This window comes from Ottowia thiooxydans DSM 14619, from assembly GCF_000422885.1.
Lineage (GTDB): Bacteria > Pseudomonadota > Gammaproteobacteria > Burkholderiales > Burkholderiaceae_C > Ottowia > Ottowia thiooxydans.
The window spans coordinates 1-44,895 of sequence record NZ_AUGX01000039.1 but is presented as its reverse complement, the minus strand read 5'-3'; the positions used below and the strand labels follow the sequence as shown (position 1 = coordinate 44,895).

Here is a 44,895-nt window from a genome sequence, read left to right as displayed (position 1 = left end):
ACGACTCAGGCAATAAAACGGGCCAACGGCGTCTGTCCAAGAGAGGCTGGCCGGAGATCCGACGCCTTCTGTACGCTGCTGCGATGTCGGCAGCTCGCACCAAGACCTGGAATGGGTTCTATCATGCTCAGCGCGAGAAAGGGTTGAGCACAACCGCTGCCCTGATCGTGCTCGCCCGAAAACTCCTGCGCGTGGCATTCTCACTGTTCAAGCAAAAAAGCAACTTCGACGCCTCCATCGTTGCTGTAAAAACTTGACGAAAACCATAGAACCTCAACCCGAATGGGTTCCGTCATGCGTTACGAAAGCCTCAATACGGGCTGGTTTCTAAGCGGTGAATCGTATGACGAACAGCGCCGCGAGGACCGCGACGGCCGCTGCTGTTGCTGATACCGCTGCAGCGAGCACCGCGATATGGTTGCTCTGAGGCGAAGAGGCTGCTTGTTGTTCTGGCCTGTCCCCGTGAGTGATGGAGGTGGCTTGTACAGCGGTGGTTGGAGTGGTCCTTGATTTTTTTTCGCTGACGCTTCCTGTTTGTGCTGATTCCCCAACCGTTGGAGCAGTAAGTTCGTTAGTGAACCGCGTAAAAAAATCATCAGCCATTCGCTTCGTCACGCCGTCGATCAAGCGGGCACCTACCTGAGCCAAACGTCCGCCGACTTGTGCTTGTGCGTTGTAGCGCAAGCGGGTCCCTTCCTCCGCATCTTCCAGGAACACGTTGGCTGTGCCCTTGCCGAACCCGGCGACACCGCCCGATCCTTCAAAGTTCAATGCGTAAGAGGTGAGCGGCACGACATCGCTGATCAGTAGTTTGCCGGTGAAACGAGCGCGTACGGGGCCGACAGTCGCCTGCATCGCGACACGGTACTTATCTTCGCCATCTGCTTCGAAGGCATCACAGCCGGGCACACACCGCTGGAGTACGGCTGGATCGTTAAGTGCGCGCCATACATCTGCACGTGGCACGGCAAGGAGTCGTTCGCCTTGGATTTCCATGATATTTTTCTTTCTTAGGGGCGGCTGGCCGCGCGGATTCGCTCGCCAGCCAGCTTCACGGCCTTGACGATTTCTGGATAGGCCCCGCAGCGGCACAGATTGCCGGCCAGGTAGTGCCGGATCTCGTGGTCTGTGGGATTGGGGTTTTGCTCCAGCAATTGCCTGGACATGAGGATGAAGCCGGGCGTGCAAAAGCCGCACTGAAACGCGCCTGCATCAATGAATGCTTGCTGCACGGGATCGAGTTGGCCGTCTTGTTCCAGGCTTTCTATGGTGGCGACATCGCAGCCATCCACGTGCATGGCGGGGTGCAGGCAGCCTGTCACGGCCTTGCCGTCAACCACCACCGTGCAGCAACCGCAGAGCCCCTGGCCGCAGCTTTCGCGTGCGCCATTCAGCCCGCACCCGCGAACCACCTCTACGAGAGTGCTGTAAGACTCGATTTGCCTAGAGACGGGCTCGCCGTTGAGGCGAAATTGAATGAGTGTGCTTGTCGTGCTCACGGCTGTGTTCTCTCGGTGGGATTGGCGGCCAAAGGCTGACCGGCTTGTTCGGCTAGTGCTCGGAACACGGCCTCCGGCGTGATGGGTAGGGAGGTTATGCGTACGCCCACGGCATCGTGGATGGCCTCAGCCACTGCAGAGGCCACACCGAAGCAACCGCTTTCCCCTATGCCCTTCGCACCATAGGGGCCGCTGGCCTGCCTGGACTCCACGGCATCGCATCCAAAGTGCTCCGGAATATCGAGGATGCCGGGAATCTTGTACTCTGAGAACGAGGCATTGCGCAGTTGTCCCTCGCTGTCAAACTCCATTTTTTCCAGATGAACCATTCCGAGCTGCATGATGGCCGCGCCGGAGATCTGTGTTTCCACGACCTTGGGGTTCAGCGGGGTACCGCAGTCAACCACGTTTTCCATGCGCAGGATGCGAAAGTGACCGGTCTCGGTGTCGACTTCCAGTTCCACGCCGGTGCCGCCAATCATCCAGTTGGGTGTGATGTCTGGCGAGCGGCCATCGGCATCGGGTGAGGTGTAGGAGGGTATGAAGCTCCCGGTGCCCACCAGAGTGCCAGCCTGCATGCCGAATTTTTTCTTCAGCAAATAGGCCGCCATCCCCATGCTTTCGTAAGGCATGCCTACTTCCTCGCCGAGGCTGCGTAGCCGCACTAGTAGATTCTCTGCTGCCAGTTTGACGGCGTTGCCCATGGAGAAGGTGGAGCGTGAGCCCAGTGTGGCCATGTCGTATGGCGTGACGTCTGTGTCCGCATGCACGACCCGAATGCTTTCGGCTGTAATGCCCAGCACGTCCGCGGCGACGATGGCCATGGCCGTGTCCGAGCCCTGTCCCATATCTACTGTGCTGATGAGCAAGGTGCAGCTGCCATCGCCCGCAAGCGTGATCGTAGCGACGGAAGTGGTGGGTGCCACGAGAGCTTTAAACCCCAGCCCTACGCCGCGCCCGCGCCGCACCGTAGCCAGGCCTCGCTCGAAGGGCTTGTCCCATTCGATGCGCTCGGCCACGCGGTCCAGCACCATGCGCAGGGCCGCATCTTTCATCACGGTACCTGTGGCATGGGGGCGGCCGTTTTCCAGCAGGTTGAGACGGCGGAACTCAAGTGGGTCCATGCCGAGGTGACGTGCGATCAAGTCCGCCTGGCACTCGTAACCCCACACCACCTGCGTGATGCCGAAGCCCCGAAAGGCGCCGGCGGGGGGCAGGTTGGTGTAGACCTGATAAGAATCGATGCTGAGGTTGGCGATGTCGTAGGGGCCACCGGCCGTAAAGCCGGATTTCTGCGTGACTCGTGGCCCGATGTCTGCGTAGGCACCGCCATTCCAGTACACCTCGCAGTGGCGCCCTGTGATGTGACCGCTTTGGTCCACCGCACTGCGAATGCGGAACGTAGTGGCGTGCTTGGTGATGGTGTAGAACTGTTCTTCCATCGTGAGGGCTACACGCACGGGGCGGCGAGCGATGAGCGCCAGAGCTACGGCAAGCGCCTCGATCTTGATATACAACTTGGCGCCGAAACCGCCGCCAAGTAGGCGCGTTTTCACCTGCACGCGGTTCTCAGGCCAGCCTAACAGTCGGGCGATTTCCAGGCGTACGAATGAAGGGCTTTGAGACGCCGTGTGAATGATGATGCCGTGGTCTTGCAGCTCGGCGATCGAAATCATCGGCTCCATGGGCGTGTGCATGACCTGCTGCGTGCGGAAAGTGTGGTCAAACACATGCGCCGCTTCGGCAAATGCTTTGTCGACGTCGCCGTGCCGCAGGCGGTAGTCCAGGGCCACGTTGGTTCCCTTGCGGCCGGCCAGGTGCTTGAGATCGGGAAAGGTGCCTGCGGGGCGGAGTACGTCGTGCACCAGAACGTCGGTGTGGTGCGCCGCATGGACTTCGTCGAACACGGCGGGCAGTGTTTCGTACTCCACGTTCACCAGGCCTGCGGCCATCTCCGCCACGTGCACGTCTTCGGCCAGCACTACAGCTACAGGTTCACCAATGTGGCGCACCTTTTCAATAGCCAGGATGGGTTGGTCGTGAAAAGCAGGTCCGTAGTGTGGATCTGGAATCACTTCGATGACTTCGCGGGCGGTGATGACCTTGAACACGCCGGCTACTGCGCGGGCTGCCTCTGTATCGATGGACAGGATGCGCGCGTGCGCCTGCGTGCTGCGGACGACCTTGGCGTGCAGCATGCGGGGCAGGGTGACGTTGTGGGTGTAGTCTGCAGCGCCTGTGACCTTGGAGCGGGACTCCAGGCGATCAACGGCGCGACCAACCTGGCGTTCAGGGGTGGTAACTGTGCTCATGCATGGCTCCGGCTGTGGCGAAGGGCGTTGTCTACAGCCCGGGGTAGGGCGATTCTGAGCAACTGGCTTTTGTAGGCGACGGAGCCGTGGGCGTCTTCCATCAAGGTCGTTTCAGCTACTGCGGCTTCGCCGGCTGCGCGCAAGGCTGGCTCAGCCAGGCCCTGCTGCTCGAGCACAGACTGGGCTTGAAGCAACCGTGTCGGGCGGTCGGTAGCTGCGCCCGTAAAAATGTTGGAACTCTGCACCTTGCCGTCGACCACTTTCAGCACCAATGCGATGCCTAGTGCGGGCCAGTCATGCGCAGCGCGCGTGGTGAGCTTCAGATAAGCGCCAGGTCCAGCTTGCGCCGGCACGATGATCTGGGTGACAAGCTCGTCGCGTTTCACCACAGTTTCGTAGTAGCCGGTGCAGAAGTCTTCTGCATTCACGGTGCGAACCCCATTGGGGCCAGTGATCACTACCCGAGCGCTCAGCGCGGAGAGCACGGGTGGCATGTCCAGGTGAGGATCAGCGTGGCTCAAATTGCCGCCGATGGTGGCGACTGCGCGAACGCGTGGGTTTGCCACGCCACGAAGCGCCTGGCTTAGCAAAGGGCATTTTTCACGCACCGTGGGGTGGCGCTCAATGTCGGCCAACCTGGCCATGCCGCCAATCAAGAGCTCGCCTGCGGCATTGGTTTGAATAGCCGAATGTTGCTCGCCAATCTTGTGCAGGCTGACCAGGCGGGTCGGTGTGAGTACGCCGGCCTTCATCATGAGCATGATGGCTGTCCCGCCACTGACCGGTCGAATGCCGGGGTCTTCCGGGTCCAGCAAGCTGAGCGCTTCGTCAAGCGAGTACGGCAACAGGTACTCAAATGGGGTCATTGCTGATTCTCCTGGCACAGGGCCCGCAAGGTGTCGGCCACGATATGTGGCACTTCCAGCGGCGTGAGGTGGCGGGCGCCAGGGATGATGTCAAGCCGGGAGCCTGTGATGCCCTCATGCAGTACCTGCGCCATGGCGACTGGTGCGGCATAGTCTTCATCACCGACCAGGATGCGCGTGGGCATGTGGATATTGGCGAGGAATCCGCGACCATCAAACGCGCCCATCATGCGGCAGGTTGCCACATAGGCGTCGATATCGTTGGCCAGGAAGATGGCTATGCTGTCGTCCACCACGCTTGGTTCGCGCAGAGAAAACGCTTCGCTGAACCAGCGGGTCTTCTGGAAATCGACCAACGCAGACAGGCCTTGAGACTTGGCCTTCATCGCCCGATCTTCCCAATCTTTGGGTGCTGTGGGTCCGTACCAGGCGGTGGTGTCAATCAGCGCCAGGCCGGAGCAGCGCTCTGGGTGTGTGCCCGCAAACTGCAGAGCCAGGCACCCTCCCATAGATGCGCCACCGACAACGGCTTGAGGAACCTGCAAGTCATCCAGCACATCGAGCAGATCGTCAGCCATACGCGCCGCTGTGAGTGGGGCGGTGCCACGGCCAGACTTTCCGTGCCCCCGTGCGTCGATGGCAACCACGCAGGCCTGGCCTTCCAGCAGCTTCGCCACCGGATCCCAGAATCGGTGATCCATGGCGAGGGAGTGGATGAGCGCCACTACGGGTAGATCCGCGCTGGACCCATGCACACGGTAATGAATGGGAACGCCGTCACTTGAGGTCAGCGTCTGAGTGTTGGGTCCGGTAAGCTTCATGGACGGGATTATTCGCAGCGACCTCCCTTCTGGTCCAACGAGTAATTTTCAGGTGGGTGATCAAAATCACTCATGCGTGATGCGTGATGCGTGATGCGTGATGTGAGCGGCGGGCGCTAAGGGCGATGCGTTGGACCAGATTTACGTTCGTTTGTTGAGGGTTGCTGGTCGCCCGATCTGATCATTTGCGCCAAGGCATGAACTCGATTGATGCCGGTCACCAAATTTTTTCGTTTGACCGCAAGCGCTGTGTTCTCGACCATTACGGGGATTTTGGAATAAACACGCACTCTGCAGGAGACTAAATGACCACTCGATGGATCTCAAAGCGCCGCAATACCCTTATGCTGGGAGCCTTGGTGGCTTCACAGCTACTTCTGAGTAGTGCGGCTTTTGCCCAAGCGTTTCCGAGCCGCCCGATCCGAGTGGTGGTGCCATTCGCGCCCGGAGGTGTGGTCGATGTGACGGCGCGCATTCTCACGCAGAAGATGACTGAGCGTTTGGGGTGGAACTTCATTGTGGACAACAAGCCAGGCGGCAATGGTTTCATCGCCGTGTCTTACGTCGCCAAGGCGCCTGCAGATGGCTACACGCTGCTGACGGCTCACACTGGTGAATTCGCAGTTAACCCCGCGATCTTTCCTTCCGTTCCCTATGACCTGGACCGGGACTTCGCGCCGATCACCATGATCAGTGATACCCCCATGCTGCTGGTGGCTAACGCCAAAGAGCCCTACAACACTATCCAGGAACTGGTGGCCGCTGAAAAGAAGGACCCAGGCAAGCTGGCATTTTCTTCGCCCGGAAATGGCAGTGTGAATCATCTCGCTGGTGAGTGGTTTTCCCTGGAAGCCGGAGCCAAGTTGCTTCATGTGCCCTACAAAGGTGGCGCACCCGCGGTGGCTGCCGTCGCTTCTGGGGAGGTTCCCCTGGGCGTGGTGGCGGTGCCGGCTGTGATGCCGCATGTGCAGTCGGGCCGGGTCAAGGTGCTGGGTCTCACTACGGCACGCCGTACTCCCTACAACAACGCCTGGATGACCGCCAATGAGGCTGGAGTCAAGAACGTTGATGCGTCGAACTGGGTTGGGTTGTTCGCTCCCAAGGGCGTGCCTTCTGATGTCATGGCCAAGCTTCACGCGGAAGTTGCCAAGACGCTGCAAGATCCTGATGTCAAGAAGCGTTTCGCGGATGCCGGCGCAGAAGTGGGGGGCATGCCGTCCGCAGAGTTTGCAGACCGTATTCGCAAAGACGTCGCCCGCTACCGCGATGTGGCCAAGAAGGTCAACATCAAATTGGAATGAATGGCAGAGTCGTCTGTGTTCCAACCGATGAAGGCAGAGCTGAATTGAACCCCGATCTCGTCAAAGAGATTGCTCCCACCGGGGCATTGCGTGTATCGATCAATCTGGGAAATCCGGTGTTGGCGAGTCGGGCTGACATTCACGGAGAGCCTCGCGGTGTGTCCGTGGATCTCGCGCGTGCGCTGGCGGGCCGATTGGGTGTGGCGCTGGAGACGGTGGTGTTTGACAGCGCGGGGAAGTCAGTGGACGCCATTGCGAAAGGGGAGGCGGACGTGGGCTTTTTTGCTCTGGACCCTGCACGTGCCGCTCAATTGCGCTTTGCGCCACCCTACGTACTGATTCAGGGCGCATATATGGTTCGAGAAGCGTCTCCGCTGAGATCCATTGATGACGTGGATCAAGCGGGCCTGCGCGTGGTGGTGGGGGCAGGCAGTGCGTACGACCTTTTTCTGACGCGGGAACTCAAACATGCCAGCGTCGAGCGCGCTCCAACTTCCCCGACGGTCGTTGACGAATTCCTGCGTACCAATGCCGATGTGGCCGCTGGTGTTCGCCAGCAGTTAGAGGCGGATGGTTTGCGTTTTCCAGGCCTCCGAATGCTGCCGGGGGACTTCATGACCATTCAGCAGGCGATTGGTGTTCCCGCTGGGCGAAGCGACGCTGTCGTTGCGGTGGTGCACGAGTTTGTTGAAGACATGAAGGCAGACGGGTTCGTGGCACGATCCCTCAAACGCAACGGCATTGTGGGCGCGCGGGTAGCGCCTCCAGTCGCCTGAGAAGGTATGAACGACAACGCACGGAATCTGGAGACATTGATGGAATCTGCACCATTTTGGACCATGACGACCCCCGAGGGCATGGCTCCCCCGGGCGGGCACTATAGCCACGTGGCGAGCGCGGGCGGACTGCTGTTTGTTTCGGGGCAACTCCCTGTGGCGCCAGATGGCAAAGTCTTGAGCGATGCGCCCTTCGAGGTCCAAGCCCGCCAGGTTCTGGCCAATGTGGCCCGCGCGGTACACGGGGGAGGCAGCTCGATCGAAAAGATAGTGCAGGTTCGCGTTTACATCACGGACATAGGCTTATGGCCGGGCTTTAACGCGATTTATGCTGAGTGGATAGGGGCCACGCGGCCTGCGCGTGCAGTGGTGCCCGTTCCAACCCTGCACTACGGGTGCAGCCTGGAGATCGAAGCGGTTGCAGCTCTTTGAGCGGGCGCCCTCCTGGGGCGGCGTAGAACAGACGAAACTTGCAATAGGTCGGGTCATCCCTTGTGACCATTCAGGCTGCTCGGCCTGACAATGCGACTTAAAGAGACATTCCCCAAAACCAGTGCGCCTGAATCTTACGGATTTGCTGGAAAGATCCGTTCGCGCTGAGGTTGTCGAAGCGTTGCGCAAGGCTTCGACAAGTTCAGCCCGAACGGTTTTAATAGTTGATCAAAACCATAGAACCTCAGCCTGAACGGTGTTTATTGATTAAACGCAATTCAGTCTGAAAGGCGCCCACCGACAATCCCGATGCGAAGACCCATGCCCCCGCTTAACGCGTTGCTCGCCCTGGAGGCGATTGCGCGTCACCAGAGTTTCACCCGGGGTGCATCAGAACTGAACATCACTCAGACCGCGATCAGCCACCGGATCAAGGAGTTAGAGAGCCTGCTGGGCATTCAGTTGTTCACCCGCAAGCAGAACGTGACTAAGCTCACGAACGAGGGACGGATCTATTTGGAGTGCGTGCGCCCGGCGATCGCCCAGATCGCAGCGGCCACGGAGAGCGTGTCCTCGGTGCACGACAACCGGCTCACGATTGCGTGCCTCTTTGCGTTCTCCGCGAAGTGCCTGACGCCTGCATTGCCGGAGTTTCTGGCCATGAACCCGAACATCGAACTGCGACTGATGCCACTGGCGCCAACAGACCGGCTGGAGCAATGCGACTTCGATGTCGCGATTTGGCACGGAATAGACGACTGGCCGGATTTCGATGCACAGAAGATCGCCGATGAAGATATCTTCCCGGTGTGCACGCCAGCGCTGTTTTCGTCAGGTCCCCCGCTGCGTATTCCCGATGATCTGCGGCACTATCCCATCGTGCGTACTGCATCGCCCATCATCACCGACGATTGGACCGTATGGTTGCGTGAGTCCAATTCCGAGGTGGACACCTTTGCGAGCGAGGTTCATTGCGGAACATTGGCGTTCGCCATGAACGCCATCATTGAAGGCTTGGGCGTCGGCATTGGGCGTTCCATGCTGGTGGGCAAGGATCTGGAAAGCGGGCGGCTCGTTGAACCTTTCACGTTCCGCTACCGTTCGCCCGCTGGCTACCATGTGCTGAGCAGGCCTGAACGATCCGCACTGCCCAAAGTGCAGAAATTCAAACGCTGGTTGTTGGCGCACTTTGCACAGACTGTGCCAACCACCCCCATCGTGGCTGGCCCAGGGCTTCATGAGCCATTTTCATGGGACTGAGCGAAATTACTCGTTGGTCATATTCGTCCTACTTTGCTCACAATCGGTCTATACCATTTCGAGTGAAGTTTTTCGGTGACCCCCATGTCCAACAGTCCCAGTCCCAGGCGCCTTATCGTCGGCATTAGTGGTGCTTCAGGTGCCATTTTTGGCGTGCGCCTTTTGCAGGTACTTCAGGGATCGGACATCCAGACTCACTTGGTGATGAGCGACTCCGCGAAGTTGACCATTGCCGCAGAGGTCGATATGTCGGTGAAAGAGGTCGAGAGTCTGGCCTTCGAGGTTCATCACGCCAAGAACGTCGGTGCCACCATTTCTTCGGGGTCCTACAAGACGATGGGCATGGTTGTGGCTCCATGTTCCATTCGCTCACTTTCCGAGATTGCTTACGGCAACACCACAGGCCTGCTGACGCGTGCGGCCGATGTGGTGTTGAAAGAGCGCCGCCGGCTTGTCCTGATGGTGCGTGAAACCCCTCTGCACCACGGTCATCTCAAAGCCATGCTTCAAGCCAGCGAAAACGGCGCAGTGATCATGCCCCCCGTGCCTGCGATGTACGTGAGGCCGCGCTCCATTGATGACATGGTCAATCACACCGTGGGTCGGTGTCTGGATCTTTTCGATATAGACACCGATTTGGTGCGCCGGTGGAACGGCATGGGCAAGCCATGAGCAACGCACTGCCTTTTGCGCGCGCCAGCGAAATCTTCATTCCGCCGGATGTGGATTGAAGTCTTTGACTTGATTTTCTGTTGATAGCGGACATGGAGAAAGTACAGATGAAGAGAACCATCTCTCGACGTGATTTTGTGATGGGCGTAGCCAGCATTCCGGCCGCCGGCTTAGGCTTTCAGGCCAACGCCCAAACGAGCTACCCTGACCGTGCCATCCGGATTGTGGTGCCCTTCGCGCCTGGCGGAGATGGCGACGTGATGGCCCGTTACTGGGCCAAGGCCGCCGCGCCTCTCTCCGGGTTTAACTTCATCATCGACAACAAGGCGGGGGCTGGCGGAGTGATTGGTGCCAGTGAAGTCGCGCGATCCAAGCCAGATGGCTACAACCTGCTGCTGGGAACCACCACGACGCAGATCGTTAATCCGCTGGCTTCGGCCAAGCCGCAATACGATGGTCTGAAAGATTTCGTGATGGTCGGCCCGGTTAGTGCCAACCCCACCTGTGTGCTCGTTCACCCCTCCGTGCCGGCTAAAAATCTTCAGGAGCTGGCTGCCTTGGCACGCAGCCAGCCGGACAAGCTGTCTTACGGCTCAGCCGGTGCCGGCACCATCACCAACCTGACAGGCGAACTTTTCAAATATCTCAACGGAAAGCTGCAAATCACGCATGTAGCGTACAGAGGCGGTGGTCCGGCCATGGCAGATGTGATTGCCGGCCATTTGCAGTTGGCCACGCCCATCATGTCTTCAGCGGTTCTGGGCCATCACCGCTCTGGTCGAATTCGTATTCTGGCGGTTAACAGCCCAACGCGCCTGAAGTCTGCACCTGATATTCCGACAGCCGTTGAAAGCGGTATGCCTGACATGAAAGTCGTGGTGTTCAATGCACTCTTCGCTCCTGCAAACTTACCCAAGCCCGTGCTGGAGACCTTGCGGGGCGTGACGAGAAAAGTCGCTGGCGATGCGGCGTTTGCCGCAAACGTTCAGCAAGCAGGTGCCGAGATGCTGGTTGTGGCCGATCCTGAAAAGTACATGCAGGAGGAGATGGGCCGGTGGAGCCGTCTGATCAAGGCCATGGATTTCAAAATTGAAGATTAGTGCGAACACGCCCTAATCTTCTGAACGCACTTTCATGGGATGGCTCAGACCGAATTGCGTTCAATCGCTAAACACCGTTCGCGCTGAGCTAGGCCTGTCGTGTGCTTGTCGAAGGGTCAAAGCGTTGCGCAAGGCTTCGACAAGCTCAGCCCGAACGGTGGTTTTTGGCTCAAATGACATTTGCTGTTTGATAGAACCCGTAGAACGCCAGGACAGGGCAAGCTCAGCGTGAACCGGTTTTTATTCTTGACAGCAAGTTGGTATCACCCCAAACACTTCCATTTTTTCTGAGAGTTAAGTATGAGCAAACCATTGACTGGTCATCCGCTGGATCTGCGGACATGGATAGAAGACACCAAAAAGTTGGGTGAACTGACTGAGGTTTCAGGTGCCGAATGGGACTTGGAAATCGGCGCTATCAGTGAGCTGAATGTCAAGAAAGACTTGCCGAACGCGCTCTTGTTTGACGACATCCCGGGCTACCCCAAGGGACACCGGGTCATGACCTGCAGCACCAGTAGCCCCGCGCGTCTGTCCTCGATCCTGCGCTTGCCGATTGAGACCACAAATGCCGGTCTGACGCAATCGCTGCGGGGCAAGCCCAAACAATGGCAAGGCTTGGCGGCAGACTATCCCCCGGTCGCAGTAGCTACGGGGCCGGTCTTTGAAAACATTCAGGAGAAGGAGTCCGTCGATGTGCTGGCGTTTCCATCTCCGTTGTGGCATGAGAAAGATGGTGGCAGGTACATTGGTACCGGCTGTATGGTCGTGACCAAGGACCTGGATTCTGACTGGGTCAACGTGGGCACCTATCGTGTGATGGTCCATGACAAAAACCATGTCGGCCTTGACATGATTCCGGGCAAGCACGGCGCCATCCAGTACGATAAATACATGAAGGCGGGCAAGCCGTTCCCCGTCGCTATCGTCATTGGCTGCGACCCGCTTGGTTACCTGATCTCCGGTATCGAAGTGCCTTTTGGCATGTGCGAGTACAACTACATCGGTGCGATTCTGAAGCAGCCTGTGTCTGTAGTGCACGGCCAATTGACGGATCTGCCCATCCCCAGCCACGCTGAGATTGTTCTGGAAGGCTGGGCCTACCCTGGGGACGAGCGCATTGAAGGTCCGTTCGGCGAGTTCCATGGCTACTACCCTGGAAAGCCTGCGACTGCACCGGTCGTCACTGTGGAGCGTGTCTATTTCCGCAACAACCCCATCATCATGGGCAGCCCGCCTGCCAAGCCGCCTAATGACTACTCGTATTCCAAAGCGGTGATGCGATCAGCCTTGCTGATGGATTCGTTGATCGCCGCTGGTGTGCCTGATGTGCAAGCGGTGTGGGCGCATGAAATTGGGGGCGCGCGCATGTTCAACGTGGTGTCGATCAAGCAGCGCTACGCCGGCCATGCTCGCCAGGCTGGGCACATTCTTAGCCAGTGCGGCGTGGGTGCCTATATGTCGCGTTACTCGGTGGTTGTGGACGAGGACATCGATCCCTCCAATATGCAGGAGGTGATGTGGGCGGTCGCTACGCGGTCCGATCCCGAGATGGATATTGACATCACCAGACGAGGCATGGGCTCCAAAAACGACCCCATGTCTATCGCTCTTCCCTATAAGGCGCCCTTCAATTCGAAGGCCATCATTGACGCTTGCCGTCCATTCGACTTCATCAACGAATTTCCTGAAGTGGCCGAAGCCAGCAAGGAACTGCAGGATAAGGTGCGTGCGAAATGGAAGCACATTCTTTGAGCTAGTTCGCGAGTCTGTAAAGGCCGTCCTTAGGGTAGCCTTGCCAGGGGGCTCGCTCAGCTATCGCATTTAGGCCCGACCGTCAGGGCGGACAGGGCCCCACCGTTGATCGGCTGGAGACCTGCGCCGCCGTGCCCTATTCAGCCTTGATGCCGGCTTGCTTGATCACCTTGGCCCATTTTTCGACTTCCACCTTCTGATAAGCGGCCAGCTGAGAAGGCGTCATGGAGGAGGGCTCCATTCCGAAGCCCTTGAGCCGGGCTTGAATCTCGGGGAGCGCGAGCACCTTCATCACCTCGGCATGCAGGCGGTCAATGATGGGCTGCGGTGTGCCGGCCGGTACGAACATCGCCTGCCAGGAGACCATGTCGAAGCCTTTTTGTCCGCTTTCGCTGATGGTTGGAACATCGGGGAAGCCTGGAACGCGCTGGCTGCCAGTGATGGCGATGGGGCGCAGTCGGCCGCTCTGGATGTGTGGACCCACCACCAGGCTGGTGTCGAACATCATGTCGATCTGCCCACCTACCAGGTCCTGAACGGCCGGGCCCGAACCCTTGTAGGGGGCGTGGGTGAACTTCACACCCGACTGGCTGGCCAGAAGCTCCAGCGCCATGTGTGGCGAGGTACCAATGCCAGGGGAGCCGGAAGTGAGTCCGCCGTTTTTGACGCGGCTGGCTTTGAGTACATCGTCAAGCGTACGCGATGGGCTGGACGCAGGCACCACCAGCACCAATGGGCTCACACCCAACATCGCGACGGGTGAGAATGATTTCACCATGTCGTAACCAATGGGCGTGCTGTAGAGGCTGCCGTTGATCGAGTGCGAACTGATCGTGCCGCCCAAGATCGTATAGCCGTCCGCCGGCGCGCGCGAGGCGATGGCTGATCCCACACTACCGCCTGCACCGCCCTTGTTGTCGATGACGACTGGCGTGGCCAGTGCAGCCGACAGGGGCTGTGCAATCAGGCGTGCGAGCGTGTCGGTGTTGCCTCCGGGAGGGAAGGGTACAAGGTAGGTGATGGCTTTGCCGGTAGGCCAGGCGCCTTGTGCGAAAGCGGTCGGGCCAGTGGCTACGAGGCTGGCCGCCAGGGCCTGAAGTGCGGTTCTGCGTTGCATATGATGTCTCCTTCGTTGTGGTGTGAAATCGGTCAGGTCACCGGAGCTGGGTTGAAGAGCACCAGTGCGTTGGCGAGCTTCCATCGCTCGGCCCAGGTTTTTTGACGGCCACTGGCCACATCGAGCATCAGCTGGAACAACTCCCAGCCCATTTCCTCGATCGTGGCCTCGCCATCGGCGATGCGGCCTGCGTTCAGGTCCATCAGGTCGTGCCAGCGCCGAGCGAGTTCGGTACGCGTGGCGACTTTGATCACCGGCACTTCGGCAAGACCGTAGGGCGTGCCGCGGCCGGTGGTAAATACATGCAGGTTCATTCCAGCGGCCAGCTGCAGCGTGCCGCAGATGAAGTCGCTCGCAGGCGTGGCGGCGTAGAGAAGGCCGCGCTGGCTGGCTTTCTCTCCGGGGCGCACTACGCCCGAGATCGGCGCCGTGCCCGATTTCACGATCGAGCCCATCGCCTTCTCGACGATATTGGAGAGGCCGCCTTTCTTGTTGCCAGGCGTGGTGTTGGCGCTTCGGTCTACGCGGCCACGGTCCAGGTAGGCGTCGTACCAGGCCATCTCACGGATCATGGCTTGCGCCACCTCTGGTGTGGTCGCCCGCGAGGTGAGCTGGTCTATGCCATCGCGTACTTCAGTGACTTCGCTGAACATGACGGTCGCGCCGGCACGTACGAGAAGGTCTGTGCAGAAGCCGACGGCCGGGTTGGCAGTCACGCCGCTGAAGGCGTCGCTGCCGCCGCACTGCACACCGACTACAAGCTCGCTCGCAGGCACGGTTTCGCGGCGGCGGGCGTTGAGGCGTGCGAGGTGAACCTCAGCCTGGCGAAGGATGGACTCGACCATGGACATGAAGCCCACGTGGGCATCGTCCTGCAGGCAAACCACATCAAGTGGGGTTTCTTCCTTCGTGCGTTCGTCCACCAGCGCAATCGTGCCTGGAGGCAACAGGCGTTCAGGTTGCAGCTTCTCGCAGCCCAGGCTCACCACCATCACCTCGCCGCCGAAGTTCGGATTCAGGCTGATGTTGCGCAGTGTGCGGATCGGGATCACCGCGTCCGGCGCGTCTATTGCCACGCCGCAGCCGTAGCTGTGTTCTAGTGCGACCACGTCGTCCACGTGCGGGTAACGTGGTAACAGTTCAGCCTTGATGCGCTTGACTGCGAAGTCGGTGACGCCAGCCACGCATTGCACGGTCTGCGTGATGGCGAGAATGTTGCGCGTGCCTACCGAACCGTCTGCATTGCGAAAGCCTTCGAAGGTGTGGCCTGCAAGCGGTGCCATTGTCGGTGGCGTCACGGTGGCCATGGGCAGGCCTTCCAGGGAGCGTGCCTCTGGCATGCGCAGGAGGCGCTCGTGTACCCAGGCGCCGGCCCTGATGTCGGCGACTGCGTAGCCAATCGTCACGCCGTAGCGCTGCACGGCCTCACCCGCCGCAATCGGTCGCAGCGCGACCTTGTGAGCCTGAGGAATCTTGTCGACGAGCGCGAGGCCGTCGTCGAACACCGTGCCGGCGGCGAGGCCACCCTCGTTGGCGACGATCGCGACGTTGTCGCGCGGGTCCATGACGATTCGAAGCGGTTTCATCGTGAAGTGGTCAGTAGCGTGGCTGCTCGCCGGTGAACGTGGGGTCGTACTTCTTCATCTGGCCCAGATCATCACGTGCGCGGATGCCACACGAAAGGTAGTTATCGTGCAGGCGCGCCAGGGCTTCGCGATCCAGCGTCACGCCCAGGCCCGGGCCCGTAGGCACGCGCAGGCTGCCCTCGTCGAAGGCGAGACGCCCGCCCTCGATCACCTCCTCGTCCTGCCAGGGGTAGTGGGTGTCGCAGGCATAGGTGAGCAGGGGCACGCTCGCGCAGAGGTGGGTCATGGCGACAAGGCTCACCCCCAGGTGCGAGTTGCTGTGCATCGACAGGCCCAGATCGAAGGTGCTGCACAAGGTAGATAGCCGCTGCGTTGCACGCAGGCCGCCCCAGTAGTGGTGGTCTGACAGCACGATCTTTACTGGGCATCCCATGTCGGCATTGCGTCTGAACTCGGCGAAGTCTGTTACCACCATATTGGTGGCGAGCGGTACGTCGCAGGCGCGTGCCACGGCGGCCATGCCTTCGAGGCCAGGAGCAGGGTCTTCGTAGTACTCGAGTACGCCGCGCAATTTTTCGACAATGCGCAGGCTGGTTTCCACAGTCCAATTGGCGTTGGGGTCAATGCGCAGGGGCGTGCCAGGAAATGCTTTCGCCAGTGCGAGAAGGTGATCGGCTTCATCGTCCGGCGCAAGCGCGCCGGCCTTGAGCTTGATGCTCTTGAAGCCATAGGCGTCGATCATGCGCTGCGCCTGATCCACCAACTGTGCAGAAGTCAAAGCTTCGCCCCACGGATCAGCCGGATATCCAGACGAAGAGGGGGCATCAATATGGGTAGCGTACTTGTAGAAGAGGTAAGCCGAAAAGGGTACGCGGTCTCGCGCGGCACCGCCGAGCAGGTCGACCACAGGCGCATTTGCAAGTTGGCCTTGTAGGTCCATCATGGCAACTTCGAAGGCGCTTACTACTTTGGCAACGGTCTTGGACACATGTGTGCCCGGCGCCAGGGAGATGTGCGAGCCAAGGAACTCCGACGCAGCCTCAGGTGGCCTCACGAGCGCAGCCACGCGCGCTTCCATCTCTGATAAAGCCCAGGGCGAGAGACCATCCAGTGCCGGAACCGCTTTGGCCAGTGCCTTCAGCATGGACAAGTCGCCGTAGGTTTCGTTGATCCCGACGAGGCCCGACGTGGTTTCGATCTCAATGATGGCGCGCAGTGCCCAGGGTTCGTGGATACCGGCGGCATTGAGCAGCGGTGGGTCACGGAACGCTATTGGCGTGACGCGGACGTGACGGATGGCGTGCGAAGTCATGTCTGGGCGTGCTTGTGTATTGGGCGCTCCGGCCGAGAAAGTTTTGTCAGCATGAATATGTTGTCAGTTGTCATATGACTGTGGAGGCGATTATCATCAGAGCATGCCAACCGTGTCAATCAACGAGACTCAGGATAATCCCGCATCCCTCCCGGGATCGGCGGCCGCTTCGGCGTTGCCGGTGGCGGCGGCGTCCCTGCCTCCGGCGCCGCCGCTTCGCAAGCGCGCGCGTGGCCTCGCCCATGCGGTGGTTGACGATATCGCGCGCCGCATTGACGCCGGTTATCTGAAGCCTGGTGACAAGCTGTCTACTGAGTCTGAATTCATGCAGGCTCACGGCGTGAGCCGAACGGTGGTGCGCGAAGCGCTGTCGCGTTTGCAGGCGGCTGGCCGGGTCGAAACGCACCACGGCATTGGCACCTTTGTGCTGGAGAGGCTTGAGCCCGTGGTGGGGATTCGCCTGGAGCCGGCTGACCTGGCCAATGCTTCGGAGGTGTTGGCGGTGCTGGAATTGCGCATCAGCCTGGAAACCGAATCAGCCGGTCTGGCTGCTCAGCGCCGTAGTGAGGCTGAATTAGCTGCCATGCGCGCGGCGCTCGATGCCTTTGAGGCTGGGGTGGTCGGGCAGGGGGAGACTGTCTCGCACGATTTTCGCTTCCATCAGTTGATCGCCCAGGCTACAGGCAATCGGCACTTTGCCGACATCATGGGGCATCTGGGGGCGGCGTTGATTCCGCGCTCGCGTGTGAATTCGCCGCGTTTGGCGCAGGAGGATCCATCGGTTTACCTGCGTCGTGTGAGTCGAGAGCATGAGGAAATCTACGAGGCCATTGCCCGGAACGACCCTGATGCCGCGCGAGCTGCCATGCGCCTTCACCTGACCAACAGCCGTGAGCGCCTGCGCCGCGCCCAAGCGGCGGCCCTGTCCGGGGCGACGCAGTAACAGGGGCCGCGGCGCGGACTAGCGCCAACTTGGCTCTTGGAGCCGGCTCTCAGGGTTAATACGAGGACGCATAATGCCCATTTAAGTTGTACGATGACTAACAACTTAAATTCGTATCAAGTATCCACCACCATCGTGATGCGGCAGCGCTAACCACCGAATTTCCAACAACCTCTTCCAACTCCTTGCGACCATGAACCCCCAAGAACTCAAGTCCATCATGAGCAGCGGCCTGCTGTCCTTCCCTCTGACTGACTTCGATGCCAATGGCGACTTCGACGCCAAGGGCTACGCGAAACGCCTCGAATGGCTTGCACCTTATGGCGCCACCGCGCTGTTCGCGGCAGGTGGTACGGGGGAGTTCTTTTCGCTCACGGCCGGCGAATACCCAGGCATCATCAAGACTGCTGTCGACGTATGTCGCGGCAAGGTGCCCATCATTGCGGGTGCAGGCGGCCCGACCCGCTTTGCAATCGAATGTGCACAGGCGGCGGAGCGCGCGGGCGCACATGGCGTTCTCCTGTTGCCTCATTACCTCACCGAAGCCGGCCAGGAAGGCATCGCAGCGCATGTGGAGGCGATCTGCAAGAGCGTGAAGTTCGGCGTCATCGTCTACAACCGCGCACAAAGCCGCCTCTATCCCGACACGCTGGCCAAACTGGCCGAACGCAACCCCAACCTGGTGGGCTTCAAGGACGGTATTGGCGACATTGAGCTCATGAGCTCGGTCTACATGAAAATGGGCGATCGCTTTGCTTACCTGGGCGGCTTGCCTACGGCTGAAGTCTATGCGGCAGCCTACAAGGCCTTGGGCACTCCGGTGTATTCGTCTGCAGTGTTCAACTTCATTCCCAAGACGGCGATGCAGTTCTATGAGGCCGTGCGTACGGATGACATGGCCACGCAGCACCGCCTGCTGCGCGATTTCTTCATGCCCTATCTCACGATCCGCAACAAGGGGCATGGTTATGCGGTGAGCATCGTCAAGGCGGGTGCGAAAATCGTCGGCCACGACGCGGGCCCGGTGAGGCCGCCCCTGACGGACTTGAAGCCAGATGAGTACGCGGAACTTGAAGCGCTGATCGCTACCCTCGGGCCGCAGTAGTACCCCGAGCGCCTGCTCAAGGTCTCCTCGCGGCTCCATTGCCCAGAGACTTTGAACAGGCTCGCAAGCCGTTCGGCAGCCTTTTTGTTTTGCCGCTCCTCTCGTTTGATTTGGCAGCTTGTTCATGACCCGTGACACCCCTGTGATCACCGCCTTGCGCGTCATTCCCGTCGCCGGCCGTGACGGCATGCTCATGAACTTGAGCGGCGCACATGCGCCGTTCTTTACACGCAACATCCTCATTCTCAGTGACAACGCGGGCCGTACAGGCTTGGGCGAAGTGCCGGGCGGTGAGGCGATCCGCAAGACACTGGAAGATGCTGCCGCGCACATGATCGGCCAGCCGGTAGGGCGGTGGAACGCCATGCTGCAATCGACCGGACGTGCCTTTGAAGGGCGCGATGCGGGTGATCGGGGAATGCAAACGTTCGATCAGCGTGTGGCGGTCCATGCCCAGGCTGCGCTTGAGTCGGCGTTGCTAGACCTGCTGGGCCAGCACCTTGGCGTACCTCTGGCCGCGCTGCTCGGAGAAGGTCAGCAGCGCGAGCGCGTGGAAATGTTGGGCTACCTGTTCTTTGTAGGCGATGCCACCAAGACGGACCTACCCTATGTGAAAGCCCAGGACGAGGAGGGTGCGGATACCGACTGGGCCCGCGTCCGCCACATGACCGCCATGGACCCTGCGGCCATCGTGCGCCAGGCCGAAGCCGCGTATGCGCGCTACGGCTTCAACGACTTCAAGCTCAAGGGGGGCGTGCTTGCAGGAGAGGCAGAAGTCGAGGCAGTCACGGCGTTGCATCGGCGGTTTCCAGAGGCGCGCGTCACGCTCGATCCCAATGGCGGCTGGCTGCTAAAGGATGCGATCCGCCTCATGCGCGATATGCGGCATGTGTTGGCCTATGCGGAAGACCCGTGCGGGGCCGAGGCCGGTTTCTCCGGCCGAGAGGTGATGGCAGAGTTCCGCCGCGCCACTGGCCTGGCTACGGCGACCAATATGGTGGCCACCGACTGGCGGCAGATGGTGCACGCGCTTGCGCTGCAGTCGGTTGATATCCCACTGGCCGATCCACATTTTTGGACTCTCTCGGGTTCGGTGCGTGTGGCGCAGACTTGCCGCGACTGGGGCCTGACCTGGGGTTCGCACTCGAACAACCATTTCGATGTCTCGCTTGCGATGTTCACCCACGTCGCCGCGGCGGCGCCGGGCAAGGTCACGGCGATCGACACGCACTGGATCTGGCAGGACGGGCAGTACCTCACCAAAGATCCGCTGACCATCCGTGGCGGCTTCGTGGAGGTCCCGAAGAAGCCGGGACTCGGCATCGAGCTCGACATGGACGCCGTGGAACGTGCCCACCAGCTCTACCAGCAGCACGGGTTGGGCTCGCGCGACGATGCGATGGCCATGCAGTACCTGATCCCGGGCTGGAGCTTTGATCCCAAGCGACCCTGCATGGTGCGCTGATCAACCCGAAGGTGGGTCAGTGACTCGTCTCTGATTTAAATAGCAGCGTGAACCTGGCACCCCTTCCCAGCTCGACCGGCGACTCTGCCTTGATCTCCCAGGATTGCAGCGTACAAACTCGTATCGCAATGGCAAGTCCGAGGCCTGTTCGCTCTGTAGGGTCTGAGCGATCATCTGCGCCTGAAGCCATAGGTCTTGCGTCAACGCGGCGCCTGCTGGCGTATCGGTCGAAAATATAGGGCAGCTCTGTTTCGCTTATCCCTGGACCGGTGTCCGTGAAGACCAGGCCATGAGGGATGGACCGGACTTCCAGTGTGGCTGGCGCTGCGTGCTTGATCGCATTGCGGACGATGTTGCGCATCACAGTCAGTAGCGCGTACCTGTTCAGATATTCAACGTGCTCGGATTGGACTTTGTTCTCGATGTCAAGACGGGTTTGGCTGGCTTCCATGCGCAGCCCTTCCCCCACGTCCTGCACACACGCATGCAGCTGAACAGATTCATGGCCTCCGTTGTACGCGTTGGAAAGGCTGTAGGTGCTTTCCAGGGATTCCTTGATTTCATCCACTGCGCCCATGATCCGCTGCAACCTGGTGGATTCGCGCGTGGGAGCAGCAGGGTGGGATCTCAGCAGAAGTTCGGCATCGCTCCGAATGATGGCCAGGGGAGTTCTGATCTCATGTTGCAAGTTGGCAGAAAACTGCCGTTGGTCCGTGATGGCGGCATCCACCTGATCAAGTACCCTGTTGAAGGCATCCATCAAGCGGTCGAGTTCATTTGACGGCGATGTTGCGGTTTGCGCGCCACTTGGTGCCCAGCGAGTCAGGCGCTCCACCAACACATTCAGAGGTGCGATCAGCCAATGAGAAATTCTGACGCTGATCAGAAACGCCAGAATGGAAAAAACCAGCACGATCGCCATCAAGGCGAACGCGAAAATGCGGGACTGTTGCTCCACCAAAAGACTGTCATACATCACGTACAGTTTTCCATCCATCATCTCTGTCACGGATACATGCCACACACTGCGTTCTCTGGGGAGGTAATGAATCCCGAATTCAAGACCACGCAGCTCCTCCGGCATGCTTAGCGCAAACAACGACGGCGTTTCCACCCATGCGAACATGGACGGGCCAATGTCGTGCTCAAAAGCCTGTTGCCAGCGCTCTTGCGTCTCGTTGATTCGCTTGGTGAGGCGCTCAGATTCAGTGACGATGAAGTCATCGATCATGCGCTCTCGCATGTGGTGGTAGATCTGATAGGAGGCTAACGCAGCCAGTACAACGGCCAGGTTGATGAGCGCGGTCAGTGTCCAGGCAATGCGCCAGCCCAGGGACCGGTTGCGCCTCATTCAGTCACGCCCAGCAGCGAAGGTGCCACCAGCTTCCAGCCCCTGCCATGAACGGTTTCGATGCCTTCGAAACCATGTTCGAGCAGGCCTCTTCTCAGCAGATGGATCTGGCTGCGCAATGCCTCGGAGGAGGGCGGTTCACCTTGCCAAAGGTAATCTTCCAAGCGCTGACGAGTGACCACACGTCCGGTATGGAGCATGAGCATCTGCAAGATCTGAAGGCTTTTATGCGCGAGCTGGACAGCCTTGCCGTTGATCGTTAGCTCCTGGTGCGCAATGAGGTAGCGCAGTGGCCCATGTTCAAGGTGGTAGGCCTTGTCCGAGAGATTTTTTGTTCGACGAATCAGCGCTTTTACACGCACCACCAGCTCTTCCAGCGCGAATGGCTTTGTGATGAAGTCGTCTGCGCCCACATTGAAACCCAGCAGCTTGTCTTCCAGCGTAGAGCGCGCAGAGACGATGAGAACAGGCGTCGCAAGACGCAAGCTTTCCCGCATGTGTTGCAGCAGGCGGTATCCATCCATACCGGGTAGACCGATATCGAGGATGACGAGATCACACGACTCAGCGTTCAAGCGTGCAAGGGCTGCAGTAGCGTTGCCTGCAATTTCTGCCATCAGGCCTTCGCCCTCCAGCGCGGTCAATAGGTTTTCCGCGATGGCAAGTTCGTCCTCCACGATCAGGACGCTATAGGGAATAGGTTGGGCTTCACTGTTCATGTTGGCAAGACGGAGCTCGGGCCTGAGTTCCTCTCAAAAACTGCTTGTTGCGTCGATGCGCGGTAACAACACGCACTCGATCGATTTGATGAAAATTTCACGGCGCCAATCCTACACTGCAAATAGAAATTAATCGCATTCGCATTTGAGTGGGCAAATTTTCAGTGTTTTATTCAATTTGCTTGAGGTCTGCGCAACAGAGAACGCCCCAGTTGGCGGGGACGAGCCACGAGCCCGTCGCGATGCTGCGAAGAACCTAGCAAGGTGCGTCTCGTTGGCCCATCGCACCGCAATGGCTCCTTTTTATTGAGCCTTCTGCCAAGAGTGGTTCTGGCGCAGAGCGCTCGTTCCATGCCCAAGCCTTGGCACAGCTTGCGCTCAGGATTTTTCAGTTTGATCTTCAAGGAAACTTAATGTCACGCAACGATTCCCCTCAGGGTGCAGAACCGGCATCCCCCTTGCTGCCTCTGGAAAATTTCCAGGCGGCATTTCGTCGTCCGGCCTTGCTGGGTGCCGCGGTTCTGGGAGGCGCTGTGGCGATGTCCACTGCGCACGCCCAAAGCAGCAGCCAACAGGCTGCTCAAACCTTGGGTGAGGTCACAGTCACTGCGCCGGTAGAGAGTACGTATCAGGCGCCAGCCACCGCCAGCAGCCCCAAGTTCACTGCACCCCTGCTAGATACCTCCAGATCGATCACCATCATCACGGACGAGTTGATCAAAGACCGGGGGAATACATCCCTTCAGGATGTACTGCGAACTACGCCAGGGATTACCTTGGGATCTGGCGAAGGAGGAACCCCCACTGGTGACCGCCCGTTCATCAGGGGCTACGAGGCCAGCACGGACATCTTCATCGACGGCGTGCGCGACTACGCTCGTGGTTCACACGAGACCTTCAATCTGGAGTCCGTGGAGGTACTAAAGGGCCCCAGCTCTGCCTACACCGGCAGGGGAGGCACTGGCGGCAGCATTAACCTGGAAACCAAGTCTCCCAAGCTGCAGCGCTTTGTTGACGTGAGTGGCGGCTTTGGCAACGCTGGGCAATGGCGCACCACCGCGGATGCAAACCTTCCATTCTCTGATTCTGGCGCAGTCCGCCTCAACCTCATGAAAATGGGTGGTGAAGTGCCAGGTCGCGATGGTGTCAAGGTGGATCGATGGGGCATCGCGCCATCGGTCGCGTTTGGTTTGGGCAAACCCACGCGACTCACGCTGTCCTACTCCCATATCGAGAACAACGATATGCCTGACTTGGGGGTTCCCTTCAGCAATGCAGCCAGGCCCGATCGCGTCACGCCGCCAGATGTTGCGCGCAACCTCTTCTACGGCAGGCACAACGTCGACTTTCGAAAGAATGTGTTCAACACCGCCACAGCGAAGGTGGAACACGATTTTTCTGACGCATTCAAGTTGCGCAATATCACGCGCTATACGGATACGCTGAACCACTACTTGATGACGCGCCCATCTTTTGACAACTGCACGGCGACATCGGGTGCGCCGTGCTCCACTGAAGGCGCGGGCGCGCAATTCCGCCGGGACGACCGGGCTCGCTGGCGCTCCTCCGAGAGCCTCATCAACCAGACTGACCTCTACGGAAAATTTCAGACTGGCTCGATCAAGCACAGCTACATTGCGGGGATCGAATTCAGCAAGGAAACTGTTTATTCGAAATCCATGACAGGAGGGCCCGGCCGAGATCACGACTCCCTGCACTCGCCAAATCCCAACAAGGCATATACCTACAATTTGGTCTATGGCGATCGTACAACTGATGGCCACATCAAGACCCAATCGGTTTACTTGATGGACACCATGGAGCTTACGCCCAAGGTCTCGCTGAACGCCGGTTTGCGTTACGACAAATTCAAGGTCAACAATACGACAGACCAACGGACAGATGGCATGTGGAATTACCAGCTCGGTGCTGTGTACAAGCCCATGCCGAACGGCGCTGTGTATGTTTCGTTTGGAACCTCTTCCAACCCTTCAGGTGAAAACTTGGGACAAGCTGGTGGAGCAGATGGTCCGGCGGGTGGTGCAGCCATCAGAGATTTGGGTCCTGAGAAAAGCAGGAGCTGGGAATTGGGTACGAAGTGGGATGTTCTGGACCATCGACTCTCGCTCACAGCCGCTATTTTTGAAACTCGCAAGACCAACGCAAGAACGTCTGATCCTGTGACTGGCGATGTGACTCTCGCCGGAAATAACAGGGTTCGCGGGCTGGAGTTGGGTGTCTCTGGCGCCATTACTCCTCAGTGGAACATCTGGGCTGGGGCCACCTATCTGGATCCGAAGGTGACTCGCTATCGCAGCGGAAACAACGTTTTCGATGGCAAGCAGATGAAGTTCATTGCCAAGCAGAGCTTCAATGTCTGGAGCACTTTTGCCATCACACCGCAGCTCACCGTCGGCGGCGGTATTAACCATGTTGGTAGTCGATTTGTGGATGACGTGAACCGTTATGTTCTGCCCAGCCACACCACATACGATGCCATGGTTCGCTATCAGTTCAACAAGCAGTTCTCTGTGCAGTTCAACGTCAATAACATAGGAAACAAGGCGGTCTACGATGCTTCTCACGTGGGGATCTTCGCCAACATGGGCCCAGGTCGTTCCTATATGCTGAATGCCACTTATCGCTTCGACTAAGATGCGCGACCGGCCTTTTGAGGCCGGCCATCAGCTTGTCTCGGCGGGGATTTCCTGCGAGATTTTCTTCAGACTGCAAACACAGGGCAAGGCCATGATGCTTGTCATACCCGATGTGCTGAGCCATGCGGACTTGGCGGACATCCGGTCGAAACTGGAAACAGCCTCATGGCAAGACGGACGGGAAACCGCTGGGTACGCTGCAATCCAGCAAAAGAGCAATGAACAGTTGCGGGCGACCGACCCACTGGCGATCCAGCTGGGTGAGCGCATTCTTGGCGCTCTGTCTTGCAACCCTCGTTTCATCTCTTTCGCGCTGCCGAGAAAGATTTTTTCCCCCATGTTCAACCGCTATCAGGGTGGCGGTGAATATGGCCTGCACGTTGACAATTCCATCAGGATCGACGCCGTTTCTGGTGAGCGTATTCGCACGGACATCTCCACCACGGTTTTCCTCAATGAGCCTGCAGATTACGAAGGCGGCGAACTTGTGGTGAGCGACACCTACGGCGTTAAGCAGGTCAAGTTGCCAGCAGGCCATGCTGTGGTGTACCCAGGAAGCAGCCTGCACCGCGTCACGCCCGTTACACGGGGCAGGCGCTTGGCATCGTTTTTCTGGACCGAAAGCATGGTGAGAGACGATGCCCGGCGCTCCATGCTGTTCGAGTTGGACAATGCCATTCAGGCCTTGGCTCACCGCGCTGAAAATGGGCAGGAAGTGGGGCAACTGACCGGCGTTTACCATAACTTGATGCGCCAGTGGGCAGACAGCTAGCGTCTGATAACAAGGTGTTCCTGGATATGCCGCATCAAACACTCCCACCCGTGCAGGCTCCGAAGATTCCCAATCCCAATCCCAATCCCGTGCTCGACTTGTCGGCCATCGCATCCGTAGGTGACTACGAGGCACCAGCAAAGCAATTGCTGGACCCCTCCATCTGGGCCTATCTGGATGGCGCGGCGGCGGATGGGATTACGCACGAGCGCAATTTGCAGGAGATGGAAAGGCTTGCGCTCTGGCCGCGTGCCATGCGCAATGCTTCTGGGGGTGACATGAGCACCACGCTGTTGGGCCAGACTTTCCCGCACCCGATTTTCATAGCACCCACCGCCTACCATCAGCTGGCTCATCCAGACGGTGAGTTGGCCACAGTAACGGCCGCCACCGCCTTGCAGTCATGCATGGTTGTCAGCACGCTTTCCAGCCTGTCGATGGAGTCGATCGCCGCTGCCGCCCAGACGCCGTTGTGGTTCCAACTGTACATTCAGCGAAGACGCGATGTCACGCTTGATCTCGTCCGCCGAGCCGAACAATCGGGATACCAGGCCATCGTCGTCACGGTGGATGCCCCCGTGGAAGGTATGCGCAATGCACAGCAGCGCCACGGCTTCAGAATTCCCCCTCACGTCAGGGCAGAGAATCTGGCCCCTTACCCATCAGAACCTCAGGCTGTGTTGGGAATTTCTGATTCGTTCTTTGAGAGTTCGTTGGTGCGCAACGCGCCCACGTGGGACGATTTTGCTTGGCTCGCCAATCAAACGAAGCTACCCTTCATAGCCAAAGGCATCTTGCATCCTCTGGATGTGCAGTCAGCACTTGATGCGGGTGCACAAGGGATCATCGTGTCGAACCATGGGGGGAGGGTGCTTGATGCCACTCCTGCGACCATCGAAGCCCTACCCTATATTGCAGAAGCGGTAGGCGGCCGTGTACCCATCTTGATGGATGGCGGCATCCGGCGAGGGACTGATGTGCTCAAGGCCTTGGCTCTCGGAGCGCAAGCCGTGATGGTCGGCCGCCCAATTTTTCATGGGCTGGCTGTCGCGGGCTCTACTGGTGTCGCTCATATCCTTCATCTGCTAAGAACCGAGCTTGCGATGGCCATGGTTCTGTGCGGAATCCGCAGCTTGTCGCAAGTGACTCCAGCGCTCTTGTCGCCTGTGAAACGGCGTTGAAGAGACATGACGTTCTATGGTTTTCTCTCAACCGGTGGCAGAGGACTGCTCGCTCTTGCAGCTTTTCTGTGGCGCGGACCATCCGTGACATGACGCATCCGGAACTCTCGCTCGCCAGCCGCCTGAAGCATGGAGGTCACCTGCGTCGCTTCGGGAAGATTTTTCCAAAACCGCACCGGCATTTCTCGTCGCATCATGTTCATTTTGATGCGGGCAGGATTGAATATGCTGCGGTAGTACGCCAGCCATAGTGCTTCGCCATCATCAGCTTGAGGTGCTTCAGCAGGCGAAGCTGCCGGGCCGTGAATTAGGGAATGTCGGTCCCACTGCACACAGCCGCGCGGTGTGAGGATGGACCAGCGCATGGCGGCAAAACGATCGACGAAAAACGGGGTGGCTGCACGAACGATGTGGTGCGCCGGTTCAAACCAGGCCACGTGGCACTCACCCGCTTCATCTTTCACCACCCGGAAGCGAACGAAGGCGTGCATTTTGTGTATCTCCCGATGGACCTCCCGGGCCATTCGTTCCAGGCGCAGGCGGACGGGATTAAGCGCATCAGACCAAGCGCTTCGATCGCGCAAGATATTCACCGCGGCGGTGTGCATCAAGACATAGCGATCTGGATCGTCATGCAAGGCGGACGAGCGCACCAGAGTGAGAAAGCCTCGCGGAAGCAGGATTTGCGCACCGTCAACTTCGGAAGTCAGGGGTGAAGCCGCTCCATCATCCAATAGACTGGCCTGCGCCTGTCCATCGTCCCAAATGACATCGGATGGGTCCAATTTGAGCGTAAGCGCGTGCTTAAGCACCCGCAAAAATTCATCGGGATCGTCCGGCTGTTTCAGGTGGAGCGTGACCATGTCAAGGTTTAGACGGTGGCCTCGGTCGTCTCGGCAGGGTCGAAAAGTTCACCTTGGGACGATGTTTCAATACGGCTTGAAGTCCGTGCTGCCCGGGCCGGTACCTGCCGCAGCAGACGGGCAGCCGCATCATCGGCGGGTTGGTGATCTGGTAACTGCACGAAAGCCAACACCCGTTCACTTGGTACTCCCAGTTGCTGGATGTCCGCTTTCCTGATCCGCCGCATGCGCCGTGCTTGTAGCAATCGGCTGACCGACCGAACGCCCAAACCGGGTACCCGCAGGAGCACCTCGCGCGAGGCGCAATTGAGGTCTACCGGAAACCAATCTGGATGGGCCAGTGCCCATGCCATTTTGGGATCGACCTGCAGCGACAACATGCCGGCCTGAGTCACAAGTTCTTGCTCCTCGTAGCCGTAAAAGCGCATGAGCCAATCAGCCTGGTAGAGCCTGTGCTCGCGCATCAGCGGCGCTGCTGCGCTGGGCAACGACGCACTGGCATGAGGGATTGGGCTGAAAGCGCTGTAGTAGACGCGCCTGAGTTTGTAGTCTTGATACAGAGATACGCTGGTGCGCAGGATGGCACGGTCATCCGAAGCGTCTGCGCCCACAATCATTTGAGTGGTTTGGCCCGCCGGAGAGAATCTGGGAGCGCGAGGTGTTGCGGCATTCGCGCCTGGCATCGCGCGTGCGCGGCGAGCCTGCAGAGCGTGCTCTTTGGTTTCATCCAGCCTCTGGCGTATGCGGGCCATGGACCGCGTAATGGCCTCTGCATTCTTCTCAGGTGCCAACTCATGCAGTGCCGCTTGTGAGGGCAGTTCGATGTTGATGCTTAAGCGGTCTGCGTGGAGCCCCGCGCGCGCGATGAGATCGGGGCTGGCGTCTGGAATGGTCTTCAGATGGATGTATCCGCGAAAGTGGTGCTCCTCGCGCAAACGCCTGGCTACCTCGATGAGTTGCTCCATGGTGTAGTCAGGCGATTGGATGATTCCCGAGCTCAGGAACAGGCCTTCAATGACGTTGCGCTTGTAGAAATCCAGGGTGAGTTGAACCACCTCATCTACCGTAAAGCGCGCACGCTCTACGTTGCTGGACTCACGGTTGACACAGTACAAGCAGTCATACGTACACCAGTTAGTCAGCAGAATCTTCAGGAGAGATATACAGCGTCCGTCTGGAGCGTAACTGTGGCAGATGCCGCTTCCGCCACTGGAACCAATGCCCTGCTGATCACGTGAGTTTCTCTTTTCGCCACCGCTGGAGGCACATGAAGCGTCGTACTTGGCGGCATCTGCCAGGATGATCAGTTTGCGCAGCGTTCCTGTGGTCATTTTTTATGCCTAGACGGGGTAACTGGCGCCCGCAGGTGTTGGAGTGTTGTGCGGATACTCAGTTAGCGTTGGAACGCACAAAAACTGTATAAAAAAACAGTATATGACAAAGGGGTGCGTTTTGCCTAGTAGCAGTACAACGAGGCGTCTTTGATCCCTCTCCACTAGAGCGTGGTCATCATTGTTAGAGGATTTTTGTTGCATAATACAACTATATTGTTGTGCGATGCAACTTTCTGCGTTTGGTGAGACCTGAAATGACCACGAACATTGCTGAAATAGATTCGATCCGAGCCGCTTCCCGCATGATGGTGAGAGAGCTTGGGTTTATGAACCCGACACTCGCTTCAACCGGTTACTCCGCATCAGCCGTGCATGCCTTGCTTGAGATCGATGCCCGGGAAGACATGACTTCCGCCCAGTTGGTACAACTTCTGGGACTGGAGAAATCCAGTGTCAGTCGAATGCTGGCGAAGCTGGTAGCTGCAGGAGAGTTGCGGGAGGAGGCGGTCAGCAATGATGGCCGCATCAAGCTTTTGCGCTTGACCGAGAAAGGGCGCACCACCGTGGCGCAAATTCACGCTTTCGGCCAATTGCAGGTGCGCAATGCATTTGGGAACCTCAATCGCTCGCAGCAACAAGCCGTTGCACAGGGGCTTGCGGCGTACGCTGGGGCTCTAAAAGCACATCGTCTGGGAAGCGCTGAGCAGGAGCAAAGTCTCATCACAATTACCACAGGGTATCGTTCTGGTCTGGTGGGGCGAATTGCAGAAATGCACGCAGCCTTCTATTCCACCCATTTTGGGTTTGGGCAATTTTTCGAGAGTAAGGTCGCGTCGGGGGTCGCGGAGTTTGCGGGGCGCCTGCATGAGCCCTGCAATCGGGTCTGGACGGCTCTGCTCAACGGTCGAATAGTCGGCTCGCTTGCCATCGACGGTCAGGATTTAGGGGACAACAAAGCGCATTTGCGTTGGTTTGTCCTGGACGACGGCTGCCGCGGCAGTGGAGTCGGACGGATCCTGATGGCGGAAGCCATGGCGTTTTGCGATATCCGTGGATTTTCAGAAACTCATCTCTGGACATTCAAGGGCTTGGATGCTGCCAGAAAGCTCTATGAGTCGTTCGGCTTCCGACTGATGAATGAAGAGCAGGGAGCGCAATGGGGCAGCACCGTGACGGAGCAGCAATTCGCACGCGTTCACAGGCCGGCTTGACGCCAGCGTGCGTTTGTCGCCGGTGCAAGCGCCGGCCAAGCTTGGCTACCCGGGGGCAACCGCCTGTGGCGCCCTTACGCTATTTGGGAAGTTGCTGACGACAGATGTTCGTACCGACCGTGGTTAACTGAAGAGACCCCCCTGACCATTCAAGCCAGAATAACGAGACCATGTCGTCGATGAGCGTCTCGTCGATTTCCCCTGCGCGGCGATGCTGCAACAAGTCGGCAACATGAGGTAGTTCGACGCGAAGCGCGTCTGCCCGAGCGCGGGAAGAAAGCACATGAGCCATGAAGGCCTTTCATTTCATTGGGTCGAGAGGCGAGGGCGCCTGCCATAGCATCATGCATCATGCGCGTTAAAAGTGAATCCACCTAGACCTAAATCGGCACTATGTCCTGTAGTGCCTTTTTTGTTCGTACTCGTCTTAGGCTGGCCATCCTGGGGCGAAACCAAAAAGGGTGGCGGCGTAGCCGGGCGCAATCCCAGTCTCCAACCTCAAGAGAAGAGCAGAAGGTAACTATCAAGCGCTATCAAAAAATCAACCGCCGCTTGCCTCACGCCTCAGCCGGCCGCCCCCCGCCCTACCCAAGAACCTTGATAACGCGCTGATTCTTCATGCTGAGGCGAATATATGAGCCTGCGCGGATCGTGAACGTGTTACCAGAGGCCGGCTCGGTCAAAGCCTTGGATTTATCTTTCCCGACAGGGAAAGACTAAATACACGAGGGCCAAGCGCAGCAATGGCCCGAATCAGGCTCCCCACCCCTTGAGGCCGTGCCGAGCACCGCAGGGACACGGACTTGGGGTCGCCTTTTTTGTGCATACTATTTTTGGGCCGGCCATCCGGTGGCGACTAAAAAAATAGTATGTGCGCAGCCGGGCGCACATCCCGGCCTCCGACCTCAAGAGAAGAGCAGAAGGAAATTTACAACCGCAGCGCTCAATCAACCGCCGCTTGCCCTCACCCCCGCCCTCTCCCAGAGGGAGAGGGAGTAAAAACGCCCGCCTTTCTACAGAGGAAGATGTCAGTAAAAACGCCGGTGTATTTTGTAGGCGGAGTAAAAACAGCTGCAAAAAAAGGACCTTGAAAGGCATGGTTCCTAAAAGTCGTAAAGCCGTGTCGCATTCTCTACCAGTACCTGCTGACGAATAGCCGCAGTGGGAAACCAAGCTTCGATTTCGGTTAGCAACTTCCCCGAAGGCAGGCTCCGGTAGCGGCTGACTTCCAAAGGGCCTTTTCCTGGCTCGCGATTGGTGTGTGGCCAATCGCTGCCCCACAGGACTTTGTGTGGCGCTGCAGCTAAAAAGGCCTGAGCCCAAGCAGCCACGGATGCTGCGCTACGCGCGTCGTCGTTTTCGTGCACGCGGTAGCTTGCAGATAGCTTCACATACGCGTTGCCTCCGGCCAGCAAGGTGAGCAGGGCGCGAGCGGGTGCGTCATCAAAAGGCGTAGAGGAGGGCACCATTGCAAAATGGTCCAGCACCACCGGAACCGGAAGGCGGTCCAGGTGTTCCGCCACGGCTGCGGTGGTTTCCATGGCCGCGTAGATCTGGATATGCCAATTCAGTTCTGCAATGCGCTCGGCCAATGCACGAAGGGCATTGGCCACAGCCACTGGATCGCGGACGCCAAAACTCTCTACATTGATCCGCAGGCCCCGCACGCCCGCAGCGTGCAATTGGCGGAGCGTGGCCTGTTCCACGTCAGGTGCCACCACCGCAACACCACGGCCTTGGCCTTCCAATCTTGCCAGGCTGTCCAGCATGCAGCGGTTGTCAGTGCCGTAGAAGCTGGGCTGAACAATCACCACACGTTCCAGGCCTTGCGCTGCCAGATGCGCCAGGAGTACTCCGTGCGGAGCGGCCGCTGGCGTGTAGTGGCGATCGGCCTCCATGGGGTAGTGAGCGGTATCGCCCACCACGTGGGTGTGACAGTCGCAAGCGCCTGGCGGGAGCATCACAGGGGGTGTCACCGCGCTTCAGGCCGCCAGCAGGCGGCGCACAAAAGCTTGGCCAATCTCGGCTGTGCCGAGTTTTCCACCCACGTCACGAGTGGCTTCGCTGGCTGCCACGGCAGCCTCTGCGGCGGCATCAATGGCTGCCGCGGCGGCTTGGAAGGCCGGAAGGTTCTTGCGCTGACCATACCAGCCCAGCAATTGCGATGCCGAAAGGATCAGAGAGAACGGGTTGGCAATGTTCTGGCCGGCAATGTCCGGTGCCGAGCCGTGTGCAGCCTGTCCCATGGCATGGTCTAGGCCTGCGTTGACAGAACCACCCAGGCCCAGGCTACCGGAGAGCTCTGCGGTCAGGTCGGAGAGGATGTCGCCGAACATATTGGTGGTCACTATCACGTCAAAACGCTGAGGTGCCCGCACCACGTGGGCCATCATGGCATCCACAATGAAATCATCCACTTGCACTTCAGGAAACTCGCGTGCGATCTTGTGGCACTCTTCGATGAACATGCCATCGCCGATTTTCAAGACATTGGCTTTGTGCACGATGCTCACGTGTTTGCGGCGAACCATGGCCAATTCGAAAGCAGATCGTGCAATGCGCTCGCAGCAGGAACGTGTAATGCGGCGCAGCGATACAACGACATCGGGAGTGATCAGCATTTCGCTATTGCCAGACGCAATATTGCGGTCGGCGTAGAAGCCTTCAGTGTTCTCGCGGACCACGGTTAGATCGAACGGTTGAACGACGGTTGGTACACCAGGATAGGTGCGTGCGGGCCGGATGTTGGCGTAGAGATCCAACTCCTTGCGGAAGAACTTGGATGGGTTGATCTCACCCTTGGCCTCATCCTTGAAGTCGTAGGTGGCCATGGGGCCCAGCATCAAACCGTCAGCCGCTTTGACCTTGGCTAAAAGTGCCTGCGTGACGGTGGCGCCGTGTTTTTGCAAGCTTTCATGGCCGGCAATATCGTGTTCAAGCGCTAAGCCAAGTCCGAAGCGCTGGGACGCTGCTTCGAGCACGGCGACCGCGACGGCCATGGTTTCCGGACCGATGCCATCACCGGGGAGTACGACGATTTTCATATGGATTTTTCTTTAAAACAGACTGCGAAAACGGTGTGCGCGGAGGCGGAGCTATCAATCAGCTTGAATGCCGGTGGATTTGACCAAGCCTTCGTATTTCTTGGTTTCGTTAGCCACGTAGCTTGCGAACTGAGCAGGAGACATGGGTTCAATGGCGCTGCTGTCAGCTTCGAACCGCGCACGCAACTCGGGCTCGCTCAGAAGCTTGTTGATTTCGCGATTGAGCAATTGCACGACGGCATCAGGGGTTTCGGCGGGGGCGAAATAGCCACCCCACAGGCTGAAGCTAAAGCCTGGTATGACCGTTTCGGCGACAGTTGGCACATTTGGCAGAGCAGCAACACGCTTTGGCCCCGACACTGCGAGTGCCTTCACCTTGCCGTTCTTGATGTGGGGCATGGCGGCAGATGCGCTTGGGAAGAAGAAGTTGACCTGGCCCCCGATGACGTCTGTCATGGCCTGGCCCGCACCTTTGTAGGGAATGTGGATCATCTCGGTCTTGGTGCCGAGTGCCAGCGCTGCCGCCGCCAGATGACCGGGCGTGGCGGTGCCTGATGAGCCATAGGAAACGCCACCGGCTTTGCTGCGAGCGAATTGCACCAATTCCTGGATCGTGTTGTATGGAGCATTTGCCGGTGCGATCAGGACCAGTGGTGCATCGCCTACGAGCGCGACGGGCTTCAGCTCCTTGAGCGCGTCATAGCCCGGGTTTTTCATGACCGATCCGTTGACTGCGATTTCACCCGTCTGACCGAGCAGCAGGGTGTAGCCGTCGCCTTTGGCTTTCGCAACCAGACGCGCGCCGAGTGCACCGCTGGCGCCTGGGCGGTTGTCCACGATGAAGGGGTGTTTCAGAACCCGGGTCAGCCGGTCGCCTAACAGGCGGGCGAATACGTCACCCTGGCCGCCCGGAGCGTAGGGAACGATGGTTGTGACCGATTTGCTGGGGTAGTCAGCCTGCGCGAATGCACTATGCGGAACGCCCATCGCCAAAGCGGCGCTCAAGCCAAGGAAGCTGCGGCGTGCGATGCCGTCCGCGTCATGATTCAAGGAAGTTGAAAGAATGTCTTTTTGCATGGTGTAGTCGCGCAATGGTTTATTCAGAGGAGAGTGGGAAAAAGCAGGCGGGTTACTTGAGCTGCATGTTCGAGCCCTGAACCACGCGCTTCCACAGCGCCAGTTCGTTGTCCAGGGTGGTTCGGAATTCAGCCGGTGTGAGGCGTACGGGATCTGCGCCTTCGTGCAGGAGCCGTCCTTTGACAGGCTCTTCCGCGGCGGCCGTGTTGACGGCCCGGTTCAATACGTCTACGACGGCTGCAGGCGTGTCTGCGGGTGCTAGCACGCCCCACCAGGTGGTGATGTCGAAACCAGAAATGCCAGCTTCGGCCATGGTCGGCAGGTCTGGAAACAGTGGCGAGCGCTTGGCGCTGGTGACGGCCAAGGTCTGAACTTTGCCATCACGGACATGCTGCAAGATGGTTGGAACTGTGGCAAAGAATAAGTCGATACGGCCAGCGAGTAGATCCAGCGTCGCGGGGCCGCTACCTTTGTAGGCTACATGCGTGAGTGCCAACCCCGATCGTTGTCGGAACATTTCACCCGAGAGGTGATTGATGCTCCCCACTCCAGCTGAGCAATAGTTCAAGCCGTCGCTGCGGGTGGCCGCAACGCGGCGTACATCTGCCAATGACTTGACTCCCAACTGAGGAGACGCTACTGCCAGCAGGGGGCCTCGACCGATCATCGCTACCGGTGCGAAATCCTTGCTGGCGTTGTACGGCAGCTTGGGTTCTGCGGCGGCATTGGTGGCAAAAGTGGAGGTAGCAAAGAGCAGTGTGTAGCCGTCTGCTTTCGCCTTCGCGACCATGTTTGCGCCCAGGGATCCTCCGCCACCCCCGCGGTTGTCCACGATGACTGGTTGCCCCAGTTTTTCAGACATGACCTTGGCGATGTCTCGCGCGATGCTGTCTGTTCCACCTCCCGCTGCGAAGGGAACGATCAACGTGATCGGCCGCTGCGGAAAAGCTGCTTGCGCGAGGGCAGAGCCACAAGGCATGGCAAAGGCAGCTAGCGCGGCTAAAGCGAGAATGCGGCGGCGCGCCGCTTGAGGCAAAGGGTTCATGGTGTTGTCTCCGGTGTTGTTTGGATGGCGGGAAATGAATTCAGAGGTTTTGAATGAGTCCGGCGGGCATGAGGGATTCGTTCACACCTTCTCTGTGGTTTCTGCCTCGCGTTGGCGTTGGCGAAGCAATTTCAGGCGTTCCAGCAAAGCCTTGCGGATGTGATCTCGCGCGGCCTCTCCTGCGCGGTCAGCGTCGCCGGCCTTGATGGCCTTGAGAATGTCGTGGTGCTCCAGGTGCGCTATATCGGCCCTCTCGCGTGACGCGAGGGTGCTGCGCCCGAGCAGATAGGTCGTGTCAGTGATCGACTGGAGAGAGCGGATCAAGTGGCGGTTGTGAGCAGCACGGTAGATCGCTTCATGGAATTCCAGATTCAATGCGACTGGATCACAGGTGGGGCCGTACTCGTCCAGTATGGCCTCCATGTTGGCAATCTCTGCCGATGTGGCATGGCGCGCAGCGAACCCGGCTGCAGCGCCTTCCAGCACTTCACGCATGGCATAGAGCTCAGCGACGGCTTGCTGGCCCAGGCTGGTGACGACCAAGCCACGGCGGGGCTCGTGCGTTAACAGGCCTTCCTCTTCCAGGCGCTTAAGCGATTCCCGGACAGGGGTGCGGCCAATTCCAAGCAGTTCTGCGACTTCCACTTCTCGCAGTCGATCCTGGCCCGTCAAGCTCCCGGCCAGGATGCGCTGCTTGATCTGTTGGTAGGCCGCATGAGCCTGGGTGTTGTGTTTTGAGATCGGCATTTTGTGCGTCAAAGTATATGCTTGTATACAAAAAATGGAAAGAAAAATGATCCACCCGAGCAATTGCCTCGCGTTTTCAAACGGGAACTTCCCACCCCAGGCTCTTAGGCGCTGGATGGATGAATCAGATGATGGTGCGACGCGTTTGGCGTATCAGTGATAGGGGCGGAACGCGTTGCCGGCAGGTTTATGAAGCAATTCCTTGGGAGGCGAGCGGGGCAGGCAGGCGTGCCAGTTCCACAAACGCCCGCACATAGTCAATGGCGCTGTCGGCCTCGCGCGTACCCAGAAAAATCTGTTTGGCGATACCCTTGGGGCCAAGCTTGACGGGGACGATTTCTAGCTTCTCTGCGTACTCTTCCACCAGCCACCGTGGCAGGGCGGCCACGCCTCGGCCGCTGGCCACCATCTGCAGCATGATGTCCGTGGTTTCTATGGTTTTATGCCGCTTTGGCGTAACGCCCGCCGGGAGCAGAAATTGGTTATAGATGTCCAGTCGCTCAATATCTACCGGGTAGGTGATCAGGATTTCTTTGGTGAGTTGCTGTGGCTTCACGTGCGCTGCAGTGGCTAGCGGATGGTTTTTTGCCACGACCAAGACTTGTTCGTAGTCGAAAACAGGTTCGAACTTCAGCCCAGGTTTGAATAGTGGGTCTGGGGTGACCAGCAGGTCGATCTCGTAACCGAAGAGGGCGCCGATGCCACCGAACTGGAATTTCTGTTTGACGTCTACATCTACATCGGGCCAGGCCGCCAGGTAGGGGGAGACCACTTTGAGCAGCCATTGATAGCAGGGGTGGCACTCCATGCCAATGCGAAGGCTGCCGCGCTCACCCTGGGCAAACTGCCCCAGCCGTTCTTCGGCCAAGCTCAGTTGCGGTAGCACTCGGTTGGCCACAGCGAGCAGGTATTGCCCGGCCTGTGTGAGCCGCAGGCTGCGGCCTTCGCGAAGCCAGATGTCTGTGCCCAGATACTGCTCCAGCTTCTTCATGCTGTGGCTGAGCGCGGATTGCGTGACGTGCAAAACCTCAGCCGCCGCGGTTAGAGAACCCTGTTTCTCGACTTCTTGCACAACGGCCAAGTGAATACGTTCCAGCATGATGAATGAGTGAAATTCATTGATGTTTTGGTAAAGGCAATATTACGTCATGCATTGCATTGCATTGCATTGCATTGCCGTGCCTTGCCTGCGACAGCTCTCATTTATTGTTTTCATGTCGATGAGAGCTGTAAATGACGACGAACCACGAACTCTGATGTCCTGGCATCGAAGCGCTTGCGTGGCGCTTCGCCCTTTCTTGGCCAAAAAGTAGTGAATAGGGCTAACGCGGGGCGTATCAGGCTAGTGGCTATGACCGCGCTTTGGAGGAGGTCAGTTGTTCCAGTGCCTGATCGGCATCGCTGCGCATCTTTCTGGCCAGATCCATGGCTAATTCAAGGCGGCGTATCAGCCAGGGGCTGATGTCGTTCTCGAAGGGGTCCGGCAGAGCCTCGATGGAGGTGGGCATGTTGGCCGCCAGGCTTGGTGGCATAGGCGTCGAGCTACCGGCTTCGCCTGTGAGAATTTGCTCGATGCGGCTGGCGGCATGCATGAGCGGTATCTCTATTTCGTCCAGGCGCAATTGATCTCGGCGCAAAAGCAGCATGGATTTAGCCGCGCTTAACTGTGCCAACAATTGATACCCATGCGCTTGCATATGCTCCAGCAACGCGATGGGTGGCCGTACCGCGCGAGGCTCCGCCAGCGAGCGTTCAGTGGCTAGCACCAGCGCTGAGAGGCTGTCGTAGGCTTCACGCCGTGCCAGGCGCCAAGCCAGCTCGGGCTGGGTGTCGATGTCGTGCAGGGCGGACACGCCCAGCGCCATGCGCACGTGCTGCGCCTGCGCCGTGAGGTTGCGGCGAACCAGGCTGGCCAGTTGGCCTCGTTCCCAGGAAGGCAGCACATAGCAGAAAGCCCAGGCAAGCCCTGCGCCCAGCAGCGTATCGCCCACGCGTTCGATGAAAGCGAAGGTGGGGCTGGTTCCTGCAAAAAGCAGGTGTGCCTGAACCAGTCCCAGCACGGATGCGGCCACCGCGGTGATCAGGTAGCGCCGCATGGCGAACCCGTGCGCCACGCCCTGCGCCACGGTCACGGAAAGTAGCAGCACGAACGAAGGCGGGTGCATGACGAGCAAGCCCACAGCAAGCAAGCTGCCGAGCACCGTACCTGCCACGCGAGCATCACGGCGCTCCAGTGTTTGCGCCAGGCTACCGCGCAGCACCACCACGATGGTGAGGAGTACCCAGTACTCGTGCGATCCCCAAGGCAGCAAGGCGGCGATGGTGTAGCCCGTGCCAATCGCCAGCGCAGCGCGGATGGCGTGGCGCAATGCAGGCGCTCGCCACGCCCAGAGACTTAAGAATGGCCGCCACGACCAATCCGTAGGGCTGACGAAAAGGCGCCAGTTGTTGCGCACCAAGGTGAGATCGGGCTTGGCCTCACCACGCGCGAGTGCTCCCAATTCTTGTACGCCATCATTCAGGTGCGTAAGGCGGTAGGCGAGGCCCCGCACCAGGCCGGCGCGCCCCGTGTTCGGCGGAGTTCCAGGCTCTGTGTCGGTATGGTCCGCCGTGTCTGCTTGCTCATCGAGACGCAAGGCCGCCAGACGAGCTCCATGGTCGGCAGGCAGGGCGGGCATGCGGCCGGTGAGCAGGGCATCGGCCAATTGCGCCAGATCTTGCGCCATTTGCTGAAGCATCTGTCGCACGTCGTGCAACACCGCGTGGTGTCCCGCGTCTTCACGCACTTGGTCTAGATCAAGCTCGCTGGCCACCAACTGATCGCGCATTTCCAGCATTGCCAGCAACATGCCTGCCAAGCGTTGGCGGCGCGGTGTGCGCGGCGATTCGAGCACGATGTCTCGCGTGTTCTGCAATTGATCGGCGAGTGCGGCTTGGCGGCGCAGGAGTTCGCTGAGCTCTCCACCTTCGGGTAGTGGTGCGGAGTCAGCCGATTTGGGGGCGAAGCGGTTAGCTTGGGCGCGCATGAGCGCGGCCATGGTCAGCAGCAAGTCGGCGATGAGTTGGGCACGGTAGCGAGCGTTGCACAGCGTATTAGATAAAACTGAATACAGCACATACAGAGCAGCGCCCAAGGCAAAAAATCCGGTGCGCTGTAGGGCTTCAGCCAGATTGGCCGAGGCGGGTGTGGACATCGAAAAGACCACGGAAAACATCACGGCAATGGCCACCGGGGCGCCGCGCTTGCCCCAGGCCATGCCGAGAAAGCTCATGAACGTGGCTGGAACCAAAAGCAAACCGAGTTCCACCGGGTGCGCGCGCAACAACTGCACAGCTAGAAACAGTGGCAGACCGATCAGCGGCGCTATGGCCATGTGTGTGGCCTTGCCTCGAAGTGGCGCCGCCATGTCTGGCGGAATGGTCGCTATCACGCCCACGACGGCTGCCGCAGCAGCAGCTTCGCCAAACAGCGCATGCACCACCGTGGAAATCAGAAATAGCCCGAACGCGCACATTGCTCCGTTGAGCACGTAGTAGCTGAGCAGGGTGCGCATTGCTGCGCGACCACGGTTGGGCCAATGGGCAGGATCGAACCAGCGCAGGATGGCGGCCATGTTCATGGGCCGGAGGACGCCAGTTCTTTGGCGGCGCTGAATGGAGGTGCCGAGCAGGCTTGTTCAGCCTGCCGAGAGGTCTGGAGCTTGGCGTCAGCCGCGCGTGTGGCCTGAAAGGCCACACTGAGCATGGGGTACAGGGTGGACGACATGGCTTATATGAAGAGCGGGAAACGCTGTGCGGTCGAGGCCCGACGCTAAATGTTTATTGTCGCCTAAGCACGCGATTCGTTTCTACAGCAAACCAAGCAAGCGAAGCGCAAGCGAGCGGCTGTTTTCCTGGCCGGTGATGTTCAAGACCTTGCGATCGGACATGCCGCGCAACCACGTGATTTGTCGTTTGGCTAGTTGACGGGTGGCGGCTATGCCGCGTTCGCGCATTTGTGCAAGAGGCTCGCCTGTATCCAGCGCTTCCCATGCCTGCCGGTATCCCACGCAGCGCATGGAGGGCAACTCCGGCGAAAGATCGCCTCGGGCGCGCAAGCTTGCGACTTCGTCCATGAAACCTGCTGCGAGCATGGCGTCAAAGCGCTGTTCGATGCGCGCGTGCAGCCATGGGCGGTCCGTGGGCTCCAGGGAAAAAAGCGGAAAAGCCAGGCCGGTTTCCAGGGGGCTTTCTTTGTTCTTCTGTGTGTGGAAGCTGGAAAGTGGTTTTCCGGTGATGCGCCATACCTCCAGAGCACGCTGAATGCGCTGAGTGTCTCCTGCGGGCAGGCGGCTGGCCGTGACCGGATCTACGCGTTCGAGTTCGGCATGCAGTGCTGGCCAGCCTTGTGCGAGAGCCTCCGCTTCCAGCGCGGCGCGCACTTGGGAGTCAGCCGGTGGCAGGTCATTCAGGCCTTCCGTCAGCGCCTTGAAGTACAGCATGGTGCCGCCCACCAGCAGCGCGACTTTTCCGCGTGCGTTTATTTCACCGATAAGACGCCGCGCATCGCGTACGAACTCCGCGGCGTTGTAGGTATCGAGCGGGTCACGGATGTCGATCAAGTGGTGCGGCACGACTGCGCGTTCGGCTGGCGTGGGTTTTGCGGTGCCAATATCCATGCCTTCATAGACCAGCGCCGAATCAACGCTGATGATCTCGATGGGTAAGTGGCTGGCCAGCTCTAGCGAGAGAGCACTTTTGCCGCTGGCGGTAGGACCCGCGAGGCCGATGACTCTAGCGTTCTCCATATTTTTGTACCCATGTCCATGCCGTGAGGGCAATTACTCCGCACCAGAATGCAATGCCGTAGGCCATGGGGCGCGGAGTGCCGTCCATGGCTTGGCCAATCCAGAGGCCTATCGGGAAGGCCACCGCCATCATGAAAAATCCGTTCAAGGCTGAGGCGGCCCCGGCCATACTGGGAAAAGGCCCCACCGCGCCGCTCTGTGCGCACGGCTGGTGTACGCCATGCGCCAGCATGAAAAGACCCTGCGGGATTACCAAGGCCCAAGCGCCATACCAGGATTCACCCCAACCAAAAAATGTCAGCGCGCAGTGGAGCAATCCGGCTGTGAACGTAATTCCACCAGCTAGCGCCACAGCACGCCGAACACCCCACCGTGCAAGCAGGCGCCTGCAGATGATGGTGCCCACGATGTAGAGCGCTGACAAGACAGCCATGATGGCCCCATAGCCGGTTTTTGAAACGCCAAGTATCCGCAGTAGAACGAACGATGACGAGGCCAAAAACGTAAACAGAGCCGCGTAAGAGGCCGTTGACAGCAGGCTATAGGTGTTGAAAGTGGGGTGGCGCGCGATCAAACCCCATGAGCGCAGCAATGTGCCTGGATTCAGCGCTGCAGGGTTTCTTACAGCCAGGGTCTCGTCGAATCTCAATGCCACCAGGGCCAATGTGCCCGCGCCGAATAGTGCCGGCACGGCCATTGCTGCACGCCAGCCCACAAGCTCTGTCATCAGGCTGCCGAGGGGTGCTGCCAAAACGGCAATGATGCCCAAGCCCGAAAGTCCCTTGGACATGACCCGGGCTCCTTCCAGCGGCCGGTACACGTCTCGCACGATAGCGCGTGCGCACATGACAGCAGCACCCATGGCTGCGCCTTGCAAGACGCGCCAAGCAATCAACCAACCCATGGCGGGCGCCAGCATGGCGCCGACTGACGCCAAGGTATATAGCGCCATTCCCCAGAGCAGCACGGGTCGACGGCCAATACGATCGGAGAGCGGCCCCCAGACCATCTGCGAAACCCCAAAGGCAAGCAGCAAGCCTGAGAAGGTCAGCTGAATCTGCGCCATGGAGGCGGCAAACGAATCCTGAATGGAGGGGAGGGCGGGCAGGTAAACATCCGTCGTTACCGGCTGTATGCCAAGCAGCAGCGCCAGCAGCAGGACGATGACAGCCGGTGGATTCAACGCTTAGCGTCCGCGCATGAATAACCCGTCGAGCTCGCGCAGCGTGAGTTGGCGCCAGGTGGGGCGGCCGTGGTTGCATTGGTCTGAGCGCTCCGTGGCTTCCATCTGCCGCAGCAAGGCATTCATCTCTTCATGGGTCAGCCGCCTATTGGCGCGGACCGCGCCGTGGCAGGCCATGGTGCCTAGCAACTCATGCTGGGCTCTCTCGACCACGGTGCTGGCGTCGTGTTGAGCCAGCTCAGCGAGAACGCTGCGCGCCAGTTCCACGGCATCGCCTGAGGCCAAAGTGGTGGGCACTGCGCGTACCGCCAAGGTTTTGAGTGAGAACGGCGCGATATCCAGTCCAAGCCGCCCCAACACCTCAGCACAAGCTTCTGCGGTGGCCACCTCATGCGGCGTGGCGGCGAAGGTGGCGGGAATGAGCAGTGGTTGGCTGGCGATCCGGGCGCCGTCTAGCTGAAGTTTCAAGCGTTCGTAGACGATGCGTTCGTGTGCCGCATGCATATCCACCACGATCAGCCCCGATTGGTTTTCCGCCAGGATGTAGATCCCGTGCAATTGAGCGACGGCGCGGCCCAGGGGCCAGTCCTGTGGTTCATTGTGCGGCTGGCTTGGTGTTTGGCCGGGCGGCGCTTGATGGGCTGCACTGGGGCTTTCAAGCGATGGGGCAGCTGCGTCGTTGCTGGGCGCCGGCGCCCACAGCGCCTTCAGCTCCTCCACGGCATGGCGGCTGGCGCTCAGATCCATCGAAGCTTGCCTCGGAAAGATCTGCTGAAATGCCTTGAAGTAGCTGGAGGGAGGTGGTTCTGGCGGGGTGGCTTGCCAGCTTGTAGTCTGAGCGGCTGGTGCCAGTGGCAAAGATTCGGGGAGGGCGTTCGCAGCGGCTGATACCTGGCCCGCACGTGGTGCGGCCAAAGCGTTTTCCACGGCATGGCGAACGGCCTGGTGCACTTCTCGGCTGTCCCTGAAGCGCACCTCGATTTTCGTGGGGTGCACATTGACGTCTACTCGCGTGGGTTCCACGCTGATGTAGAGCGCATACACGGGTTGACGCTGACCATGCAGAACATCTTCGTAGGCGCTGCGCGCAGCGTGCGTGATGACCTTGTCTCGCACGAACCGGCCATTGACGTAAGCAAACTGCTGATCCCCCCGGGACCGCGAGATATCAGGCACACCAGCGCGCCCGGTCACACGCACGGAACCAGATTGGTAGTCCACCGGCACCGAACCCGCCAGGAAATCCTCACCCAATACGTCGCCCAGACGCTGCGCAAGCCCCTCAGGGCCTGGGTGGCTACGCCATTGTTCGATGAGTTTGCCGTCGTGCCAGATAGTGAAAGCCACGTCCGGCCGCGCCAGAGCGTGGCGGCGCACCGCTTCCAGGCAATGAGCCAGTTCGGTGGCATCGGTCTTGAGGAACTTCCGCCGCGCCGGCACGCTGAAAAACAGCTCCTTCACTTCCACCGTGGTGCCGACGCCCCGCGCACCTGGTCTTAGCTCGCCAGTGCGGCCATCGAGGAAATAGGCGTTGGGTTGCTGGCCAGTGCGTGAAAGCAGGGTGGTTTCGGCGATTGAATTGATGGCGGCCAGGGCTTCACCGCGAAAACCCATGGTCCCTACCGATTCCAGTTCCATCAGGTTGGCGATCTTGCTGGTGGCGTGGCGTTTGAGCGCTATGGGTAGCTCTTCGGGCAGGATGCCAGTGCCATCGTCTTCCACGGAGATCAGGCGGACGCCTCCCGCCGCCAGACGCACGCTAATGTGCGAAGCGCCAGAATCCAGCGCGTTGTCTACCAGTTCGCGCACCACGGAGGCAGGCCGTTCAACCACTTCACCAGCCGCAATCTGGCTGATCAGCTCGTCGGGCAGTTCACGGATGGCGCGGCGCGGGAGGTCGGCGGAGGTCTGGTTAGATGTTTGCACTGTAGGATTCTAAGAGGCTATTAAGGGCCTTGTTTTTGGCGTGTGGGCGCGGGCTGGGTGGTTTGCTGCGTTGTACACCTTTCAGTCCATCGGTAGCCGATCCAATCTGTTTTTCCCACCTCGCGTTAAAACGTTTAACAGGCTTAGGACCAGCCCTTCAAGGTTTTAATTTATTTTTCCCCCGGCAGGGGAAAGACTAATATCTCGAAGGCCGAGCGCAGCAATGGCCCGAGTGAGGCTCCCCACCCCTTGAGGCCGTGTGTATAGACCGGGGACATGGTGGACACATGTTCGGAGACATGGTGGACACATCAAGCTAGAGCATCAAGCAGCCCAATAGGAGCAAAGCGATGCCATGGCAGGAGAAGTCCGCAATGTCACTACGCGAAGAATTCGTTGCACTAGCGCAGCACGACGGCACCAACATCCGGGCGCTGTGTCGCGGTCTCGGAATCAGTCCCACCACGGGCTACAAATGGCTTGAGCGCTCTCGCCGCGAGCAGCCTCTGAGCGACTTGAGTCGAAGGCCCATGCACTCTCCAAAGCGCAGCTCAGCCGAGTTTGAGCAGCAGGTGTGCCAGTTGCGTGAACAGCACCCTGCATGGGGTGCTCGCAAGTTGGCCACTCGATTGAGCGATCTTGGTCTGGCTGTGCCCGCGGTGAGCACGGTGCACGC

The 44,895-nt window shown here is 59.2% G+C and carries 40 protein-coding genes; 16 read left to right on the top strand and 24 right to left on the bottom strand.

The annotated features are described in order from the left end of the window. Positions 1–257 (top strand): transposase (locus G518_RS39465; RefSeq protein ID WP_028604465.1); only part of this gene is annotated, 257 nt, incomplete at its 5' end. A 70-nt stretch (positions 258–327) separates the two neighbouring features. Here the strand turns inward: G518_RS39465 and G518_RS39460 are convergent. The 5 genes from G518_RS39460 to G518_RS0122510 are packed head-to-tail and all read right to left on the bottom strand — an operon-like array spanning position 328 to position 5,498. After that, on the bottom strand, positions 328–996 hold the full coding sequence (locus tag G518_RS39460) for an SRPBCC family protein (protein ID WP_084652140.1): 669 nt from the start codon (positions 994–996) through the stop codon (positions 328–330). A gap of 14 nt (positions 997–1,010) precedes the next feature. After that, positions 1,011–1,499 (bottom strand): (2Fe-2S)-binding protein, encoded by a 489-nt coding sequence (locus tag G518_RS0122525; protein WP_028604464.1) that lies wholly within the window; start codon positions 1,497–1,499, stop codon positions 1,011–1,013. Continuing rightward, positions 1,496–3,811, bottom strand: coding sequence for a xanthine dehydrogenase family protein molybdopterin-binding subunit (locus G518_RS0122520; protein ID WP_028604463.1), 2,316 nt, complete (start codon positions 3,809–3,811; stop codon positions 1,496–1,498). Before G518_RS0122520 ends, G518_RS0122525 begins: the two co-directional genes overlap by 4 nt. Next, positions 3,808–4,677 carry an FAD binding domain-containing protein gene (locus G518_RS0122515; protein ID WP_028604462.1) on the bottom strand — a complete coding sequence of 290 codons (870 nt, stop codon included), beginning with the start codon at positions 4,675–4,677 and terminating at the stop codon, positions 3,808–3,810. Before G518_RS0122515 ends, G518_RS0122520 begins: the two co-directional genes overlap by 4 nt. Continuing rightward, positions 4,674–5,498: an alpha/beta fold hydrolase gene (locus G518_RS0122510; protein WP_036595680.1), complete on the bottom strand. Its 825-nt coding sequence runs from the start codon at positions 5,496–5,498 to the stop codon at positions 4,674–4,676. Before G518_RS0122510 ends, G518_RS0122515 begins: the two co-directional genes overlap by 4 nt. A 305-nt stretch (positions 5,499–5,803) precedes the next feature. On the opposite strand from G518_RS0122510, the gene G518_RS0122500 reads away from it, so the two are divergent. The 7 genes from G518_RS0122500 to G518_RS0122470 all read left to right on the top strand — a co-directional run bounded on the left by G518_RS0122500 (position 5,804) and on the right by G518_RS0122470 (position 12,794). Further along, entirely contained in the window at positions 5,804–6,799 is a 996-nt protein-coding gene (locus G518_RS0122500) for a Bug family tripartite tricarboxylate transporter substrate binding protein (protein WP_028604460.1), read from the top strand. Continuing rightward, positions 6,796–7,575 (top strand): ABC transporter substrate-binding protein, encoded by a 780-nt coding sequence (locus G518_RS0122495; RefSeq protein WP_051237285.1) that lies wholly within the window; start codon positions 6,796–6,798, stop codon positions 7,573–7,575. The genes G518_RS0122500 and G518_RS0122495 overlap by 4 nt, the downstream gene beginning before the upstream one ends. A gap of 39 nt (positions 7,576–7,614) precedes the next feature. Further along, positions 7,615–8,007, top strand: coding sequence for a RidA family protein (locus G518_RS0122490; RefSeq protein WP_028604458.1), 393 nt, complete (start codon positions 7,615–7,617; stop codon positions 8,005–8,007). Positions 8,008–8,328: 321 nt separating this feature from the next. Then, positions 8,329–9,267: a LysR substrate-binding domain-containing protein gene (locus tag G518_RS36440; RefSeq protein WP_051237283.1), complete on the top strand. Its 939-nt coding sequence runs from the start codon at positions 8,329–8,331 to the stop codon at positions 9,265–9,267. An 84-nt stretch (positions 9,268–9,351) separates the two neighbouring features. After that, a complete protein-coding gene (locus G518_RS0122480; RefSeq protein ID WP_028604457.1) occupies positions 9,352–9,939 on the top strand; it encodes a UbiX family flavin prenyltransferase in 588 nt (195 codons plus the stop codon). Between the two features lie 107 nt (positions 9,940–10,046). Further along, complete coding sequence (locus G518_RS0122475; RefSeq protein WP_028604456.1) at positions 10,047–11,039, top strand: Bug family tripartite tricarboxylate transporter substrate binding protein; 993 nt, start codon at positions 10,047–10,049, stop codon at positions 11,037–11,039. Between the two features lie 300 nt (positions 11,040–11,339). Continuing rightward, positions 11,340–12,794, top strand: coding sequence for a UbiD family decarboxylase (locus tag G518_RS0122470; protein WP_036595677.1), 1,455 nt, complete (start codon positions 11,340–11,342; stop codon positions 12,792–12,794). Between the two features lie 136 nt (positions 12,795–12,930). On the opposite strand, the gene G518_RS0122465 is transcribed toward G518_RS0122470, so the two are convergent. The 3 genes from G518_RS0122465 to G518_RS0122455 are packed head-to-tail and all read right to left on the bottom strand — an operon-like array spanning position 12,931 to position 16,809. Next, positions 12,931–13,911, bottom strand: coding sequence for a Bug family tripartite tricarboxylate transporter substrate binding protein (locus G518_RS0122465; RefSeq protein ID WP_028604454.1), 981 nt, complete (start codon positions 13,909–13,911; stop codon positions 12,931–12,933). 32 nt (positions 13,912–13,943) lie between these two features. Beyond that, on the bottom strand, positions 13,944–15,497 hold the full coding sequence (gene garD, locus G518_RS0122460; RefSeq protein ID WP_028604453.1) for a galactarate dehydratase: 1,554 nt from the start codon (positions 15,495–15,497) through the stop codon (positions 13,944–13,946). Positions 15,498–15,507: 10 nt separating this feature from the next. Then, positions 15,508–16,809 carry a glucarate dehydratase family protein gene (locus G518_RS0122455; protein WP_028604452.1) on the bottom strand — a complete coding sequence of 434 codons (1,302 nt, stop codon included), beginning with the start codon at positions 16,807–16,809 and terminating at the stop codon, positions 15,508–15,510. Between the two features lie 103 nt (positions 16,810–16,912). Between G518_RS0122455 and G518_RS0122450 the strand changes: the two genes are divergently transcribed. The 3 genes from G518_RS0122450 to G518_RS0122440 all read left to right on the top strand — a co-directional run bounded on the left by G518_RS0122450 (position 16,913) and on the right by G518_RS0122440 (position 20,322). Further along, a complete protein-coding gene (locus G518_RS0122450; RefSeq protein ID WP_084652134.1) occupies positions 16,913–17,752 on the top strand; it encodes a FadR/GntR family transcriptional regulator in 840 nt (279 codons plus the stop codon). Between the two features lie 193 nt (positions 17,753–17,945). Continuing rightward, entirely contained in the window at positions 17,946–18,857 is a 912-nt protein-coding gene (kdgD, locus tag G518_RS0122445; protein ID WP_028604450.1) for a 5-dehydro-4-deoxyglucarate dehydratase, read from the top strand. A 124-nt stretch (positions 18,858–18,981) separates the two neighbouring features. Beyond that, on the top strand, positions 18,982–20,322 hold the full coding sequence (locus G518_RS0122440) for an enolase C-terminal domain-like protein (RefSeq protein WP_028604449.1): 1,341 nt from the start codon (positions 18,982–18,984) through the stop codon (positions 20,320–20,322). Positions 20,323–20,338: 16 nt separating this feature from the next. On the opposite strand, the gene G518_RS0122435 is transcribed toward G518_RS0122440, so the two are convergent. After that, positions 20,339–21,673: a sensor histidine kinase gene (locus G518_RS0122435; RefSeq protein WP_028604448.1), complete on the bottom strand. Its 1,335-nt coding sequence runs from the start codon at positions 21,671–21,673 to the stop codon at positions 20,339–20,341. Then, complete coding sequence (locus tag G518_RS0122430; RefSeq protein WP_028604447.1) at positions 21,670–22,392, bottom strand: response regulator transcription factor; 723 nt, start codon at positions 22,390–22,392, stop codon at positions 21,670–21,672. Before G518_RS0122430 ends, G518_RS0122435 begins: the two co-directional genes overlap by 4 nt. A 413-nt stretch (positions 22,393–22,805) precedes the next feature. Between G518_RS0122430 and G518_RS0122420 the strand changes: the two genes are divergently transcribed. From G518_RS0122420 to G518_RS0122410, 3 genes are all read left to right on the top strand, one after another. Next, complete coding sequence (locus G518_RS0122420) at positions 22,806–25,046, top strand: TonB-dependent receptor (protein ID WP_028604446.1); 2,241 nt, start codon at positions 22,806–22,808, stop codon at positions 25,044–25,046. A 94-nt stretch (positions 25,047–25,140) separates the two neighbouring features. Beyond that, positions 25,141–25,821, top strand: coding sequence for a Fe2+-dependent dioxygenase (locus G518_RS0122415; protein ID WP_028604445.1), 681 nt, complete (start codon positions 25,141–25,143; stop codon positions 25,819–25,821). Between the two features lie 26 nt (positions 25,822–25,847). Continuing rightward, positions 25,848–27,002 carry an alpha-hydroxy acid oxidase gene (locus G518_RS0122410; protein WP_084652144.1) on the top strand — a complete coding sequence of 385 codons (1,155 nt, stop codon included), beginning with the start codon at positions 25,848–25,850 and terminating at the stop codon, positions 27,000–27,002. Between the two features lie 14 nt (positions 27,003–27,016). Here the strand turns inward: G518_RS0122410 and G518_RS36435 are convergent, their stop codons facing one another. Both G518_RS36435 and G518_RS36430 read right to left on the bottom strand, forming a co-directional pair. Next, entirely contained in the window at positions 27,017–27,865 is an 849-nt protein-coding gene (locus G518_RS36435) for a TIGR03915 family putative DNA repair protein (RefSeq protein WP_051237281.1), read from the bottom strand. A gap of 8 nt (positions 27,866–27,873) precedes the next feature. Beyond that, positions 27,874–29,196 carry a putative DNA modification/repair radical SAM protein gene (locus G518_RS36430; RefSeq protein WP_084652132.1) on the bottom strand — a complete coding sequence of 441 codons (1,323 nt, stop codon included), beginning with the start codon at positions 29,194–29,196 and terminating at the stop codon, positions 27,874–27,876. A gap of 257 nt (positions 29,197–29,453) precedes the next feature. Here G518_RS36430 and G518_RS0122385 point away from each other — a divergent pair, with 257 nt between their 5' ends. Beyond that, the gene (locus G518_RS0122385) at positions 29,454–30,410 is read left to right on the top strand and encodes a bifunctional helix-turn-helix transcriptional regulator/GNAT family N-acetyltransferase (RefSeq protein WP_028604442.1); all 957 of its coding nucleotides are present in this window, start codon (positions 29,454–29,456) and stop codon (positions 30,408–30,410) included. Between the two features lie 79 nt (positions 30,411–30,489). Here G518_RS0122385 and G518_RS0122380 read toward each other — a convergent pair whose 3' ends face one another. From G518_RS0122380 to mutL, 12 genes are all read right to left on the bottom strand, one after another. Continuing rightward, the gene (locus G518_RS0122380) at positions 30,490–30,702 is read right to left on the bottom strand and encodes a hypothetical protein (protein WP_028604441.1); all 213 of its coding nucleotides are present in this window, start codon (positions 30,700–30,702) and stop codon (positions 30,490–30,492) included. 811 nt (positions 30,703–31,513) lie between these two features. After that, positions 31,514–32,371, bottom strand: coding sequence for an amidohydrolase family protein (locus tag G518_RS0122375; RefSeq protein WP_036595675.1), 858 nt, complete (start codon positions 32,369–32,371; stop codon positions 31,514–31,516). 21 nt (positions 32,372–32,392) lie between these two features. Beyond that, positions 32,393–33,454: an isocitrate/isopropylmalate dehydrogenase family protein gene (locus G518_RS0122370; protein ID WP_028604439.1), complete on the bottom strand. Its 1,062-nt coding sequence runs from the start codon at positions 33,452–33,454 to the stop codon at positions 32,393–32,395. Positions 33,455–33,508: 54 nt separating this feature from the next. After that, positions 33,509–34,531 (bottom strand): Bug family tripartite tricarboxylate transporter substrate binding protein, encoded by a 1,023-nt coding sequence (locus G518_RS0122365; protein ID WP_051237287.1) that lies wholly within the window; start codon positions 34,529–34,531, stop codon positions 33,509–33,511. Positions 34,532–34,583: 52 nt separating this feature from the next. After that, positions 34,584–35,576 (bottom strand): tripartite tricarboxylate transporter substrate binding protein, encoded by a 993-nt coding sequence (locus tag G518_RS0122360; protein WP_036595673.1) that lies wholly within the window; start codon positions 35,574–35,576, stop codon positions 34,584–34,586. Between the two features lie 81 nt (positions 35,577–35,657). Next, positions 35,658–36,323 carry a GntR family transcriptional regulator gene (locus G518_RS0122355; RefSeq protein WP_028604436.1) on the bottom strand — a complete coding sequence of 222 codons (666 nt, stop codon included), beginning with the start codon at positions 36,321–36,323 and terminating at the stop codon, positions 35,658–35,660. Positions 36,324–36,510: 187 nt separating this feature from the next. After that, positions 36,511–37,422, bottom strand: coding sequence for a LysR family transcriptional regulator (locus G518_RS0122350; RefSeq protein WP_028604435.1), 912 nt, complete (start codon positions 37,420–37,422; stop codon positions 36,511–36,513). A gap of 250 nt (positions 37,423–37,672) precedes the next feature. Beyond that, positions 37,673–39,943: an FUSC family protein gene (locus tag G518_RS0122345; protein ID WP_245598083.1), complete on the bottom strand. Its 2,271-nt coding sequence runs from the start codon at positions 39,941–39,943 to the stop codon at positions 37,673–37,675. Further along, positions 39,940–40,089, bottom strand: a complete 150-nt coding sequence (locus G518_RS40120) for a hypothetical protein (RefSeq protein WP_156909503.1) — start codon at positions 40,087–40,089, stop codon at positions 39,940–39,942. The genes G518_RS0122345 and G518_RS40120 overlap by 4 nt, the downstream gene beginning before the upstream one ends. A gap of 82 nt (positions 40,090–40,171) precedes the next feature. Further along, complete coding sequence (miaA, locus tag G518_RS36425; RefSeq protein WP_084652130.1) at positions 40,172–41,110, bottom strand: tRNA (adenosine(37)-N6)-dimethylallyltransferase MiaA; 939 nt, start codon at positions 41,108–41,110, stop codon at positions 40,172–40,174. Next, positions 41,097–42,293: a multidrug effflux MFS transporter gene (locus tag G518_RS0122330; protein WP_028604433.1), complete on the bottom strand. Its 1,197-nt coding sequence runs from the start codon at positions 42,291–42,293 to the stop codon at positions 41,097–41,099. The genes miaA and G518_RS0122330 overlap by 14 nt, the downstream gene beginning before the upstream one ends. A gap of 3 nt (positions 42,294–42,296) precedes the next feature. Next, positions 42,297–44,219, bottom strand: a complete 1,923-nt coding sequence (gene mutL, locus G518_RS0122325) for a DNA mismatch repair endonuclease MutL (protein ID WP_028604432.1) — start codon at positions 44,217–44,219, stop codon at positions 42,297–42,299. A gap of 374 nt (positions 44,220–44,593) precedes the next feature. On the opposite strand from mutL, the gene G518_RS36420 reads away from it, so the two are divergent. Then, positions 44,594–44,895: helix-turn-helix domain-containing protein (locus tag G518_RS36420; RefSeq protein WP_028605496.1), on the top strand; the 302-nt coding region annotated here is incomplete at its 3' end.

Bases quoted from the DNA above. Each gene is read 5' to 3' on its own strand.
- G518_RS39460 (WP_084652140.1), bottom strand. From the start codon at position 996: ATGGAAATCCAAGGCGAACGACTCCTTGCCGTGCCACGTGCAGATGTA.
- G518_RS0122520 (WP_028604463.1), bottom strand. From the start codon at position 3,811: ATGAGCACAGTTACCACCCCTGAACGCCAGGTTGGTCGCGCCGTTGAT.
- G518_RS0122515 (WP_028604462.1), bottom strand. From the start codon at position 4,677: ATGACCCCATTTGAGTACCTGTTGCCGTACTCGCTTGACGAAGCGCTC.
- G518_RS0122510 (WP_036595680.1), bottom strand. From the start codon at position 5,498: ATGAAGCTTACCGGACCCAACACTCAGACGCTGACCTCAAGTGACGGC.
- G518_RS0122500 (WP_028604460.1), top strand. From the start codon at position 5,804: ATGACCACTCGATGGATCTCAAAGCGCCGCAATACCCTTATGCTGGGA.
- G518_RS0122495 (WP_051237285.1), top strand. From the start codon at position 6,796: ATGAATGGCAGAGTCGTCTGTGTTCCAACCGATGAAGGCAGAGCTGAA.
- G518_RS0122490 (WP_028604458.1), top strand. From the start codon at position 7,615: ATGGAATCTGCACCATTTTGGACCATGACGACCCCCGAGGGCATGGCT.
- G518_RS36440 (WP_051237283.1), top strand. From the start codon at position 8,329: ATGCCCCCGCTTAACGCGTTGCTCGCCCTGGAGGCGATTGCGCGTCAC.
- G518_RS0122480 (WP_028604457.1), top strand. From the start codon at position 9,352: ATGTCCAACAGTCCCAGTCCCAGGCGCCTTATCGTCGGCATTAGTGGT.
- G518_RS0122475 (WP_028604456.1), top strand. From the start codon at position 10,047: ATGAAGAGAACCATCTCTCGACGTGATTTTGTGATGGGCGTAGCCAGC.
- G518_RS0122470 (WP_036595677.1), top strand. From the start codon at position 11,340: ATGAGCAAACCATTGACTGGTCATCCGCTGGATCTGCGGACATGGATA.
- G518_RS0122465 (WP_028604454.1), bottom strand. From the start codon at position 13,911: ATGCAACGCAGAACCGCACTTCAGGCCCTGGCGGCCAGCCTCGTAGCC.
- garD (WP_028604453.1), bottom strand. From the start codon at position 15,497: ATGAAACCGCTTCGAATCGTCATGGACCCGCGCGACAACGTCGCGATC.
- G518_RS0122455 (WP_028604452.1), bottom strand. From the start codon at position 16,809: ATGACTTCGCACGCCATCCGTCACGTCCGCGTCACGCCAATAGCGTTC.
- G518_RS0122450 (WP_084652134.1), top strand. From the start codon at position 16,913: ATGCCAACCGTGTCAATCAACGAGACTCAGGATAATCCCGCATCCCTC.
- kdgD (WP_028604450.1), top strand. From the start codon at position 17,946: ATGAACCCCCAAGAACTCAAGTCCATCATGAGCAGCGGCCTGCTGTCC.
- G518_RS0122440 (WP_028604449.1), top strand. From the start codon at position 18,982: ATGACCCGTGACACCCCTGTGATCACCGCCTTGCGCGTCATTCCCGTC.
- G518_RS0122435 (WP_028604448.1), bottom strand. From the start codon at position 21,673: ATGAGGCGCAACCGGTCCCTGGGCTGGCGCATTGCCTGGACACTGACC.
- G518_RS0122430 (WP_028604447.1), bottom strand. From the start codon at position 22,392: ATGAACAGTGAAGCCCAACCTATTCCCTATAGCGTCCTGATCGTGGAG.
- G518_RS0122420 (WP_028604446.1), top strand. From the start codon at position 22,806: ATGTCACGCAACGATTCCCCTCAGGGTGCAGAACCGGCATCCCCCTTG.
- G518_RS0122415 (WP_028604445.1), top strand. From the start codon at position 25,141: ATGATGCTTGTCATACCCGATGTGCTGAGCCATGCGGACTTGGCGGAC.
- G518_RS0122410 (WP_084652144.1), top strand. From the start codon at position 25,848: ATGCCGCATCAAACACTCCCACCCGTGCAGGCTCCGAAGATTCCCAAT.
- G518_RS36435 (WP_051237281.1), bottom strand. From the start codon at position 27,865: ATGGTCACGCTCCACCTGAAACAGCCGGACGATCCCGATGAATTTTTG.
- G518_RS36430 (WP_084652132.1), bottom strand. From the start codon at position 29,196: ATGACCACAGGAACGCTGCGCAAACTGATCATCCTGGCAGATGCCGCC.
- G518_RS0122385 (WP_028604442.1), top strand. From the start codon at position 29,454: ATGACCACGAACATTGCTGAAATAGATTCGATCCGAGCCGCTTCCCGC.
- G518_RS0122380 (WP_028604441.1), bottom strand. From the start codon at position 30,702: ATGGCTCATGTGCTTTCTTCCCGCGCTCGGGCAGACGCGCTTCGCGTC.
- G518_RS0122375 (WP_036595675.1), bottom strand. From the start codon at position 32,371: ATGCTCCCGCCAGGCGCTTGCGACTGTCACACCCACGTGGTGGGCGAT.
- G518_RS0122370 (WP_028604439.1), bottom strand. From the start codon at position 33,454: ATGAAAATCGTCGTACTCCCCGGTGATGGCATCGGTCCGGAAACCATG.
- G518_RS0122365 (WP_051237287.1), bottom strand. From the start codon at position 34,531: ATGCAAAAAGACATTCTTTCAACTTCCTTGAATCATGACGCGGACGGC.
- G518_RS0122360 (WP_036595673.1), bottom strand. From the start codon at position 35,576: ATGAACCCTTTGCCTCAAGCGGCGCGCCGCCGCATTCTCGCTTTAGCC.
- G518_RS0122355 (WP_028604436.1), bottom strand. From the start codon at position 36,323: ATGCCGATCTCAAAACACAACACCCAGGCTCATGCGGCCTACCAACAG.
- G518_RS0122350 (WP_028604435.1), bottom strand. From the start codon at position 37,422: ATGCTGGAACGTATTCACTTGGCCGTTGTGCAAGAAGTCGAGAAACAG.
- G518_RS0122345 (WP_245598083.1), bottom strand. From the start codon at position 39,943: ATGAACATGGCCGCCATCCTGCGCTGGTTCGATCCTGCCCATTGGCCC.
- G518_RS40120 (WP_156909503.1), bottom strand. From the start codon at position 40,089: ATGTCGTCCACCCTGTACCCCATGCTCAGTGTGGCCTTTCAGGCCACA.
- miaA (WP_084652130.1), bottom strand. From the start codon at position 41,110: ATGGAGAACGCTAGAGTCATCGGCCTCGCGGGTCCTACCGCCAGCGGC.